Source organism: Cupriavidus sp. GW821-FHT02F09 (genome assembly GCF_059421605.1).
In genome coordinates this window covers 1-57,002 of sequence record NZ_JBWKVH010000008.1, presented here as the reverse complement: position 1 = coordinate 57,002, position 57,002 = coordinate 1, and the positions used below count along the sequence as shown (strand labels likewise).

Annotated in this window: 50 protein-coding genes (1 of these 50 running past the window's edge); 17 read left to right on the top strand and 33 right to left on the bottom strand. The window is 65.9% G+C overall.

What is annotated here, in order from left to right; genetic code table 11:
- From gpmA to AC07XB_RS11810, 3 genes are all read left to right on the top strand, one after another.
- Positions 1–181, top strand: the final stretch of a protein-coding gene (gene gpmA / locus AC07XB_RS11820) for a 2,3-diphosphoglycerate-dependent phosphoglycerate mutase (protein ID WP_416047507.1). The gene continues 566 nt to the left of window position 1, outside the view; 181 of the gene's 747 nt are visible here — the last part of the coding sequence; its start codon lies beyond the left edge, outside the window; the stop codon is at positions 179–181.
- Positions 182–342: 161 nt separating this feature from the next.
- Positions 343–1,932 (top strand): S41 family peptidase, encoded by a 1,590-nt coding sequence (locus tag AC07XB_RS11815; RefSeq protein WP_492374370.1) that lies wholly within the window; start codon positions 343–345, stop codon positions 1,930–1,932.
- Between the two features lie 62 nt (positions 1,933–1,994).
- Positions 1,995–2,762 (top strand): HesA/MoeB/ThiF family protein, encoded by a 768-nt coding sequence (locus AC07XB_RS11810; protein WP_174426586.1) that lies wholly within the window; start codon positions 1,995–1,997, stop codon positions 2,760–2,762.
- 15 nt (positions 2,763–2,777) lie between these two features.
- On the opposite strand, the gene mnmH is transcribed toward AC07XB_RS11810, so the two are convergent.
- The 12 genes from mnmH to AC07XB_RS11750 all read right to left on the bottom strand — a co-directional run bounded on the left by mnmH (position 2,778) and on the right by AC07XB_RS11750 (position 14,574).
- Positions 2,778–3,902 (bottom strand): tRNA 2-selenouridine(34) synthase MnmH, encoded by a 1,125-nt coding sequence (mnmH, locus tag AC07XB_RS11805; RefSeq protein ID WP_492374372.1) that lies wholly within the window; start codon positions 3,900–3,902, stop codon positions 2,778–2,780.
- Positions 3,902–4,969, bottom strand: a complete 1,068-nt coding sequence (gene selD, locus AC07XB_RS11800) for a selenide, water dikinase SelD (RefSeq protein WP_492374373.1) — start codon at positions 4,967–4,969, stop codon at positions 3,902–3,904. The genes mnmH and selD overlap by 1 nt, the downstream gene beginning before the upstream one ends.
- A 260-nt stretch (positions 4,970–5,229) precedes the next feature.
- On the bottom strand, positions 5,230–5,709 hold the full coding sequence (bfr, locus tag AC07XB_RS11795) for a bacterioferritin (RefSeq protein ID WP_006159487.1): 480 nt from the start codon (positions 5,707–5,709) through the stop codon (positions 5,230–5,232).
- A gap of 111 nt (positions 5,710–5,820) precedes the next feature.
- On the bottom strand, positions 5,821–6,117 hold the full coding sequence (locus AC07XB_RS11790; RefSeq protein WP_492374374.1) for a (2Fe-2S)-binding protein: 297 nt from the start codon (positions 6,115–6,117) through the stop codon (positions 5,821–5,823).
- Between the two features lie 234 nt (positions 6,118–6,351).
- Positions 6,352–8,127: a phosphoenolpyruvate--protein phosphotransferase gene (gene ptsP / locus AC07XB_RS11785; protein ID WP_492810453.1), complete on the bottom strand. Its 1,776-nt coding sequence runs from the start codon at positions 8,125–8,127 to the stop codon at positions 6,352–6,354.
- 139 nt (positions 8,128–8,266) lie between these two features.
- The gene (locus tag AC07XB_RS11780) at positions 8,267–8,536 is read right to left on the bottom strand and encodes an HPr family phosphocarrier protein (RefSeq protein ID WP_035861002.1); all 270 of its coding nucleotides are present in this window, start codon (positions 8,534–8,536) and stop codon (positions 8,267–8,269) included.
- Complete coding sequence (locus AC07XB_RS11775) at positions 8,505–8,960, bottom strand: PTS sugar transporter subunit IIA (protein ID WP_150989660.1); 456 nt, start codon at positions 8,958–8,960, stop codon at positions 8,505–8,507. The genes AC07XB_RS11780 and AC07XB_RS11775 overlap by 32 nt, the downstream gene beginning before the upstream one ends.
- Positions 8,961–9,012: 52 nt before the next feature.
- Positions 9,013–9,966: a glutathione synthase gene (gene gshB, locus AC07XB_RS11770; RefSeq protein ID WP_492828768.1), complete on the bottom strand. Its 954-nt coding sequence runs from the start codon at positions 9,964–9,966 to the stop codon at positions 9,013–9,015.
- Positions 9,967–9,995: 29 nt separating this feature from the next.
- Positions 9,996–11,291: a glutamate--cysteine ligase gene (gene gshA / locus AC07XB_RS11765; protein WP_492374377.1), complete on the bottom strand. Its 1,296-nt coding sequence runs from the start codon at positions 11,289–11,291 to the stop codon at positions 9,996–9,998.
- Positions 11,292–11,787: 496 nt separating this feature from the next.
- Positions 11,788–13,329: an ammonium transporter gene (locus AC07XB_RS11760; RefSeq protein ID WP_492828770.1), complete on the bottom strand. Its 1,542-nt coding sequence runs from the start codon at positions 13,327–13,329 to the stop codon at positions 11,788–11,790.
- A gap of 31 nt (positions 13,330–13,360) precedes the next feature.
- Positions 13,361–13,699 (bottom strand): P-II family nitrogen regulator, encoded by a 339-nt coding sequence (locus tag AC07XB_RS11755; protein WP_006159494.1) that lies wholly within the window; start codon positions 13,697–13,699, stop codon positions 13,361–13,363.
- Between the two features lie 65 nt (positions 13,700–13,764).
- Positions 13,765–14,574, bottom strand: coding sequence for a TorF family putative porin (locus AC07XB_RS11750; RefSeq protein WP_492810447.1), 810 nt, complete (start codon positions 14,572–14,574; stop codon positions 13,765–13,767).
- Positions 14,575–14,952: 378 nt separating this feature from the next.
- Between AC07XB_RS11750 and AC07XB_RS11745 the strand changes: the two genes are divergently transcribed.
- Both AC07XB_RS11745 and AC07XB_RS11740 read left to right on the top strand, forming a co-directional pair.
- A complete protein-coding gene (locus tag AC07XB_RS11745) occupies positions 14,953–15,216 on the top strand; it encodes an accessory factor UbiK family protein (RefSeq protein ID WP_492374380.1) in 264 nt (87 codons plus the stop codon).
- A gap of 129 nt (positions 15,217–15,345) precedes the next feature.
- A complete protein-coding gene (locus AC07XB_RS11740; protein ID WP_492828772.1) occupies positions 15,346–16,890 on the top strand; it encodes a YifB family Mg chelatase-like AAA ATPase in 1,545 nt (514 codons plus the stop codon).
- A 291-nt stretch (positions 16,891–17,181) separates the two neighbouring features.
- Here the strand turns inward: AC07XB_RS11740 and AC07XB_RS11735 are convergent, their stop codons facing one another.
- The gene (locus tag AC07XB_RS11735) at positions 17,182–17,832 is read right to left on the bottom strand and encodes a LysE family transporter (protein ID WP_492828774.1); all 651 of its coding nucleotides are present in this window, start codon (positions 17,830–17,832) and stop codon (positions 17,182–17,184) included.
- A gap of 67 nt (positions 17,833–17,899) precedes the next feature.
- Positions 17,900–18,508: a hypothetical protein gene (locus AC07XB_RS11730; protein WP_183032030.1), complete on the bottom strand. Its 609-nt coding sequence runs from the start codon at positions 18,506–18,508 to the stop codon at positions 17,900–17,902.
- Positions 18,509–18,610: 102 nt separating this feature from the next.
- On the opposite strand from AC07XB_RS11730, the gene AC07XB_RS11725 reads away from it, so the two are divergent.
- The 3 genes from AC07XB_RS11725 to AC07XB_RS11715 all read left to right on the top strand — a co-directional run bounded on the left by AC07XB_RS11725 (position 18,611) and on the right by AC07XB_RS11715 (position 22,127).
- Entirely contained in the window at positions 18,611–19,114 is a 504-nt protein-coding gene (locus AC07XB_RS11725) for a thioredoxin fold domain-containing protein (RefSeq protein ID WP_492828776.1), read from the top strand.
- A 123-nt stretch (positions 19,115–19,237) separates the two neighbouring features.
- Complete coding sequence (locus AC07XB_RS11720) at positions 19,238–19,792, top strand: TlpA disulfide reductase family protein (RefSeq protein ID WP_477132629.1); 555 nt, start codon at positions 19,238–19,240, stop codon at positions 19,790–19,792.
- Positions 19,793–20,057: 265 nt separating this feature from the next.
- On the top strand, positions 20,058–22,127 hold the full coding sequence (locus AC07XB_RS11715) for an ATP-dependent helicase (protein ID WP_492828821.1): 2,070 nt from the start codon (positions 20,058–20,060) through the stop codon (positions 22,125–22,127).
- A 22-nt stretch (positions 22,128–22,149) separates the two neighbouring features.
- Here AC07XB_RS11715 and cmdF read toward each other — a convergent pair whose 3' ends face one another.
- The 4 genes from cmdF to AC07XB_RS11695 form a co-directional block, all read right to left on the bottom strand.
- Positions 22,150–23,784, bottom strand: a complete 1,635-nt coding sequence (gene cmdF, locus AC07XB_RS11710) for a tyrosine 2,3-aminomutase (protein WP_492828778.1) — start codon at positions 23,782–23,784, stop codon at positions 22,150–22,152.
- A gap of 105 nt (positions 23,785–23,889) precedes the next feature.
- Entirely contained in the window at positions 23,890–25,206 is a 1,317-nt protein-coding gene (locus AC07XB_RS11705; RefSeq protein WP_043343292.1) for a sigma-54-dependent transcriptional regulator, read from the bottom strand.
- 8 nt (positions 25,207–25,214) lie between these two features.
- Positions 25,215–27,200 (bottom strand): sensor histidine kinase, encoded by a 1,986-nt coding sequence (locus AC07XB_RS11700; RefSeq protein WP_492828780.1) that lies wholly within the window; start codon positions 27,198–27,200, stop codon positions 25,215–25,217.
- Between the two features lie 82 nt (positions 27,201–27,282).
- A complete protein-coding gene (locus tag AC07XB_RS11695) occupies positions 27,283–28,584 on the bottom strand; it encodes a dicarboxylate/amino acid:cation symporter (protein ID WP_492810542.1) in 1,302 nt (433 codons plus the stop codon).
- Between the two features lie 420 nt (positions 28,585–29,004).
- On the opposite strand from AC07XB_RS11695, the gene AC07XB_RS11690 reads away from it, so the two are divergent.
- The 5 genes from AC07XB_RS11690 (at position 29,005) to AC07XB_RS11670 (ending at position 33,134) form a co-directional block, all read left to right on the top strand.
- On the top strand, positions 29,005–29,325 hold the full coding sequence (locus AC07XB_RS11690; protein ID WP_267605322.1) for a (2Fe-2S) ferredoxin domain-containing protein: 321 nt from the start codon (positions 29,005–29,007) through the stop codon (positions 29,323–29,325).
- Between the two features lie 98 nt (positions 29,326–29,423).
- A complete protein-coding gene (locus tag AC07XB_RS11685; protein ID WP_441632226.1) occupies positions 29,424–30,068 on the top strand; it encodes an alpha/beta hydrolase in 645 nt (214 codons plus the stop codon).
- A gap of 72 nt (positions 30,069–30,140) precedes the next feature.
- The gene (locus AC07XB_RS11680; protein WP_492374386.1) at positions 30,141–31,349 is read left to right on the top strand and encodes a D-alanyl-D-alanine carboxypeptidase family protein; all 1,209 of its coding nucleotides are present in this window, start codon (positions 30,141–30,143) and stop codon (positions 31,347–31,349) included.
- Positions 31,350–31,362: 13 nt separating this feature from the next.
- Positions 31,363–31,668, top strand: coding sequence for a YbeD family protein (locus tag AC07XB_RS11675; RefSeq protein WP_183032022.1), 306 nt, complete (start codon positions 31,363–31,365; stop codon positions 31,666–31,668).
- A gap of 272 nt (positions 31,669–31,940) precedes the next feature.
- Complete coding sequence (locus tag AC07XB_RS11670) at positions 31,941–33,134, top strand: class I SAM-dependent rRNA methyltransferase (protein WP_492375603.1); 1,194 nt, start codon at positions 31,941–31,943, stop codon at positions 33,132–33,134.
- A gap of 325 nt (positions 33,135–33,459) precedes the next feature.
- Here the strand turns inward: AC07XB_RS11670 and AC07XB_RS11665 are convergent, their stop codons facing one another.
- Together AC07XB_RS11665 and AC07XB_RS11660 are read right to left on the bottom strand one after the other, a co-directional pair.
- On the bottom strand, positions 33,460–33,912 hold the full coding sequence (locus tag AC07XB_RS11665; RefSeq protein WP_416050346.1) for a carboxymuconolactone decarboxylase family protein: 453 nt from the start codon (positions 33,910–33,912) through the stop codon (positions 33,460–33,462).
- A gap of 140 nt (positions 33,913–34,052) precedes the next feature.
- Positions 34,053–34,940 carry an RNA polymerase sigma-70 factor gene (locus AC07XB_RS11660; RefSeq protein ID WP_492375602.1) on the bottom strand — a complete coding sequence of 296 codons (888 nt, stop codon included), beginning with the start codon at positions 34,938–34,940 and terminating at the stop codon, positions 34,053–34,055.
- A gap of 290 nt (positions 34,941–35,230) precedes the next feature.
- Here AC07XB_RS11660 and AC07XB_RS11655 point away from each other — a divergent pair, with 290 nt between their 5' ends.
- Positions 35,231–36,208 (top strand): NAD(P)H-dependent flavin oxidoreductase, encoded by a 978-nt coding sequence (locus tag AC07XB_RS11655; RefSeq protein WP_183032018.1) that lies wholly within the window; start codon positions 35,231–35,233, stop codon positions 36,206–36,208.
- Positions 36,209–36,213: 5 nt separating this feature from the next.
- On the top strand, positions 36,214–36,666 hold the full coding sequence (locus tag AC07XB_RS11650; protein ID WP_492375601.1) for a YbaN family protein: 453 nt from the start codon (positions 36,214–36,216) through the stop codon (positions 36,664–36,666).
- Here the strand turns inward: AC07XB_RS11650 and AC07XB_RS11645 are convergent.
- The 7 genes from AC07XB_RS11645 to AC07XB_RS11615 all read right to left on the bottom strand — a co-directional run bounded on the left by AC07XB_RS11645 (position 36,657) and on the right by AC07XB_RS11615 (position 45,339).
- Complete coding sequence (locus AC07XB_RS11645; RefSeq protein WP_492375600.1) at positions 36,657–37,907, bottom strand: phenylacetate--CoA ligase family protein; 1,251 nt, start codon at positions 37,905–37,907, stop codon at positions 36,657–36,659. The two genes, AC07XB_RS11650 and AC07XB_RS11645, sit on opposite strands and share 10 nt — an antisense overlap.
- A 153-nt stretch (positions 37,908–38,060) precedes the next feature.
- The gene (locus tag AC07XB_RS11640; protein ID WP_035875783.1) at positions 38,061–38,876 is read right to left on the bottom strand and encodes an ABC transporter ATP-binding protein; all 816 of its coding nucleotides are present in this window, start codon (positions 38,874–38,876) and stop codon (positions 38,061–38,063) included.
- Positions 38,877–38,978: 102 nt separating this feature from the next.
- Entirely contained in the window at positions 38,979–40,313 is a 1,335-nt protein-coding gene (locus AC07XB_RS11635) for an ABC transporter substrate-binding protein (RefSeq protein WP_253929709.1), read from the bottom strand.
- Positions 40,314–40,400: 87 nt separating this feature from the next.
- Positions 40,401–41,477, bottom strand: a complete 1,077-nt coding sequence (locus tag AC07XB_RS11630) for a branched-chain amino acid ABC transporter permease (RefSeq protein WP_492828783.1) — start codon at positions 41,475–41,477, stop codon at positions 40,401–40,403.
- A gap of 26 nt (positions 41,478–41,503) precedes the next feature.
- Entirely contained in the window at positions 41,504–42,418 is a 915-nt protein-coding gene (locus tag AC07XB_RS11625; RefSeq protein WP_150989598.1) for a branched-chain amino acid ABC transporter permease, read from the bottom strand.
- Positions 42,419–42,442: 24 nt separating this feature from the next.
- On the bottom strand, positions 42,443–43,354 hold the full coding sequence (locus AC07XB_RS11620) for an ABC transporter ATP-binding protein (protein WP_492828785.1): 912 nt from the start codon (positions 43,352–43,354) through the stop codon (positions 42,443–42,445).
- Between the two features lie 14 nt (positions 43,355–43,368).
- Positions 43,369–45,339 carry an AMP-dependent synthetase/ligase gene (locus tag AC07XB_RS11615; protein WP_492828787.1) on the bottom strand — a complete coding sequence of 657 codons (1,971 nt, stop codon included), beginning with the start codon at positions 45,337–45,339 and terminating at the stop codon, positions 43,369–43,371.
- A 236-nt stretch (positions 45,340–45,575) separates the two neighbouring features.
- On the opposite strand from AC07XB_RS11615, the gene AC07XB_RS11610 reads away from it, so the two are divergent.
- The gene (locus AC07XB_RS11610; protein WP_492375597.1) at positions 45,576–46,244 is read left to right on the top strand and encodes a Crp/Fnr family transcriptional regulator; all 669 of its coding nucleotides are present in this window, start codon (positions 45,576–45,578) and stop codon (positions 46,242–46,244) included.
- Positions 46,245–46,302: 58 nt separating this feature from the next.
- On the opposite strand, the gene AC07XB_RS11605 is transcribed toward AC07XB_RS11610, so the two are convergent.
- The 5 genes from AC07XB_RS11605 to AC07XB_RS11585 form a co-directional block, all read right to left on the bottom strand.
- Positions 46,303–47,847, bottom strand: a complete 1,545-nt coding sequence (locus AC07XB_RS11605) for a methyl-accepting chemotaxis protein (protein WP_492810424.1) — start codon at positions 47,845–47,847, stop codon at positions 46,303–46,305.
- A gap of 456 nt (positions 47,848–48,303) precedes the next feature.
- A complete protein-coding gene (locus AC07XB_RS11600; RefSeq protein ID WP_492810422.1) occupies positions 48,304–49,158 on the bottom strand; it encodes a 3-hydroxybutyryl-CoA dehydrogenase in 855 nt (284 codons plus the stop codon).
- A gap of 72 nt (positions 49,159–49,230) precedes the next feature.
- Entirely contained in the window at positions 49,231–49,665 is a 435-nt protein-coding gene (locus AC07XB_RS11595; RefSeq protein WP_416050427.1) for an HIT family protein, read from the bottom strand.
- A gap of 111 nt (positions 49,666–49,776) precedes the next feature.
- A complete protein-coding gene (gene icmF, locus AC07XB_RS11590) occupies positions 49,777–53,097 on the bottom strand; it encodes a fused isobutyryl-CoA mutase/GTPase IcmF (RefSeq protein ID WP_492828789.1) in 3,321 nt (1,106 codons plus the stop codon).
- A gap of 367 nt (positions 53,098–53,464) precedes the next feature.
- Positions 53,465–53,803, bottom strand: coding sequence for a DUF2917 domain-containing protein (locus AC07XB_RS11585; RefSeq protein WP_441632199.1), 339 nt, complete (start codon positions 53,801–53,803; stop codon positions 53,465–53,467).
- A 191-nt stretch (positions 53,804–53,994) separates the two neighbouring features.
- On the opposite strand from AC07XB_RS11585, the gene AC07XB_RS11580 reads away from it, so the two are divergent.
- Positions 53,995–55,401, top strand: coding sequence for an aminotransferase-like domain-containing protein (locus AC07XB_RS11580; RefSeq protein ID WP_309405371.1), 1,407 nt, complete (start codon positions 53,995–53,997; stop codon positions 55,399–55,401).
- A gap of 12 nt (positions 55,402–55,413) precedes the next feature.
- Here the strand turns inward: AC07XB_RS11580 and bcaP are convergent, their stop codons facing one another.
- Complete coding sequence (gene bcaP / locus AC07XB_RS11575; protein WP_492828792.1) at positions 55,414–56,808, bottom strand: branched-chain amino acid transporter BcaP; 1,395 nt, start codon at positions 56,806–56,808, stop codon at positions 55,414–55,416.
- Positions 56,809–57,002 lie beyond the last annotated feature (194 nt).

Here is a 57,002-nt window from a genome sequence, read left to right as displayed (position 1 = left end):
GGTGAAGTACCTGGACCAGATCTCGGATGACGACATCGTTGGCATCAACATCCCCAATGGCACCCCGCTCGTGTACGAGCTGGACGCAGACCTGCGCCCGCTGCGTCATTACTACCTGGGCGACCAGGAAGCGATCGCGGCCTCCCTGGCCGCCGTGGCGAACCAAGGCAAGGCAAACTGAGGCCCAGGCCGGGCGCGCGCCGCGAGGCTCGCCCGGCCGTCTCAGGCAGTGGACCAGGCCTTTTTTGCTGCTCCCTCTTATACTGTCGGACAAATCCGGCCGGTGCGATGCGCCAGGCCGGCTCCGACACAGCACAATCCTCACACGTTCAGGCAGCCCTCATGCGTAAGACGCTCAAGAACATCAGTCTTGTTACTGCCGGACTCGTTGCCGGCGTGCTCGCCACGCTGCAACTATCGGCCACGGCGCAGAATTCGCCGGGGCCGCTCCCGCTGGAGCAGTTGCGCTTGATGGCCGACATCTTCGGCCAGATCAAGCGCGAATATGTCGAGCCGGTGGATGACAAGAAGCTGCTGACCGAAGCCATCAAAGGCATGGTCGCCAGCCTGGATCCGCATTCGGCCTATCTGGACGAGAAGGACTTCAAGGAACTGCAGGAAGGCACGCGCGGACGCTTCGCCGGCCTGGGGATCGAAATCTCGCAGGAAGAAGGGCTCGTCAAGGTGATCAACCCGATCGAAGACACCCCCGCCTTCCGCGCCGGCATCCAGCCCGGCGACCTGATCACCCGCATCGACGACAAGCCTGTGCGCGGCCTGCCACTGGAGCAGGCAGTCAAGCGCATGCGCGGCGAGCCGGGCACCAAGGTCACGCTGACCATCTATCGCAAGAGCGACGAGCGCACCTTCCCGGTGTCGATCACGCGTGCGGAGATCCGCGTGCAGTCGGTCAAGGCCAAGCTGATCGACAATGACCGCCTCGCCTGGGTCCGCCTGACCAGCTTCCAGGAACGCACGGTGGCCGACCTGGGCAAGAAACTGGACGAACTGGCCCAGAAGAACCCCAACCTGAAGGGCGTGATCCTGGACCTGCGCAACAACGGCGGCGGCGTGCTGCAAGGCGCGGTCGGCGTGGCGGCAGCCTTCCTGCCCGACGACGTGACCGTGGTCTCGACCAATGGCCAGGTGCCCGATGCCAAGCGTGTCTACAAGACCACGTTCAACAACTACCGGCTGTCCTCGCTCGAGGACGATCCGCTCAAGGACCTGCCGGCGCTGTATAAAAAGATCCCGATGGTGGTGTTGACCAACGCCTACTCGGCGTCGGCGTCCGAAATCGTTGCCGGCGCGCTGCAAGACCACAAGCGCGCGCTGATCATGGGCAAGACCACGTTCGGCAAGGGCTCCGTGCAGACCGTGCGCCCGCTCACCAACGACACCGGCATCAAGCTGACCATCGCGTACTACTACACGCCGACGGGCAAGTCGATCCAGGCCAAGGGCATCCGCCCGGACATCCCGGTCGACCAGAACCCGGAAGGCGATCCTGACGACGCGCTGATCACCCGCGAGATCGACACCGAGCGCCACCTGCACAACAAGCAGGAATCGGAAGAGCCCGAGATGAACGAGCGCGAGCAGCGCCGCGTCGAGGAACTGCGCCGCCTCGAGGAAGAAAACGCCAAGAAAACGCCGGAAGAACGCGACAAGGAACGCAAGAAGAAGCCGATCGAGTTCGGCTCGGCCGAGGACTTCATGCTGCAGCAAGCCATTGCCCAGCTCGAAGGCCAGCCGGTCAAGCGCTCCAAGTCCAAGCTTGAAGCCGTGGCCACGTCGGACAAGCCGTCCAAGCCTGCGGCAACCAAGGCGGCTACCCCGGCCAAGCCGGCCAGCAAGGCACCAGCCGGCGCGCCGCCGGCCAGCGCCCCGATGGGCACGCCGCTGGGCACGCCGACCGGCAAGGCCCCCTGAAATCCTGATGAATAACAGCGGCCCCGCGGGGCCGCTTTTGCATTGCACGCCATGAACGACGCATGAACGACGATCAACTGCTGCGCTATTCGCGGCATATCCTGCTCGACGAACTCGGCATCGAGGGCCAGAGCCGGTTGCTCGCCAGCCACGCGCTGGTGATCGGCGCGGGCGGCCTGGGCGCTGCCGCCCTGCCCTACCTGGCCTCGGCCGGCGTGGGCACCATCACCGTGGTCGATGACGACGTGGTCGATCTGACCAACCTACAGCGCCAGGTGATCCACACCACCGCCAATGTCGGACGCCCCAAGGTGGAATCGGCGCGGGAGGGCATGCTGCGCATCAACCCGGGCATCGACGTGCGCCTGGTACAGGCGCGCGTGGGCGCCGCAGAGTTAGCGCGCCTGGTGGCCGATGCCGACGTGGTGCTCGATTGCTGCGACAACTTCGACACGCGCCAGGCCGTCAACCGCGCCTGCGTCCAGCACAGCGTGCCCCTGGTGTCCGGCGCGGCCCTGCGCTTCGACGGGCAGATCAGCGTGTTTGACCACCGCCAGCCGGGCGCGCCCTGCTATGCCTGCCTGTTCCCGCCCTCGCAGCCGGCGCAGGAAGTGGCTTGCGCCACCATGGGCGTGTTCGCGCCGCTGGTGGGAATGGTGGGCACGGTGCAGGCGGCGGAGGCCCTCAAGCTGCTGATGGGCGTCGGCACCACCCTGGCCGGCCGCCTGTTGATGGTCGATGCGCTTGGCATGGAATGGACCACGATGCGCCTCGCGCGCGTGGCCGATTGCGAAGTCTGCGGTGGCGCGCACGCGCAGGCCGCCCCCTAGGCGGCCTGCGCGCGTTCAGGCGCGGGTGCGCTCACGCAGGAAAGCCAGCACCGCGGCGCGCTCGCCGCGGAACACGATCCTGGCCTCGCGCTGTTCGCGCTGGTAGGCGTACATCGGGTCGTAGTATTGCTGCAGCAGCAAGGCGATCCAGCCCAGATGCAGGTCGGTCTCGCCCGTTTCCTCCTGGCGCGCCAGCGCTTGGTCCAGCAAGTCCGAGAGCCGCTCGTAGCGCGTGCCGCCGAGCCGCTTGGCAATGGCCGCCATGGCATCGCGCAGGCGCGCCGCGTAAGCGGCGAAACCTGCCTGCTCACCCAGTGCCGCCATGAACTCCCCCGACAGACCGAGCACGTAGTCTTCCAGCACGCGGCGCACGCGCGCCTCGAAGGACTCCTCCAGCCAGACCAGCGGCGCTACCTGAATCGCCTGATAGAAGGCCTGCGGCAGGTTGCGCGCGCCGATGAAGCGCCCCTCGTCCTCGACCACCAGCGCCGGCAGCCCGGCCGCGCGATGGCGCAGCAGCGAAATCGCCAGGCCATTCTCGAAATCGATCTGCGTGGGCTGCGCCACCGTGCGCCGGCCAAAGCTGGACCCGCGGTGGCGAGCCTGGCCCTCCAGGTCGATGGCGGCGTCCCGGCTGCCGCTCGGGCCCGTGACCAGGTCAGCGATCAGCTCGGTCTTGCCGCTCCCGGTCATGCCGCCCAGCACCAGCAGGCTGCATTCGGCGGCGGCCGCATCCAGGGTCTCGATCAGGAAGCCGCGCATCGCCTTGTAGCCGCCCGTCACACGCGGATAAGCGATGCCGGCGTCCTCGCGCAGCCATTGCTGCACGATCTGCGAGCGCAGGCCGCCGCGGAAGCAATACAGGTAGCCGTCGGGATGCGCCCGCGCAAAGGCCGCCCAGCCCGCGGTTCGCGCCGCGCGGATTTCGCCGGTCACCAACTGGTGGCCCAGCGCGAGCGCGGCCTGCGGCCCTTGTTCCTCATAGCACAAGCCAACCTGGTGCCGCTCGGCATCGTCCATCAGCGGCAGGTTGACCGCGCCCGGAAACGCGCCGCGCGCGAACTCCACCGGCGCGCGCGCATCGAGCAGCGGCGCGCCGGAAAGAAAGAGCTGGCGAAAGTCGGCCGTATCCTCGCGCATCAGATCACCTCGACGGCGTACCGGCCCTGCTCGACGAACTCGCCGACCGGCGCCAGTGCCAGGCCGAACTCCGCGCAGGCGGCATGGAAACCGGCCTCGCCGGCAGGCTCGACCGCCACCAGCAAGCCTCCGCTGGTCTGCGGATCGCACAGCAAGGCGCGCTGCACCTCGCTCAACGCGCCGCCCCGGTTGTCGATCCCGGCGCCGATCCGTGCGCCGTAGCTATCGAAGTTGCGCTGGGTGCCGCCGGGCACGCAACCGGCCTCGACGTAGCGCAGCACTTCCGGCAGCAACGGCACGGCGGCGTGGTCAAGACGCGCCGTGAGGCGGCTGCCGTCTGCCATCTCGACAAGGTGCCCGAGCAGGCCAAAGCCGGTCACATCCGTCATGGCCCGCACGCCGGCCAGCTTGCCGAAGCGGCTGCCCGGACGATTGAGCACGCACATCCAGTCGCGAGCCAGGTGGATATCCTCGGCGCGCAGCTTACCCTGCTTCTCGGCAGTGGTCAGCACGCCGATGCCCAGCGGCTTGGTCAGGTACAGACGGCAGCCGGCGGTCGCGGTGTCGTTGCGTTTCAGGTGCGCGCGGTCGACCACGCCCGTCACCGCAAGCCCGAAGATGGGCTCCGGAGCATCGATGGAATGCCCGCCGGCAAGCGGGATGCCCGCTTCCTCGCAGGCACGGCGCCCACCCGCCACCACCTCACGCGCCACCTCGGGCGGCAGCAGCTTGACCGGCCAGCCGAGGATGGCGATGGCCAGCAGCGGATCGCCTCCCATGGCGTAAATGTCGCTGATGGCGTTGGTGGCAGCGATGCGTCCGAAGTCGAACGGGTCATCGACGATCGGCATGAAGAAATCGGTGGTGGAGACCACGCCACGGCCCTCCTCCAGCCCATCCAGCGCATAAACCGCCGCATCGTCGCGCGAGGCATTGCCGACCCACAGGCGCGGATCGAGATGCTGGTTGCCGCTGCCGGCAAGAATCACGTCGAGCACCTGCGGCGAAATCTTGCATCCGCAGCCGGCACCATGGCTGTACTGCGTCAGGCGGATCGGGTCTGCCATGATGCTGGCTCCTGTCGTTTGGTTTGGTCTGGTGTGGTGTGGTGCGATGCCGATTCGGCCCCCTTCTGCGCAGCATAGGCGGATCGCGCTCAAGCTGGCGCGAACACCGGCCCTGGCAAGGGCGGTCAGGCTGGGTGAAGAATGGGAATCTGAATGATAAGGGTTACCGCCAGGATGCGGGCGGAACCGGCAGCACCGAGTGGCGCCGCGCGGTTGCGGCCACTGGGTTCTTGCGAACCTGCGGCCGGCTGCTGGGCGGCTTATTGCTCGCCCGGCTCCATCTGCGATTGCAGATAGTTCGGCAGGCCAACCTTGTCGATCAGGTCGAGCTGCGTCTCGAGGAATTCGATGTGCTCTTCGGTATCGGTCAGGATCTCGACCAGGATCTCGCGGCTGACATAGTCGCCCACCGATTCGCAATACGTAATGCCTTCCTTGACGGTGGCATGCGCGCCTTGCTCGAGCTTCAGGTCGCACTTGAGCATTTCCGGGGTGTCTTCGCCCAGCAGCAACTTGTTGAGGTCCTGCAGATTGGGCAGGCCGTCAAGCATCAGGATGCGATCGATCAGGCGATCAGCATGCTTCATCTCGCCAATGGATTCCTTGTACTCGATATCGCCGAGCTTCTTCAGGCCCCAGTGGCGGTACATGCGAGCGTGCAGGAAGTATTGGTTGATCGCGGTCAGCTCGTTCTTCAGCTGCGCGTTCAGATGCTGGATGACCTTCTTGTCACCTTTCATTGGAGGCTCCTTGTTGCAACGGGCCCCCGCAAAAACGCGAAGCGGCGCAAGGCGCGCCGCAGGCAGTCAAAACAAGCGAACACGCGCCGCAACCTGAAAGTTGCAGCGAGTTTAAGCAACCAGCTCAGTGCGCCGGTCGTTCGCGACTGCCGGGTCCCGAGTGTCCATTATGGCACGTGGGCCCGACGACGAACAGGAAGAAATGGGCACGACCTGGATGGTGGAGACCTTGACGTTGCGTACCGCCGCGACGCCTTCGCAAAGCACCTGTTGGGCGCATTCGCGGCAGCGGCCACAGCAGGTGCCAACACCTAGCGTTTCAGCCAGCTCGTCGAGCGTGGACACGCCTAGATGCACAGCACCATGAATTTCTCGGTCGGTAACCTGATTGCAGATGCAAACGTACACAAATCCCTCCTTGGGAGAGGGGTGACACCGGCATGTCACCCGCGATGTACGCCAGAATATCAGAGATCGAAAATGATAACAATTCCCATTAAGCTACAAAAGGTACATGCCAAGAGCGCGGCACTTAGCTCGGATATTGCAAAGACCGGGAACGTCACAACCTGCAGAAAAGTGCCTTAAAATACATCTTCACAGCGTTGGATTTTCGTAAAAACCTTAACGGAATCAGGGTTGTCAGAGCAGTTTCAACGCGCAAGCGAGCTCCTCCGGCTCGTAAGCGGTCAGCACCTGCTCCACCAGCCGCTCCAGCCTCTCGCAGTCGGCATGCAGGACTTCCTGCTTGACCCGCAGCAACTGCGAGGGATGCATCGAGAACTCGCGCAGCCCCATGCCCAGCAGCAGGCGCGTCATGGCGGGATCCCCGGCCATCTCGCCGCACACAGCCACCGGCACGCCAGCGTGGTTGGCCTCGCGGATGGTGCGGGCGATCAGTTGCAGCACCGCCGGGTGCAGCGGGTCGTAGAGATGCGCCACGGCATTGTCGGCGCGGTCGATGGCCAGCGTGTACTGGATCAGGTCATTGGTGCCGATGGAGAGAAAATCCATGCGCCGCAGGAACAGCGGCAGCATCAGCACGGCGGCCGGGATCTCGATCATCGCCCCGACCTTGATGTTGGGGTCGAACGCTTGGCCGCGCGCGTCGAGCTGGCGCTTGGCCTGCGCGATCAGGTCCAGGGTCTGGTCGATCTCGCGGGCATGCGCCAGCATCGGGATCAGGAGCCGCACCGGGCCAAAGGCCGAGGCACGCAGCAGCGCGCGCAACTGGGTCAGGAACATGGCCGGCTCGGACAGCGACCAGCGGATCGCGCGCAAGCCCAGCGCCGGATTGAGGGCCGTCTCGAAATCGTCGCCGCGGCCATCCCGGCCGTCGCGGCCATCCAGTGGTTTGTCGGCACCGATGTCAATGGTGCGGATCGTGACGGGCAGCCCGTGCATGGCGTCCACCGCGCCGCGGTACGCCTCGAATTGCTCCTCCTCGTCGGGCAGCTCGCCACGCCGGTTCATGAACAGGAATTCGGAGCGGAACAGGCCCACGCCAACCGCACCCGCAGTCAGCGCCGCGGTGGCATCTTCCGCCATCTCGATGTTCGCCAGCAGGTCGATCTCGAGCCCGTCCAGCGTCACCGCAGGCGTATGGCGCAGGCGCTGCAGGCGCTTCTTTTCCAGCGCGCGCTCGCTCTGCCGGTGGCGGTACTCCTCGAGGATGATCGCGGACGGATCCACGATGACCAGGCCCGCATCGCCGTCGATGATGACCCAATCGTCCTGGCGGATCAGCTCACTGGCGCTCTGCACGCCTACGGCGGCGGGGATGTCGAGGCTGCGCGCCACGATGGCGGTATGGGAAGTGCGCCCGCCAAGGTCGGTCACAAAGCCGTGGAACACGGTGTGGCGGAACTGCAGCATGTCCGCCGGCGAGATGTCGTGGGCGACCACGATCACGCCGGGCGCGGGCTCGCCGTCAGGAGCCAGGGAGGAAGGTGGCACCGGGGCCGGGGCCAACACGGCCGCGCCGGCCAGCACCTTGAGGATGCGCTCGACCACCTGACGGATGTCCGCCTTGCGTTCGCGCAGGTATTCGTCCTCGATTTCGTCGAACTGGCGCATCAGCTCTTCGAGCCGCGTGGTCAGCGCCCATTCGGCGTTGTAGCGCCGGTTGCGGATCAGCGCCTCGGGCTCGCGCGCCAGCGCCTCGTCATCCAGGATCATGGCATGCACGTCGAGGAAGGCGCCCAGTTCTTCCGGCGCCTCGCGCGGCAGATCCCGCTTGAGCGTGACCAGCTCGGCCCGCACCGCCGCGCGCGCCGAACGCAGGCGCTCGACCTCGGCATCAAGCCGGTCTTCGTCGACCAGGTAATGGGAGACATCAAGCGCGGCAGGCGCCAGCAAATGCGCGCGCCCGATGGCGACGCCGCGCGAAACCGGGATGCCGTGCAGGGCAAATGGCATGTACCGCTCCGTCAGGAACGTTTAAAAAATCTGGCCAGGGCCAGCCACCTTGGAAACGGCTTCAGGATGCGGCGAAGCGACCCCGGCCAGGCCCGCCGCCACGCTCGGCACTGCCGCCTTTCATCCCGTACCCGGCCTCCTACTCCCCTTCGCCGAAGCGATTGGCGATGAGCGCCAGCAACGCGTCCATGGCCTCTTGCTCATCGGGTCCGTCGGTCTCGATGGTCACGGTGGAGCCGATGCCGGCGGCCAGCATCATGACACCCATGATGCTTTTGGCGTCGACCTGCCGACCATTGCGCGACATCTTGACCTGACTGACGAAGTTGCCCGCCAGTTGCGTCAGCTTGGCGGAAGCACGGGCATGCAGCCCAAGCTTATTGATTATGTTGGTGTCCCTCTGCAGCATATTTGTCGGGATGATTTGCGATCTGGTTCTGGACGGTGGTGGAGCCTACCTGCAGCACACCCTGCGAGCCCCCCGCCAGCGCCTTGAGGGCAAGCTGGTCGAGTTTCTCGGCACGGTAGCAGATGGCGCGCACCAGCATGGGAAGGTTGACGCCGGCAAGCACCTTGACGCGGCCCGGCTCGGCGAGGCGCGCGGCAATGTTGGCCGGCGTGGCGCCAAAGATATCGGTCAACACCAGTGCGCCGTTGTCTTCGCAGACTTCGGCCAGGCGGCGCCGGGCCTCGGCCAGCACGGCGGCGGGCTCCGCGTCCGGCATGACGTCGATCGCCTCGAGCCGTTGGGGCTGGCCGCAATAGACGTGGGCGGCGCACTCGCGCAATGCCGAAGCCAGCGGGGCGTGCGCGATGATCAGGATGCCTGCCATGGTGGTGAATCCGTTGGATTGACGCGATTGTAGCAGGCAGCCCGCCCGTGATTCAGCGCGAACGCGCCTGTACCGCGTGCTCGAGGGCGTCGATGAACATGGCAGCCACCTGGAACCCGGTCTGCTGCGTGATTTCCTGGAAGCACGTCGGGCTGGTCACATTGACTTCGGTCAGGTAGTCGCCGATCACGTCCAGCCCAACCAGCAGCAGGCCTTGTTCCCACAGGCCCGGGGCCAGCGCCTCGGCGATCTCGCGATCGCGTGCCGAGAGCTCCTGGGCACGGCCGGTGCCGCCCGCCGCCAGGTTGCCGCGCACTTCGCCGTCCTTGGGAATACGCGCCAGCGAGTACGGCACGGGCACGCCGCCGATCAGCAGGATGCGCTTGTCGCCGTCCTTGATCTCGGGAATATAACGTTGCACCATCAGGGTGCGCGCACCGTTCTCCCCCAGCGTCTCGATGATGGCGCCAAGATTCAGGCCATCCGCGCCAACCCGGAAGATGCCCATCCCGCCCATGCCATCAAGCGGCTTTAAAATCACATCGCGATGCTCCGCGTGGAACGCGCGAATACGATCCGCGTCACGGGTGACCAGGGTCGGCGTGATGTATTCGGGATAGCGGGCTATCGCCAGCTTTTCGGAATGGTCGCGGATCGCCTGCGGCTTGTTGAACACATTGGCGCCCTGCGACTCGGCCAGCTCCAGCAGCCAGGTGCTGGTCACATATTCCATGTCGAAGGGCGGATCCTTGCGCATCACGATCGCATCGAAGCCGGTCAGTGGCTGCAGGCCCGGCTCACCCACGCGGTACCAGTCATGGGCGTCGCCCGTTAGCTGCAGCGGGCGCACCACCGCCTCGACCTGATGGGCCGACAGCGACAGTTGCGACTGCAGGCAGGCAAACAGCTCATGGCCGCGCTCGACCGCCTCCACCATCATGGCGTAGGTCGAGTCCTTGTAGGTCTTGAAGGTGTCCAGCGGGTCGGTAATAAACAGAATGCGCATGTTGGCTCGTCCCGGTCGCAGCGTTTGTCTCAGAGAATCGGATTGGGGTCGGTCTTCTCGAGTTCCAGCGACGCCGCCAGCAAAGCCAGCCGCGCCACCACACCATACATATAGAAGCGGTTCGGCACGGCCGCGCCCGGTTTGGCATGGCTGTCCGGAATGCCGTTGGGCGCGAACGCCAGCGGCACGAAATGCGCGCCCGGCGCATTCAGGTTCTCGTCGTTGCCGCGGCCGGTATGGACGCGGTAGAAGCCACCGACCACATAGCGGTCGATCATGTATACCACCGGCTCGGCCACCGCCTCGTTGACCTTCTCGAAGGTGTGCACGCCTTCCTGGATGATGACGTCGTTGACCTCAAGGCCTTCCTTGACGACGCTCATCTTGTTGCGTTCCTTGCGGTTCAGCCCCTTGATCTCGGACGCATCCTTGATGGTCATGATGCCCATGCCATAGGTGCCGGCATCGGCCTTGACCACGACATACGGCGTTTCCTTGATGCCGTACTCGCGGTACTTCTTGGCGATCTTCTTGAGCACGCCTTCGACCGAGTCGGCCAGCGCCTCCTCGCCAATGCGCTCATGGAAATCGATGCCCCCGCACTTGGCGAAGTACGGGTTGACCATCCACGGATCCACGTCGATCAGCTTGGCGAACTTCTTGGCGACTTCGTCATAGGCCGAGAAATGGCTCGACTTGCGGCGCGTGGACCAGCCCGCGTGCAGCGGCGGCAGCAGGTATTGCTCGTTGATGTTCTCCAGGATCGGGGGAATGCCGGCGGAGAGATCGTTGTTGAGCAGGATCGAGCAGGGATCGAAGTCCTTCAGGCCCAGGCGGCGGCCACGCGCGCCAAGGCGGGCCAGCGGCTCCACCACCAGCGTCTGGCCATCGGGAAGCTCGATCGGCGTGGGTTCGGTGATGTCTTCGGACAGCGAGCCCAGGCGGACGTTCAGGCCGGCCTGGCGCATGATCAGCGACAGCCGCGCCACGTTCTGCAGGTAGAACATGTTGCGGGTGTGGCGCTCGGGGATCAGCAGCAGGTTCTTGGCGTCGGGGCAGATCTTCTCGATCGCCGCCATCGCCGCCTGGACTGCCAGCGGCAGCATTTCAGGCGCCAGGTTGTTGAACCCGCCCGGGAACAGGTTGGTATCGACCGGGGCCAGCTTGAAGCCGGCGTTGCGCAGGTCGACCGAACAGTAGAACGGAGGCGTATGTTCCTGCCATTCCAGCCTGAACCAGCGCTCGATGGACGGCGTCGCATCCAGGATCTTTTTTTCCAGCTCGAGCAGTGGACCGTTCAGCGCGGTGATGAGATGCGGGACCATAAACATCCTATTGATCGTCTTTATCGTTCGCCCAGATTGTAGAGGAACGGCCAATTGGCTGCTGGCGCCGCCTGAATAAGCATATGCGAGCGCCGGCATAAGGGATAAGGGATACGGATATGGGGATGGGGGCCCGGAATAAAAGGGGGAGGCCCTAAGAGGAATCCGAAGCACTTCCGGGCGGCCTGCCAGCAAGGCCGGGAGGCAAAAAAAAGCGCGACCGGAGCCGCGCTTTCAAATGGCCTGACAGATACGGGGAGCGTTCTGCAGGTGGAGGAAACTGCCTCACTGGCACTGTATGTGCGCCCCCCCTCAAAAACAATTGAAGCTTTTTAAGATCGGATTTAAGCACTTTGCGAAAAAGCCGCCGGCTCCGCTTTCCGCCTGGCCCGGCCGCCCGCGGCGGACGCCTGAAATGAAAAAAGCCCGGCACAAGGCCGGGCGAAACTCCTGAGAGAAGATTCCCAATCAGCTCTCCAGCACAACACCTTTACGATCAGGCTTCATACGCGGTCTCGCCGTGCGAGGTGATGTCCAGGCCCTCGCGTTCTTCTTCTTCCGGCACCCGCAGGCCGATCAGCATATCCACCAGCTTGAAGGCGACGAAGGCCACCACACCCGACCACACGATGGTGGTGAGCACGCCTTCGAACTGGATCCACACCTGGCCCGCGATCGAATAATCGTCCGAGACCTTGTTGGCCACGTAGTCATAGACACCCGTGCCGCCCAGGCTCGGCGCGGCGAACACGCCGGTCAGCAGCGCACCCAGGATGCCGCCCACGCCGTGCACGCCGAAGACGTCGAGCGAGTCGTCCATGCCCAGCAGCTTCTTCAGGCCGGTCACGCCCCACAGGCACAGCAGGCCGGCGGCGATGCCGATCACGATCGAGCCCATCGGGCCGACGAAGCCGGCCGCCGGGGTGATGGCCACCAGGCCAGCCACTGCGCCCGAAGCGCCACCCAGCATCGAGGGCTTGCCCTTGCTGATCCATTCGCCGAAGGTCCAGGACAGCACGGCGGCGCAGGTCGCCAGCAGAGTGTTGACGAAAGCCAGTGCGGCCGAGCCGTTGGCTTCCAGCGCCGAGCCGGCGTTGAAGCCGAACCAGCCGAACCACAGCAGCGAGGCGCCCACCATGGTGAAGGTCAGGCTGTGCGGACGCAGGGCCTCACGGCCAAAGCCGATCCGCTTGCCGAACATGAAGGCACCCACCAGGCCAGCCACGGCTGCATTGATGTGCACCACCGTGCCGCCAGCGAAGTCGAGCGCGCCCTTCTGGAACAGCCAGCCACCCTTGGCCGTGGCTGCCGCGCCGGCTGCCGCGTCGGTGTACAGGTCAGGACCAGGCCAGAACCAGACCATGTGGGCCATCGGGATGTACGAGAAGGTGAACCACAGGACCACGAAGACCAGCACCGCCGAGAACTTGGCGCGTTCGGCGAAAGCGCCGATGATCAGGCCGCAGGTAATGGCTGCGAAGGCGCACTGGAAGGCGAAGTAAGCCAGTTCCGGTACCACCACGCCCTTGGAGAAGGTGGCAGCCACGGCATCGACATTGAGCCCCTTCATGAAGAGCCGGTCGGTGCCGCCAAAGAAGGCGTTACCCTCGGTGAAGGCGAAGCTGTAGCCGTAGATGGCCCACAACAGCGAAACCAGCGAGAAGATCACCAGGCACTGCATCAGCACCGACAGCATGTTCTTCGAGCGGACCAGGCCACCGTAGAACAGCGCCAGGCCAGGCAGCGTCATCAGGATCACGAAGGCCGTGGAGACCAGCAGCCACGCGGTATCGCCCTTGTTGGGCACCGGTGCCGGTGCTGCGGCAGGGGCGGCAGCCTCTGCTGGCGCAGCTGCCGCCGCCGCTGCCGCGGGAGCGGAGGCAGCTGCAGGTGCGGCCGTGGCGGCGGCGGCCGGCGCGGAGGCTTCGGCCGCGGGCTTGTCCTGCGCCATGGCGTGGGTGGACAGGCCGATGCCGGCCGTGCCCAAGGCCAGCGCCATGGCGCCGGTTGTCAGGATGCGCTTGAACCAGGATTTCATTGTGATTAACCTCTTATCGTTGGGCTGTGCGTCACAGCGCGTCGCCGCCGGTCTCGCCGGTGCGGATGCGGATGACCTGCTCGATCGGTGCGACGAAGATCTTGCCGTCGCCAATCTTGCCGGTGCGCGCCGATTTCTCGATCGCCTCGATGGCCCGGTCGACCACGTCGTCCGGGACGGCCACTTCGATCTTCACCTTGGGCAGGAAATCCACGATGTACTCCGCGCCCCGATACAGCTCGGTATGGCCCTTCTGGCGGCCGAAGCCCTTGACTTCAGTCACGGTGATGCCGGACACGCCCACGTCCGAGAGCGCTTCGCGCACCTCGTCGAGCTTGAACGGCTTGATGACGGCGATGATCAGTTTCATCCGATTTCTCCTCTGAGCGGGACGGCCCGGCCTCGCGTCCGGCGCCCGCTCGACCTGATGCGTGTTTAGAAAGTCTTGGTGATCGAAGCCCAGGCTGTAGCCTTGCCGACGTAGCGGCCCGGTACATTGGTATAGGCCGATTTGTGCGCATTGGTGTCGATATAAGCGATCGCCAGTGCGAAGCCCTTGCCCAGGTCCTTGGTCAGCCCGAGCTTCCAGTCGGTGTATGAGGCGCTGTTCACGTGCTTCACGTTCTGGTAGCCGACGTGGGCATTGAGCGTCAGGTCCCAGAAGTTCAGCGGCACATTGGCCGACAGGTCGGCGTAGTAGCTGTACTTGCTGTCAGCGAAGCCGAACAGGTTGGTCAGTGCCTGCGAGTACTTGAAGAACACCGGGCCAGCGCCGGCGCCGACATACAGTTCCGTGGTGTACGGGCGGGTGAAGCCGTTCGGGTAATCGCCCGGGTAGTAGTACTGCAGCACGCCAGCGTCATAGTTCCACTCCAGGCCGGCCAGCGTCACCGTGTTCTTGAAGCCGCCGTAGAAGTCCATCTCGATCGGTGCCGAGACTTTCGGATTGCTGTCGCCGAGCCAGCTGATGCTCGAGTTCCAGTTACCCACATAGAAGCCGCTCGAATGCGAGTAGTCGAAACCGCCCTGGATGGCCGGGCGGCGGTTGGTCTGCATCAAACCGCGATAGCGATACTCACTGGCCAGGGTCACGTTGGCGGTGAAGGTGTGCGGCGAAGCCTCGGCGGCGGCGGCGGCGTCGGTAGGTGCACCGCCCTCCTGCGCACTGCTCTGGGCGAAGGCGGCGGGGGCGAGCCCGCAAAGCACAACTGCACTGGCGCTGACTGCAAGGGCCAACTTCTTCATGGGTTTGTTCTCCTTTTCCTCTGGCTCGGTACTCGTGTGTTTGAAAGTAGTTTGTAAAACGAGGCTCCTGCCACCATTACTGCAACTGCCGTGCCAGGAGGGAACCGTGGCGTGAAAGCGTCATTTTGTGCGCAAAAAGACATCAAATTGGACGAGGCCGACTGTCTCCCAGCGAACTTACTGACGTTAAAAGGTGTTACCAGCCCGCGCTGGCGCTTTCCCGGGGACGCTTGAAGCGTGATAATCGGCCCATGCTGGCGGCAAGTGCCGTGCACGCACCGCGTTTGCCCACACCCCGTTTCGGTGCACCGCGATGCAGCACGCCGAATCCCGCCCACCCAGTTATCCGCACCAAGGCGGTGCAAAAGGAGAACCAGTATGAAACCCACCGATCTCTTCAACGATTTCCAGGCCAAGATCAGCGAAGCCCTGCGCAATTCGCCGGCCAAGGACATCGAAAAAAACGTTCGCAGCATGATGACGCAGGGGTTTTCCAAGCTCGACCTGGTCACCCGCGAGGAATTCGACGTCCAGTCGCAGGTGCTGGCGCGCACCCGCGCGCGCCTGGAGGAACTGGAAGCCCGCGTGCAGGCGCTGGAAAGCCGCTCGACAGGCGGCTCCGACACGCCTGTCTCGGGCTGAAGCCCTTGCCGCGTCCCGTGTTTGCTCCAGGGGCCCGATGACCCCGGGCGCAGCCCTCGACCGCCAGAATGGCCGCCGTATTCCGGCGGCCATTTTCGTTAACACTTCCTTGATGCTTTTCGGAGTGAGATGAGCCTCGCCCTCCTGCGTAGCCGGGCGCTGACCGGACTCGAGGCACCGCTGGTGTCGGTCGAGGTGCACCTGGCCAACGGCCTGCCCGCCTTCAATATCGTCGGGTTGGCCGATACCGAAGTGCGCGAGAGCCGCGAGCGGGTGCGCGCGGCGATCCTCAACAGCCAACTCGAGTTTCCCAGCCGGCGCATTACGGTGAATCTGGCGCCAGCCGACCTGCCCAAGGAGTCCGGGCGCTTTGACCTGCCGATCGCGCTCGGCATCCTGGCCGCAAGCGGGCAAGTCCCGCTGGATGGCCTGGATGCCAGCGAGTTCGCCGGCGAGCTGTCGCTGTCCGGCGAATTGCGCCCCGTGCGCGGGGCACTGGCCATGGCCATGGGCCTGGGGCGCGACAACGCGGCACGGCAAGCCGCTGGCGAAGGCCCGGCGCGCAGCTTCGTGGTGGCGGCGGAAAACGCGCCCGAGGCGGCCCTGATTGACGGCGTCACGGTATATGCGGCGCGCTCCCTGCTGGAAGTCTGTGCTCACCTTGGCCCCCTGCCCACGGACCGCCTGGCACGCGCGGAGCCGCTGGTGGAGATCGCGGCAGGAGACCCGGCTGGCCCGGACATGCGTGACGTGCGGGGCCAGGCGCAAGCGCGCCGCGCCATGGAGATCGCGGCGGCGGGCCAGCATTCGGCATTGCTCGTCGGTCCGCCCGGCACCGGCAAGTCCATGCTGGCCCAGCGCTTTGCCGGCCTGCTGCCACCCATGACGCTGGACGAAGCGCTAGAATCCGCCGCGGTGCAGAGCCTGACCGCCGCCGGCTTCCATCCCGCCCGCTGGCGTGAGCGGCCCTACCGCTCGCCGCACCACACCGCGTCGGCGGCGGCGCTGGTGGGCGGTGGCAGCAATCCCCGGCCGGGCGAGATCTCGCTGGCCCACCAAGGTGTGTTGTTCCTGGATGAGTTGCCTGAATTTGACCGCAAGGTGCTGGAAGTGCTGCGCGAACCCCTGGAATCGGGCCGCGTCACCATCTCGCGCGCCATGCGGCAGGCCGACTTCCCGGCGCGCTTCCAGTTCATCGCCGCGATGAACCCCTGTCCTTGCGGCTATCAGGGGCACCCTTCCCGTCCTTGCCGTTGCACGCCTGACCAAGTGTTGCGCTACCAGTCCAGGCTGTCGGGACCATTGCTCGACCGGATCGACCTGCAGGTGGAAGTGCCGGCGCAGGATCATCAGGAAATGCTCGACGGCCCGCCCGGAGAGCCCAGCGCCGACGTGCGCCAGCGCGTGCTGGCCGCCCGGGCCGTGCAGCAGGCCCGGCAGGGCAAGCCCAATGCCGCCCTGTCCGGTCGCGAGATCGACGAACACTGCCCGCTCGCGCCCGAGGCGCAGGCATTGCTGCGCGGCGCCATGGCCAAACTAGCCTGGTCGGCGCGCGCCTATTTCCGCGTATTGAAGATCGCCCGCACCATTGCCGACCTTGCGGGCACCGAGCAATTGCAGCCAAGCCATGTGGGCGAGGCTATCCAGTACCGGCGCGCCTTGCGCACACCGTAGCCATTCACGCCCGGCGCGGCGGCACGGCCACAGGAGGTTCCGACGGCGGCGGGGGCTCCTCGATCGGAGGAAGGTCTGGCGGCACGCCCGGCGGCAGCGGATCTTCGGCCGGCGGCACGGTGTGGGCCGGCTGCGCTTGCAATGGAGCCTGCTGGGGGGAAGAGCTTCGCATTGCTTGCCTCCGCTTGGGTCGTCTTCGTCTTACCTTATTGAAGCAAACGCACTCGTTGGAAGCCAGCGATAGATAGACATATGGACGGATCGGGACGGCGCGGAGCCGGCCCCAAGTCCTCAAGCCGGATGGCGCCTGACGAAGAACAACGCCGCGCCCACGGCCACCAGCACGCTGCCGAAGATCCGGTTCTGCCAGCGCACCGCGCGCGCATTGCGGAACAGGCCGCGCATGCGCGAGGCCAGCAGCGCGTAGCCGTGCATCACCACCAGGTCCACGCCGCACATGGTCGCGGCCAGGATGGCAAGCTGGGGCCCGAGCGCATGGGCCGGATCGATGAACTGCGGCAACACCGCCACCATGAAGATGATGCCCTTGGGGTTGGTCACATTGGTTAGCAAGCCCGTGGCAAAACGCCGGCGCGGACTCAGCGCGGCGACGCGCGGCGCTTCCGTACCCGGCACGGCATCGTCCTGGCCGCCGTCCACCCGCGCGCGCCATTGCTGCACGCCGATATAGATCAGGTAGAGCGCACCGATCGTCTTGACCACGGCAAAGGCGTGCTCGGAGGCCACCAGCAGCGCGCCCAGGCCACCGCCAGCCACCAGCAGGATGATGACCAGCCCGGTCTGCAAGCCAAAGATCGTGGTGGTGGTCTTGCGCAGGCCATAGGACAGGCCATGGCTCATCGACAGCACCGCGCCGGATCCCGGCGACACGGCAATCACCCAACAGGCCGCGAAATAGGCCAGCCAAACATCCCAACGCATTGCGTTACTCCTTGAAAATAAACTGTCTTGAATCTGCCTGGAAGCCTGGAAGCCTGGAGCGCCCAGGTCAGAACGGATGGAAGCCCGTCAGGAACTGATCTATCTGTTCCGCCTGGCGCTGGTCGCGCGCGGCCTCTCCCGCCTCCAGCACGACCGCCTGGTAGACGTGCACGCCCGACGCCACCAGCCGCGCCGTCAGCCTGCGTGGCGACTGGTCCTGCGGCGATACCGCGGCTACCTGCACCTCCACGCCCTCGAGCGCCACGGCCGGCGATGCGGCCGACATCACCGTTACCTTGCGGGTCTTGACCGCTTCGGCGGGATGCGGCCCGAGGTTGCCGAGCAAGCCCTTCTGCATGGAATCCAGCGCCGCCTGCCGCAACTCGGCGTCATCGGCGGGCAAGGTCACCACGCCCACGGCGAACAAGGTCTCGTCGACCCGGGCCGCGTCCATCGTCATGGGCAGCTTGCGCCCGGCAATCGCCACCTCGCGCGCAGCGCCGGATGGCTTGCCGGGATAGAGCGCCGCGTAGGCGCCTTCGTTGGACTGGATGGTGCGCCAGTCATAGCGGGGTGAACAGGCGATCAGCCCGGCGCCGAGCGCGCCCAGGACGATGGCTTTGGCAAGCAGGGACTGCGGCAAGCGGAAGAACCGTGGAAACCAGGCGTGGGGCATCAGGGCGGCGAATGCGGAAATAAGCCGCTATTATCGTAGAACCCGCGTGCCAGCGCTCATCCACATTGCCCGCCAATGCAAACCCAGCCATCGATCCAGCCAATGCAGCCATCCCCCCGGGGTGTCCTTGGCACCGCACGCCGTACCGGCGCGGCGATGCTCGGCGCCATGCTGGTCGCGGCAAGCACGAGCGCCCTGGCCGCCACGGCCCACCTGCCCCCCGTCAACGATCTCGCCGCCCAGGCCTCCGCTGCGGCCAGCCGGGGCGAGCCCCTGGTGGTGCTGGTGACACTGCCGGGCTGCGTGTACTGCGAAACGGTGCGCCGCAACTATCTCGGCCCGCAAGCCGCGGCGGGAGAAATCGAGGCGCGCGAGCTCGACATGACCGCCGACACGCCGCTGCGCAACACCGATGGCAGCATGACCACCGCGCGGGAATGGGCCCGCAGCCGCAATGTGGCGGTAGCGCCCACGGTGCTCTTCCTCGACGCGCGCGGCCGCTCCCTGGCCACGCCGCTGCGCGGCATGCAGCCCGATTTCTATGGCGCCTACCTTGAGCAGGCGCTGGACCAGGCCCGCTCGGCCTTGGCAAGCAAGGCGCATTGAGGCGCACAATGGCGCACCCGACTGCGGCCAATCGTCGCATCCGCGGCGGCTCGGTGAATGCAGCCGGCAGCGCCTCGGCAGCGGCAGTAGAATAGTGGCTTGTCTGACCTGTCGGCGAGCATCATGACGACCTCCGCTTCCCCCACCGCACCCACCCCGGCAAGCACCGCCTCGCGCAAGCTGTGGCCTGTGATCGCCGCCGTGCTGCTGGTTGCCGTGCTGGGCTGGTTCGGCTATCGCGCCATCGCCCCCGCCAATGCGGCGCCGCCCGCCACGTTCACGCTGCTGTCCGGCGAAAAAGTCAGCACCGCCGATCTCAAGGGCAAGGTCTACCTGGTCAACTTCTGGGCCACCAGCTGCGTCACCTGCGTCAAGGAAATGCCGGACATGGTCCGCACCTATGACAAGTTCAAGGACAAGGGCCTGGAGTTCGTCGCCGTGGCAATGAGCTATGACCCGCCCATGTACGTGATGAATTATGCGCAAACGCGCAAGCTGCCGTTCAAGGTGGCAATGGATTCCGACGGCGCGGCCGCCAAGGCATTCGGCGAAGTGCAGCTGACCCCGACCACCTTCGTGATCGACAAGGACGGCCATATCCTCAAGCGCTATGTGGGCGAGCCCGAGTGGGACGCGCTGCACAAGCTGCTCGACGGCGCGCTCGCCAAGGCGGCCTGAGCCACTGCCTGGCCCACTGACTGGCCCGCCGCCTCCGCCCAGAAAGGTGCCTTCCATGGCACCTTTTTTTATTGCCGGGCGCCGTCGCGCAATGCCCGGCTTGCGCAGCACGGCTGTATGGATATACAGTTGCCAGCAGCTTTCCCCGCCCATGCCGGCCAGCGCACTTGCGCCCGGCATCCCCTAAGGCCCCCGCTCCGTGTTACTCGATCCCGATCCCAGCGCCGTGCTTTGCGACGCACCCGCCGTCAAGCAGCCCGATACCGTGGATGCCGCCGCCCCCGAGACGCCGGCTTACCTGTCCACCCTGAACCCGGAACAGCGCGCGGCCGTGACGCACGAGCCCGCCGCGCCGCTGCTGATCATCGCCGGTGCCGGCTCGGGCAAGACCAACACGCTGGCGCACCGCGTTGCCCATCTGGTGCTGGGCGGCGCAGACCCGCGCCGCATCCTGCTGCTGACGTTCTCGCGCCGCGCGGCGTCGGAGATGGGGCGGCGGGTCGAGCGCATCGTCGACCAGGCGCTGGGCATGCAAGCCTGCGGGGCGGGGCGCGCGGCACTCACATGGTCCGGCACCTTCCACGCCATCGGCGCGCGCCTGCTGCGCGAGTACGCGGAAACGCTTGGCCTGTCGCCCAGCTTCACCATCTGCGATCGCGGCGACGCCGCCGACCTGATGAACGTGGTGCGGCACGACCTGGGCCTGTCGGCCCAGGCTTCGCGGTTCCCGCGCAAGGAAACCTGCCTGTCGATCTACTCGCGCGTGGTCAACACGCAGGCGCCGCTCGAAGACGTGCTCAAGCAATGGTTCCCACGCTATGCCATGTGGACGGATGCGCTGCGCGGACTATTTGCCGGCTATGTGCAAGCCAAGCAAAAGCAGCAGGTGCTCGACTACGACGACCTGCTGCTCTACTGGGCGCAGGCACTGGCCGAGCCCGCGCTGGCGCAGGACATGGGCGCGCGCTTCGACCACGTGCTGGTGGACGAATACCAGGACACCAATGCGCTGCAGGCTGCCATCCTGCTCGCGCTCAAGCCCGACGGGCGCGGCCTGACGGTAGTGGGCGACGATGCCCAGTCGATCTACGCCTTCCGTGGCGCCACGGTGCGCAATATCCTCGATTTTCCCGCGCAGTTCACGCCGGCCGCGGACATGGTCACGCTGTCGCAGAACTACCGCTCCACCCAGCCCATCCTGGCCGCCGCCAACGCGGTGATCGGGCTGGCGACCGAGCGCTATACCAAGGACCTGTGGTCGGAGCGCGGCTCGGCCGAGAAGCCGGAGATCGTGGTGGTCAACGACGAGGCGGACCAGGCCCGCTATGTGGTCGAGCAGATCCTCTCGCGGCGCGAGGCCGGGCTGGCGCTGCTGTCGCAGGCGGTGCTGTTCCGCGCCGCCGACCACAGCGCGCAGCTGGAGATCGAGCTGGTCCGGCGCAATATCCCGTTCGTGAAATTCGGCGGCTTGAAGTTCCTGGAATCCACGCACGTGAAGGATGTGCTGGCGGTGGTGCGCTGGCTGGAAAATCCGCGCGACCGCATGGCAGGCTTCCGCAGCCTGCAGCTATTGCCGGGCGTGGGGCCCAAGACTGCCGCTCGCGTGCTCGATGCGGTGGAAATCGCCACCGAGCCGCTATTTGCCCTGGAGTCCTTTGAGGCGCCGCCAGCCGCCGCCGAGGCCTGGCCCGACCTGCTGGCGCTGGCGCGCAGCCTGATGGCCCCGGCTGCGCCGTGGCCCTCCGCCTTCGAGCAGGTGGTGGCGTGGTACCAGCCGCACCTTGAGCGCCTGCACGACGACGCGCCCGCGCGCGCTGCGGACCTGCAGCAACTGGAGCGTATCGCCGCCACCTACGCGTCGCGCGAGCGCTTCCTGACGGAACTCACGCTCGACCCGCCGGACGCATCGAGCGACGAATCCGGCGTGCCGCTGCGCGACGAGGATTACCTGATCCTGTCCACCATCCACTCGGCCAAGGGCCAGGAATGGAAGGCCGTCTATGTGCTCAATGCCGTCGACGGCTGCATGCCTTCGGACCTGGCCACCGGCACCACCGAGGAAATCGAGGAAGAGCGCCGGCTGCTATATGTCGCCATGACCCGCGCCCGCGACCACCTCGACATCGTGGTGCCGCAGCGGTTCTATGTGCACCAGCAGACCGCCTATGGCGACCGCCATGTCTACGCCTCGCGCACGCGCTTTCTGCCTAACCGCGTGATGCCGCTGTTCCACAGCCGGTCCTGGCCGCCGCCCCCGCCGGTGGCGGACGCGCCGGCCAAGGCGCCGCTGCCCAGGCTCGACCTGGCCGGGCGCATGCGCGATATGTGGAAATGAGGCTGCGCGGCCAAGGCGCGTGTCAGTTGACCGCCGCGCCAGCCGTGCGCACCACCTCCACCAGCGCGCCGGCGCGCAGTTGCGCGGCAATGACTTCGATGTCGTCGGTCATGTAGCGATCCATCGCCAGGAACGGCACGCGTTCGCGCACGAAGGCAAAGACCGCGCGGCCCGCCGGCGACAGGCTTTCCACCGCGCCGGCCAGCTCGGCGGCCTGGCAGGCTGCGAGCAGTTCCACGGCGAGGATGTACTGGTTGTTGTCGATGATGCGGCGCGCATTGCGCGCGCCGATCAGGCCCATGCTCACCACGTCCTGGTTGTCGCCGTTGGACGGCACGCTCTGGATGCTGGCCGGGCTGCAGATGGTGCGGTTCTCGGCGATCAGCGCGGTGGCCGGATACTGCGCGCCGGCAAACCCGCAGCTCAGGCCCTCGTTGGCGGCCGCCAGGAAAGCCGGCAAGCCGTTATTCAGGTGCGGGCTGAGCAGGCGGTTGAGGCGGCGCTCCGACACCACGCCAAGCTGCGTGGCCGCGATGGCGAGGAAGTCCATGGCGAACGCGACTTGCTGGCCGTGGAAATTGCCGCCGTGGAACAGCTCGCCGTCGTCGAAGAACAGCGGATTGTCGTTGGACGAATTCAGCTCGCGCTCGACCACGGTGGCGCAGTGCCCCAGCGTGTCGCGCACCGCGCCCAGCACCTGCGGGATGCAGCGCAGCGTGTAGGCCTTTTGGATAAACACACCGGTGCCGGTGTTCTTCTCGTCGCCGGCGCGGGTCTTCATTTCCCCCGCCAGCTGGCCATGCCCTGAGAGGCGCGTGGAACCCGCCAGCAGCGCGCGCAGGTTGGCCGCTGATTGCACCTGGCCCGGATGCGGCTTGGCAATGTCGTGGCCGTGGGTCATGAAGGCGTCGGCCGAGGCGTTGAGCCCTTCCAGCGCCAGCGCCGCGATGATCTCGGCCTGCGTCACCTGGGCGCGCATGGTTTCCAGCAGCAGGCACGCCATGCCGGTCATGGCCGAGGTGCCGTTGATCAGGGCCAGCCCTTCCTTGTGGGACAGCTTGATCGGCTCGATGCCATGCTCGCGCAACACCTGCGCGGTGGGCGCGGTGGTGCCGTCGGCCAGCAGCACCTTGCCTTCGCCGATCAGCGTGATGGCGATATGCGACAGCGGCGCGAGGTCGCCGCTGGCGCCGAGCGAGCCCACCTGCGGCACGGCGGGCGTGACGCCCGCCTCGACATAACGCAGCAATTGCTCGATCACCAGCGGGCGTACCGCCGAATAGCCCCGCGCCAGCGCATTGGCGCGCGCAACCATCATCGCGCGCACCTCTTCGCGCCCGAACAACGGGCCCACGCCGGCGCAGTGGCTGCGCAACAGGTTCTCCTGCAGGGCGCCGGCATGCTCGATATCCACCCAGTTATGCACCAGCTCGCCAAAGCCGGTGGACACGCCATAGATGGGGATATTGGACGAGGCAAGTTCCTCGAAACGCGCACGCGCATCCGCCACATGGGCACGCGCAGCCGGGTCCAGGCTGGCCGGGCGACGGCCTCGCGCCACCTGCGCCAGCGCCGCGGCGGTGAGTTGCTGGCCATCGACCTCGACGGCCGTGCCGCCCAGGCGGCTGGATGCGTGCTGGCTGGATACCTCGTTCATTGCGTGTTCCGGGTGAGCTGTTCGGGCCCGCGAGTGTATCAAGAGATGTTGACTCGAAGCGCACATCGGCCGGTTCGCCCGGAAACGCAGGAAACGCTGGAAGCGCTACAGCCCGTAGCGCTTGATCTTGTCGTACAGCGTGGCCTTGCCCACCTGCAGCAGATCCGCCGCCTGGCTGACCGCGCCGCCGGTGCGCGCCAGCGTATCGGCGATGACGGCACGCTCGTAGTGCTCCATGCGCTCCTTGAGCGGCGTGGAGTCGTCGAGCGCATCGGCGCGCGTGCCGCCCTCGGGCACGCCCAGCACCAGGCGGTCGGCGGCGTTGCGCAGCTCGCGCACGTTGCCGGGCCATGCGCGCTGCATCAGCGCCTGGCGCTGCAGCTCGGAGAGGATGGGCACGGGGCGCTGGTAGCGCACCGCCGCCACCAGCATGAAATGCTCGAACAGCGCAACGATGTCCTCGCGCCGCTCGCGCAGCGGGGGCAACGGGATGGTGACCACGTTGAGCCGGTAGTACAAATCCTCGCGGAACGTGCCTTGCGCCACCAGCGTCTCCATATCGCCCTTGGCCGCGGCCACGATGCGCACGTCGATGGCGATGGAGGCATTGGAGCCGAGCCGCTCCAGCGTGCCCTCCTGCAGCACGCGCAGCAGCTTGACCTGCAGCGCCAGCGGCATGCTCTCGATCTCGTCGAGGAACAGCGTGCCGCCCGAGGCGTGCTCGAGCTTGCCCACGCGGCGCTTGCCGGCGCCGGTAAACGCGCCGGCCTCGTGGCCGAACATCTCGCTCTCGAAGATGGCCTCGGGCACCGCGCCGCAGTTCAGCGCGACAAAGGGCGCTTGGTGGCGCGGCGACAAAGCATGCAGGCTGCGCGCCACCAGTTCCTTGCCGGTGCCGGTCTCGCCGTTGATCATCACGGGGACATCCGTGGCGGCCACGTTGGCCACCAGCGTGCGCACCTGCTCGATGGCCGGCGAGCGCCCGATGATGCGCGTGCCCGCGGCCGGGCCGGCCAGCTCGCGCCGCAACGCGCGGTTCTCCAGCTCCAGCGCGCGCCGCTCCAGCGCACGGCGCACGGTTTCGGTCAGGCGGTCGGCGCCAAAGGGCTTCTCGATAAAGTCGTAGGCGCCTTCGCGCATGGCCTGTACCGCCATGGTGATATCGCCGTGGCCGGTGACCAGGATCACCGGCACGCCCGGCGCCGCGTTGCGGCAGTGCTGCAGCAGGTCCAGCCCGCTGGCGCCGGTGAGGCGCACGTCCGTCACCAGCACGCCGGGAAACTCCGGCGACAGGTGCGGCATGGCGGCCTCGGCCGAGGGCAGCGCCAGCACGGAGAAGCCAGCCAGCTCCAGGCTCTGCGCGGTGGCCTGGCGTACCAGGGGTTCGTCTTCGACGAACAGGACACGCAATCCGTCTTGCATGGCAATGCTCACTCAGTATGGGTGGGAGAGATGGAAGTGGCGGCGTCGCGGGGCGCGGCGCCTTCGGGCGCGGGCGCGCGCCGCAGCATCACCACGAATTCCGCGCCGCCGCCGGGCCGGTCGGCCGCGCTCAGCTGCCCGCCGAACTCGCGCACGATGGACGACGAAATGGCCAGTCCCAGGCCGAGTCCCTGGCCGATCTCCTTGGTGGTGAAGAAGGGTTCGAACAGTCGTGGCAAGGCGTCGGCCGCGATGCCGGTGCCATTGTCGCGCACCGCGATGCTGACCGTGCCGCCGTGCTCGCTCACAGCCACTTCCACGCAGGGCGCGTGCGGCGCCGCGGTTGCCAGCGCATCGAGGGCGTTGCCGATCAGGTTGAGCAGCACCTGCTCGAGCTTGAGCTCATCGGCCCACACCGCCGGCCCGGGCGGCTGGGACAAGCCCTCCACCTTCAGCGCAACATGGGCCAGGCGCGGGGCCATCAGCGCCAGCACGTGGTCCAGCGCGGCGCGCACATGCACCGCGTGCCGTCGCTGGCGCGCCTTGCCGGCGAACAGCTTGAGCTGCCCGGTAATCTTGCCCATGCGCGTGGTGAGGTCGGCGATGGCAACGAGGTTGCCGGCGGCCGCATCGAGCTGCCCGCGCTCGAGCAGCACGCGGGTGTTGTCGGAAAACGTGCGCAGGGCCGCCAGCGGCTGGTTCAGCTCATGTGTGATGCCCGCGGCCATCTGGCCCAGCGCCGCCAGCTTGCTGGCCTGCACCAGTTCATCCTGCGCCGCGCGCAGCTCGCTCTCGGCGCGGGTGCGCTCCGCCACCTCGGCTTCCAGCTGCTCGTTGATGGCCATCAGGTCGGCGGTGCGCGCCTCCACCCGGCGCTCCAGCTCGTCGTAGGCGGCTTCGAGCAGGCGCCTGCCGTATTCGATATCGCGCGCGCGCTGCCGGCGCTGGCGCCAGTTGAACAGCAGCAGGCACATGCAGGCATAGGCCAGCGCCGCCCCGACGGTGGCATTGCGCGCGCTGGCCAGCACCGGGTCCAGCGCGGCCATCACCTGCATGGTCCAGTCGGCCGGGCCCACCTTGCGGCTGATCTCGAGGTAGCGCTCGGCGTTGCTGCCGGTACCGATGCGCACCAGCCGCGCGCCCTCGCCCAGCACGGTCCGGCCGAGCCATTGCGTAACGGGGGATTGCAGCGCCTCCAGCGGCAGCGGCCTGACCTCCTGGTCATGGTACTGGCGCGTGCGGTCCAGCTCGGTTTGCAGCTCGCTTGGCAGCGGCTGCAAGGTGCGGTACTGCCAGGCGGGCACCGAGGAAAGGAAGATCACGCCATGCTCGTCGCTCACCATCACCGGCTCGGCGCCGCCGGCGCCAGCGCGCTGGAACCACTCCAGGTTGAGCTTGACCACGGTCACGCCCACCACGCGCCCCCCCACCTTCACGGGCTGCGCAATATAGTAGCCGGGCTCATCGCTGGTGATGCCGATGGCGTAGAACCGCCCGATCTCCCCGCGCGATGCGCTCTGGAAGTAAGGCCGGAAGCGGTAATCGGTGCCGACAAAGCTGCCCGGCTCGTCATGGTTGCTGGCGGCCAGCGCGAGGCCGTTGGCGGCAATGACATAGGTGGCCGAAGCCCGCGCGCGACGGTTGACTTCGGACAGGTAGCGGTTGGCCGCCGCCACGCGCACGGGATCGCCTGGCGCGGCCAGCAGGTCATGGACAAAGGGATGGAGCGAGACCAGCGCGGGGAGGAACTCGTAGCGGTCGAGCGTGCTTTCCAGCGTGGCCGCGTAACGATCGGCGCGGGTGGCCGTGGCTTGCTGCAGCCCGTCGATGCCGCGCTGCATCGAAACCAGCCAGGTCAGCGAGCACAGGACGACCAGGCCGACGGCGAGCGCCGCGGCAAAGCCCCGCCAGGTTCCGCCGCCATCGCCTGGCGCATGCACCAGGCGGGCGGAAGCGGGATCATGCACGGCGAGGAAATCGTCGGAATGTGGCATCGGCGCATGCGAAGGGACACGCGCCGATGATACCCGCTGGCGAGCGGCGCCGGCTGGCGCCGCCGCTCCGGAGGCCGGGACCTCAGCGGACGCCGGGGCCGGCTTCGGCAAGTTCGGCCGTTTCATCGCCGCCATGGCGCAGCATGCGGTCAAGCTGCGCGCGGTCGAGTTCGTGCTCCCACGCCGACATCACCACCGTCGCCACGCCATTGCCGATGATATTGGTCAGCGCGCGGCATTCGCTCATGAAGCGGTCGATACCGAGGATCAGCACCATGCCCGCCACCGGAATGTCCGGCACCACCGCCAGCGTGGCGGCCAGCGTGATGAAGCCGGAGCCGGTCACGCCGCTGGCGCCCTTGGAGGTGATCATGGCCACGCCCAGGACGGTGAGCTGCTGCAGCAACGTGAGTTCGATGCCGGTGGCCTGGGCGATGAAGAGCACCGCCATGGTCATGTAGATGTTGGTGCCATCCAGGTTGAAGGAGTAACCCGTGGGCACCACCAGCCCCACCACCGATTTGGAGCAGCCCAGCTTTTCCAGCTTTTCCATCAGGTGCGGCAGCGCCGCCTCCGACGAGCTGGTGCCCAGCACGATCAGCAGTTCCTCCTTGATGTAGGAGATGAAACGGAAGATGTTGAAGCCTGTCAGGCGCGCAACCGTGCCCAGCACCACCACCACGAAGACGATCGCGGTGAAGTAGAAGGTGCCGATCAGCTTGAGCAGCGGCACCAGCGAGCCCAGGCCGTACTTGCCGATAGTAAAGGCCATCGCGCCGAACGCGCCCAGCGGGGCCACCTTGGTAATCACGTGAACGATGTGGAAGAACACCTTGGAGACCTGCTCGACGAAGTCGAACACGATCTTCGAGCGGTCACCCATGGCCGCCAGCGCCGAGCCGAAGAACAGGGAAATCAGCAGGATCTGCAGGATGTCGCCATTGGCGAACGCGCTGACCATCGTGTCCGGGATGATGTGCATGAAGAACTCGACCGTGCTCTGGCCATGCGCCTGCGTCACGTACTGCGAGATCGCCTTGGTGTCGAGCGTGGCCGGATCGATGTTGAATCCCACGCCCGGCTTGAGCAGGTGCGCGGACAGCAGGCCGATCAGCAGCGCGAAGGTGGAGATCACCTCGAAGTACAGCAGCGCCTTGCCGCCGACCCGGCCCACCTTCTTCATGTCGCGCATGCCGGCGATGCCGGACACCACGGTACAGAAGATGATCGGACCGATGATCATCTTGATCAGCTTGATGAAGCCATCCCCCAGCGGCTTCATGGCTACGCCCGTAGCGGGCCAGAAATGCCCGAGCACGATGCCCACCGCGATGGCGAACAGCACCTGCACGTACAGGATCTTGTAAAAGGGTTTCCTCATGATGTCGTCCTCGGTATTTGACCGTGCCCGCCGCCGCACAGCGGCAGGTTCGCGCGCCCTGCAAATGGAGCGCGTCTGCCTTAAGCATCGCAACCGCCGTGCCAGGCCGGCCGGTGTCGCCAAGTGACTGATTTCAAAAGGAAGCTGGCAAAGCGGACGACGCCTCACTCCGATTTTCCGGAATTCCGGAATCCGGCCGTCCGGAGATCCGGACGATCCGGCCGGTGCGGGTGCGCGCGACGCCACCCGTGGCCGCGGCGCAGTACGCGCGGCACACGCGCGGCATCGAAGTGGGTCCCCAAAGCGTCGAACCGCCCCCCATGACGCCGTATAATTCAGCCCTTCCACCCATTCCTGGCGGCCGGCGCGCGCCCCGGGCACTCTTTGCCTGCTGTGTTGCCGCCGCCGATACGCCCACCACGCATGCGCAGCCACTACCAGCACCACGTTTTCTTCTGCCTCAACCAGCGCGAGGACGGCGGCGCCTGCTGCGGCGCGCATAACGCCCAGGCCATGCAGGAATACGCCAAGAAGCGCTGCAAGGCGCTTGGCATCTCCGGCGGCGAAGGCCGCGTGCGCATCAACAAGGCTGGCTGCCTGAACCGCTGTGAACTCGGGCCGGTGCTGGTGGTCTATCCCGAGGCCGTCTGGTACACCTTCGTCGACGAGCAGGACATCGACGAGATCATCGAGAGCCATCTGGTGGGCGGCAAGCCGGTCGAACGCCTGATGGTCGATCACTGATTGACCTCAGCCCCGGCCTCGGCCGAGACGCTGAAACGCTGAATCACTGAAACCCGGGCGCCACGGCGCCAGAGCCAGCCACCCTGCTTCCTGTTTCCATGAACGCGCATACCCAGGTACTTACCGTCGCCGGCCCCGTCGGCGCCATCGACGTTTCAGTCGACCTGCCCCAGGCCGGCGCCCCGCGCGGGCTCGCGCTGGTGGCCCACCCGCATCCGCTGTTCGGCGGCACCAAGGACAACAAGGTAGCGCAGACGCTGGCACGCAGTTTCGTGCAGCTTGGCTACGCCACCGTGCGCCCGAACTTCCGCGGCGTCGGCGGCACCGCCGGCAGCCACGACAACGGCGTGGGCGAGCAGGACGACCTGCTGGCTGTCATCGACTGGATGCGCACCCAGTCCGCGTGGTCGCCGGATGCCGCCACGCTGCCGCTGGCGCTGGCCGGCTTCTCGTTTGGCAGCTTCGTGGCCAGCCACGTCGCCAGGCGCCTGGCCGAGGCAGGCACGCCGGTGCAGCGCCTGGCCATGGTGGGCACCGCCGCCAGCCGCTGGGAAGTCGCCCACGTGCCGGCCGACACCATCGTCATCCACGGCGAGCAGGACGATACCGTGCCGCTGGCGAGCGTGTTCGACTGGGCCCGTCCGCAGGAACTGCCGGTGATCGTGATCCCCGGCGCCGACCACTTCTTTCATCGCAAGCTGCACCTGATCAAGCAGCTCGTCGTCAATGCGTGGGACCAGTGACGGGGGCGGCGCGCCGCCCCGCCATGTCACCGGATGCACTCCCCGCCCCTTTTTTTTGCCGGAAACTGAAACATGTTGAATAGAGCCACGCCGCTTTTCGCGTCCGCCAACACATCCGCCCTGGTCACAGCAGCCATCGTCGGCGCCGCCGTCGTGCTTGCCCCGGCTCCCGTGCGCGCCCAGGGCGTGCCGATGCCGCAGGTGGCGGCCAAGTCCTGGATGCTGTTTGACGTCACCAGCGGCCAGGCCCTGGCTTCGCAGAACGCCGATGTGCGCATCGAGCCGGCTTCGCTGACCAAGCTGATGACCGCCTACCTGGCTTTCTCGGCACTCAAGGAAAAGCGCCTCACGCTGGACCAGACCGTGGTGCCGACCACGATCGTGCAGAAGGTCAAGAGCGACGAATCCCGCATGTTCCTGGAAGCCAACAAGCCGGTCAGCGTGCAGGACCTGCTGCTGGGCCTGATCGTGCAATCGGGCAATGACGCGGCGCTGGCGCTGGCCGAAGCCGTGGGCGGCTCGGAAGAGGGCTTCGTGGCGATGATGAATCGCGAGGCCCAGCGCATGGGCATGAAGAACACCCACTTCAGCAACACCGACGGCATCCCCGACCCGAACCACTACACCACGGCCATGGACCTGGCCACGCTGACCACGCGGATCATCAAGGACTTCCCCGAGTACTACAGCATGTACTCGCAGAAGGAATTCACCTACAACAAGATCCGCCAGCCCAACCGCAACCGCCTGCTCTACATCGACCCCACCGTGGACGGCCTCAAGACCGGCCACACCAAGTCGGCCGGCTATTGCCTGATCTCCTCGGCCAAGCGTCCGCTGGCCAATGTGCCTAACGGCTCGCGCCGGCTGGTCTCGATCGTGATCGGCACCACCACCGAAGCGGTCCGCACGCAGGAAAGCCTGAAGATCCTGAACTACGGCTTCCAGTTCTTCGACACGCTGCGCCTGTACGACCGCGGCCAGGTGCTGGCCACGCCGGACATCTACAAGGGCAAGGCACCCACCGTCAAGATCGGCGTCAAGGACGAGACCTACATCACCGTGCCCAAGGGCACGGGCGGGCGCATCAAGCCGGTGCTGGAGCGCCAGGAACTGCTGGTGGCGCCGCTCACCGCCGGCCAGCAGGTCGGCACGGTCAAGCTGATGGACGGCGCCACCAAGGTAGCCGAGTTCCCGGTGGTAGCGCTGGAAGACGTGCCCGAGGCCGGCTTCTTCGGCCGCCTGTGGGATACCATCCGCTTGTGGTTCAAGCGCAAGTAAGGAGGGCATTGAAATGAGCGCCGACAATTCCGACCAGGGCAAGCCGGGCGACATCCCGCCGGCCGAGTCGCTGATCGAGTACCCCAGCCATTTCCCCATCAAGGTGATGGGCAGCATGCAGGATGGCTTTGCCGAAGCCATCGTGACGCTGGTGCAAGGCTTCGATCCCGACTTCCACGCCGGCAAGATGGAGATGCGCCCTTCAGCCAAGGGCAACTACCTCGGCCTGACCGTCACGGTCTGGGTCACCAGCCGCGAACAGCTCGACGAGCTGTACCGCGCGCTGACGTCGCACCCGATGGTGAAGGTGGTGCTGTAGCCGGTTAAGCGGTGTAGGGGGCCGGCGAGCTTGCCGTCATCCTCCCGCCATGCACTGCGTGGCTCCCCTCTCCCGCGTGGCGGAAGAGGGCGAGCGTATCCATGGCTACCGTGCTGGACAAAAACACTGGCTCCGCTTGTTGTGGCTCCTAGCTAAGCCACCCCTCTCCCCGCCCCTCTCCCCCCGAGGGGAGAGGGAGTAACAACAATCAGGCACTTCGGACCGGGCTGGCCTGTTCGCTCGGCTTCGTCTGGCGCCTAATACAACAAATCATGAACACCATCACCCTCAAGCCCGGCAAGGAAAAATCCTTGCTGCGCCGCCACCCCTGGGTCTACGCCACCGGCGTGGATACCGTCGAAGGCCGCTGCGAGCCCGGCAGTACCGTGATCGTGCGCGCCGCCGACGGCCGCTTCCTGGCGCGCGGGGCGTACAGCCCCTCTTCCCAGATTCGCGTGCGGGTGTGGAGCTTCGACGAGAACGAGCCGGTCGATCACGCCATGTTCAAGCGGCGCGTGTCCGCCGCCCTTGCGCATCGCAAGCAGTGGGTGAAAGACAGCGACGCCGTGCGCCTGATCTTCGGTGAATCCGACCGCCTGCCGGGCCTGATCGTCGACTACTACGGTAGCGGCGCCAACGGCCAGCTGGTGTGCCAGTTCAACGCGGCCGGGGTCGAAGCCTGGAAGGACGCGCTGGTGCAGGCGCTGGTCAAGGAAACCGGCTGCCCGAACGTGTACGAGCGCTCCGACGCCGCCGTGCGCGAGCGCGAAGGCTTGCCGCTGGTGACCGGCGTGCTGGCCGGCGCCGAGCCTGACCCCGAACTCAGCGTGACCGAGCACGGCGTGCGCTATTACGTGGACGTGAAGAGCGGCCACAAGACCGGCTTCTATGTCGACCAGCGCGACAACCGCAAGCTGGTAGGCGATCTGGCCAATGGCCGCGAAGTGCTCAACTGCTTCTGCTACACCGGCGGCTTCTCGCTGGCGGCGCTGCGCGGCGGCGCCACGTCGGTGACCTCGATCGACTCCTCCGGCGAGGCGCTCAAGACCGCCGCGGGCAACGTCGCCCTCAACGGCTTCGACCCCGAGCGTGCGGCCTGGCTCGACGCCGATGTGTTCAAGTCGCTGCGCCAGTTCCGCGCCGACGGCCGCCAGTTCGACCTGATCGTGCTGGACCCGCCCAAGTTCGCGCCGTCGGCCCAGCACATCGACCGCGCCGCGCGCGCCTACAAGGAGATCAACCTGGTCGGCCTGCAGTTGCTGCGCCCGGGTGGCCTGCTGTTCACCTACTCATGTTCCGGCGCGATCAGCATGGAGCTGTTCCAGAAGATCGTGGCGGGCGCGGCGACCGATGCCCGCGCCGATGCGCGCATCCTGCGACGCCTCTCGGCCGGCACCGATCACCCGATGCTGGCAGCCTTCCCCGAAGGCGAGTACCTCAAGGGCCTGTTGCTGGAAAAGATCTGAAACGGGTCTGAACCCGAAGCGACAGGCCAGGAAGAGACGGCGCCCCGGGGCGCCGTTTTTTCATGGGCACGCCGCGCTTGCGGCCGTCATCCCGTCTTCACGCGAGCGCCTTCAGTCCGTCATAAACGCCGCCTATAGTCCGCTGTGCGGATGCGGCATTGGCAGGTGCCCTCCCGCCTCTTCCTATCAGTCTTCGTGGTAGTTGCCCCGCGGCGTAGCGGGGTTTTTTTTGTTCGCCGTTCCGCCCGGGGAGGGCTACAGCGTACGCGGTGAAGGCAAGGACGACACGCGCGAGCTGCGGGCTGGCGCTATGCCTTTTTGCGCGTCATGCCTTTTCCGGGATCGGGTTGCGAAAGCTCACATTGAGCAGATTCCACGCGTTGATCGTGACAATGGCAAAGCCAAGCTCGGCGATCTCTTCATCGGAAAAGTGCGCGCGCAAAGCGGCAAACTCCTCGTCGCTCGCGTCGCTGTGCGGCGTGGCGGTGACGATCTCCGCCCAGCGCAATGCCGCGCGCTCGCGCTCGCTGAAGAACGGCGCTTCGCGCCAGCCGGCAACGGCGTTGAGATGGCGCGGATCCACCTCCTGGCGGATCAGGTCGCGCCAGTGCATGTCGATGCAGAAGCCGCAGCCGTTGATTTGCGACACGCGCAGGAATACCAGGTCGACAAGGCGCTTGCCGAGCAAGCCATTCTGGATGATGGCGGACAGGTCAAGCAGTGCCTTGAAGGATTTGGGAGCGCGCTGGAAGTACGGGAGACGGATGGTGTGGGTCATGGCTTGGCCTTTTGGCGCGGGCTCGTGAGATCCGGTGAAATCCGGCGAGATCTCGTGGGACCGCTTGCGTTGCGAAGGCCGCCCCTTGCGGCCCCCATGCAGTCAAGACGCGGGGGCCCAGGCATTTGTGACAGCGCACCTCAAGAAAGTGGAGGAACGCCCGCCAGCTTGTCCGGATTGCGCACCGAGTAGATCGCGGCAATGCGCTCGCCGTCGATCAGGAAAGCCTGCGCGGACTCAAGCTGCCCGTCCACATAGCGCAGCAATCCCGGCTCGCCGTTGATCCAGGCGAAGCGGTAGACCTGCGCGTCGCCATGACGCTGAGCCATATGCCGGTACAGCCGGGCAATGTTGTCCGCGCCATGCACCACCTTGACGAACGAAGTCACCTTGCCGCCGCCATCGCCGATGATCTGCACGTCATCGGCCAGCACCGCCTTGATGGCGTCCATCTCGCCGCTGCGCGCGGCCTGCATGAAGGTTTCCAGCAAGCGCCGATGGGTGTCTTTGGGCACGTCGAAGCGCGGGCGCTGTTGCTGCACGCGCTCTGAGGCCCGGTGCACCATCTGCCGGCAGGCAGCCTCGCTCTTGCCGAGCAGCGCCGCGATCTCGGCATAGTCGTGATCGAACACCTGCCGCAGCAGGAAGGCCGCGCGTTCGTCGGCGGACAAGCGCTCCAGCACCCACAGGAAGGCCACCGACAGCTCACTCGCCATCTCGGCCGCGGCCTCCGGTGTGCGCTCGTCCAGTTCCACCAGCGGCTCGGGCAGCCACCACCCTACATAGGCCTCGCGCTCGGCCTTGGCCGCGCGCAGGCGGTCGATGGCCAGCCGCGTGACCACCGTGACCAGCCAGGCCTCGGCCGACGCCAGCGCGGCGTGGTCCGCTCGGTCCCAGCGCAGCCAGGCATCCTGGAGCACGTCCTCGGCGTCCGCCCGGGTGCCGAGCATGCGGTAAGCGATGGAAAACAGGCGCGGACGCAATGTGGCGAACACCTCAGGGTCGGCGGGCAAGGCGCTGGAACGCATGATCGGGGCAATAATGGTCCGGTGGTTGATAGGGATACAAGACGCGGCGGCCAGCCGTTTTGTGACAGCGCCGGCCACGAAATGCATGCCGCCATGTTACTTGCTGCCGGTGCGGGTTCCGGCGCAGACTCGGCCCAAGGACTGTCCCCGCAGCTTGCCTCGGTGGATGGCCCCCGGTAGACAGCCCCTTCTAACGCCCGTCTAACGCCCGCCAGCCGAAACTCCCTATAATCGAACGATCGTTCATATCCAGGGCGCCACCGGCGCCCGTTCGTGGTCCAGGAGACGCCATGCCCGCCGCCAAACAATTGCCCCAGGTCCTGCAAAACCTGGCGCTGCCCGTGATTTCCTCGCCGATGTTCATCGTCAGCTACCCCGAGCTGGTGCTGGCGCAGTGCAAGGCCGGCATCGTCGGCTCCTTCCCCGCGCTGAACGCGCGCCCTGCCGAGATGCTGGGCGACTGGCTCACCCAGATGGAAGACGATCTCGCCGCCTTCCGCGCCGCCAACCCGGGCAAGCCGGTCGGGCCGATCGCCGTCAACCAGATCGTGCACACCTCCAATGTGCGCCTGGAGCACGACATCAAGGTGTGCGTGGACCACAAGGTGCCCATCTTCATCACCTCGCTGCGCGCGCCGCCCAAGGAGATGATCGACGCCGTGCACAGCTATGGCGGCATCGTGCTGCACGATGTGATCAGCATCCGCCACGCCGAGAAGGCGATCGAGGCCGGCGTGGACGGGCTGATCCTGGTGGCGGCTGGCGCCGGCGGCCATGCCGGCACGCTGTCGCCGTTCGCGCTGGTGGGCGAAGTGCGCAAGATCTTCGACGGCGTGATCGCACTGTCGGGCTCGATTGCTACCGGCGAATCCGTGCTGGCCGCGCAGGCCATGGGCGCGGACTTCGCTTACGTCGGCACCCGCTTCATTGCCTCGCAGGAAGCCCATGCCAGCGAGTCCTACAAGCAGTCGATCACCACTTCCGCCGCGGCCGACATCATCTACACCAACCTGTTTACCGGCGTGCACGGCAACTACATCCGCGAGAGCATCGAGGCCTCGGGGCTGGATCCCGCCAACCTGCCGCAGGCGGACAAGACCAAGATGGATTTTTCCAGCGGCGCCTCCAAGGCCAAGGCATGGAAGGACGTCTGGGGCGCCGGCCAGGGCGTGGGCCAGATCCACGACATCCCCACCGCTGGCGAAATCGTGGCGCGCATGAAGGCCGAGTACAACGACGCGCGCGCCCGCCTGGGGCTCGCGGTCTGAGCGCGTTGCCAGCCGCCCCACCCGCCGTGCGCAGCCGCAGGCAACGCGCGCTGCGCGGGCTGTGGGTGGCGCTTGGCGTGCTCAGCCTGCTGCTGGGCATCGTCGGCATCTTCCTGCCAGTGCTGCCGACCACGCCCTTCGTCTTGCTGGCCGCCGCGTGTTTCGCGCGTGGCTCGGAGCGTTTCCATGCGCGACTGCTTGCGCATCCGCGCTTCGGCCCGCTGGTGCGTGACTGGCAGGCCCACCGCAGCATTCCCTTGCGCGCCAAGCAGTTGGCCATCAGCATGATGTGGCTGTCGATGGGCACCACCGCATGGCTGATGCGCGAGCGAGCGCTGGCTTCGCTGACGCTGGTCACCATCGCCGCGGCCGTCAGCGCGTGGCTGCTGTGGCTGCCGACGCGCCCCACCGGCGGCCATGCGGCACCGTCCCCGGGCCGCAACCGCGCTCAGTCGTAACGCCGCGCGTCCTCGATCACCTTGCCATCCTGCGGCAGCGAGCCCGCTGCCACGAAGCGCACCTCGCCGCGCAGGCGCATCACCTCGCGCAGCGATTCGCCAATGGCCTGCGCCAGTGCCGCATCGTCGCGCGCGGCGTCGCAATGCAGCGTCATCACGTCGGCACCCACGCTGCCCGTCACCACCAGGCGCGCGGCACGCACCTCGGGATGGCGCCGCACCACCTCGCCCACCTGTCCGGGATGCACGAACATGCCCTTGACCTTGGTGGTCTGGTCGGCGCGTCCCAGCCAGCCCTTGAGCCGCTGGTTGGTGCGCCCGCACGGGCTGGCGCGCTCGTTCGAACCGGCCACGAACGCCGACAGGTCCCCCGTGCCGAAGCGAATCAGCGGATAGTCGCCATTGCCCAGCACCGTGACCACCACCTCGCCGGTCTCGCCGTCAGGCATGGGCTGCGTGCCGCCCGGCTCGACGATCTCCACCAGCACGTTCTCGTCCAGCACCCAGCCGTCGCCGCCCTGGGTCTCGTAGGCGATCAGGCCCACGTCGGCGCTGCCGTACATCTGCTGCACGCGGATGCCGCGCTCGGTGAACCAGGCGCGCAGCGATGGCGGCAATGCCTCGCCAGACACCAGCGCCTTCGTCAGGCCCTGGCAGGGCAAGCCGAGCTCGTCGCCCTTCTCCAGCAGCAGCTTGAGAAAGGATGGCGTGCCCGCGTAGGCCGCCGGCTGCAGGCTCGCCATCGCCTGCACCTGCGATTCGGTCTGTCCCACGCCCGCCGGGAACACACAGCACCCCAGCCGATGGGCGCCGGTTTCCATCATCATGCCGGCCGGCGTGAAGTGGTAGGAGAAGGTGTTGTAGACGAGATCGCCCGAGCGGAAGCCCGCCGCGAACATGGCACGCGCGATCCGCCACCAGTCGGCGCCATGCCCGTCGGGTTCGTGGATCGGGCCGGGCGACTGGAAGATGTGGCGCAGGCCGCCGAGCGGCGTCGCATTCAGCCCGCCCAGCGGCGGCATGATCCTCTGCCGAGCCGTCAGCTCGGACTTGCGCGTCACTGGCAGCGCCGCCAGCGCGGCGCGCGAGTCCAGCGCGCGCGGATCCACGTCGCGCAGCACCTCCGCAAAATAAGGCGCATGCGCCTTGGCATGTGCAACCTGGCGCGACAATGCGTCCAGCAAGGCCAGCGTGCGGACGGCCGGGGCGCGCGTTTCAAGCGAATCGAAGTATTCAGGCATGGTGCGTAGTTCGCGTAGGTAGTCGCGTGATGAACCGTACTGTTTAAAGCCGGATGCGCATCGAGAAGGGCGAACAAGCCGTGGCGAGCGGCCCGTGGCGGATTGGCGGAGCGCTGGCGCGCACGGGTCGCGCAGCAGGCTTGTTCGCGCTGCTCAGGCGAGCCAGCGCTTGCGCCGGCGATAGCTCTTTACGTCACGGAAGGAGCTTCTCCCGCCGCCCTCTCCATCATTCGCGGCGACGCCCAGGTAGAACTCCTTCACATCCTCATTCGTGCGCAGCGCCTCGGCCGCGCCATCCATCACCACGCGGCCGTTCTCCAGGATGTAGCCGTAGTCCGCATAGCGCAGCGCCACCATGGTGTTCTGCTCGGCCAGCAGGAAGCTGACCTTCTCGCGCTGGTTCAGGTCGCGCACGATCTCGAAGATCTCCTCCACGATCTGTGGCGCCAGCCCCATCGATGGCTCATCGAGCAGGATCATGCTGGGCTTGGCCATCATGGCCCGGCCGATCGCGCACATCTGCTGCTCGCCGCCCGAGGTGTAGCCCGCCTGCGACTTGCGGCGCGTCTTCAGGCGTGGGAAGTAATCGTAGATGCGCTCCAGCGCATCGCGTGTTTCGCTGCGCGACAAGCCGCGCGTATAGGCGCCGGTCAGCAGGTTTTCCTCCAGCGTCAGGTGGGCGAAGCAATGCCGCCCCTCCATCACCTGGATCACCCCGCGCTTGACCAGCTCGTTGGGCGTAAGCCGGTCGACCCGGTTGCCGCGGTACTCGATCGAGCCCTTGGTGACATCGCCGCGCTCGGCATGCAGCAGGTTGGAGATGGCCTTGAGCGTGGTGGTCTTGCCCGCGCCGTTTGCGCCCAGCAGCGCCACGATCCGCCCCTCGGGCACGTCGAGGGAAACGCCCTTGAGCACCAGGATGACGTGGTCGTAGATGACTTCGATATTGTTGACGGACAACAGGCTCATGGTGCGGCTCGGTTGGTGGTTCCTGGCTGGCTTCATCTCCGCTCGCCCGCATGCGGGCGAGCGGAGTCGACAACAATCAACAAACGCCTTGCAGCGCCCGGATCAAGACTTCATGCACGCAGGCGAGATGCCCTTCTCTTTCGCGAACTGCGCGGCACTCGCCTTGAACAGCGGATGGATCAGGTTCTTGTTGCCTTCGATCCAGTCCGACACCACCACCCACTTGGTGCCATCCCACTGCTGGATCTTCACCTTGCCCGAGCCTTCGTGGTTGTCGCAGCTGGTCTTGATCTCCGGCAGCAAGCCCGTGGCGCCCAGCTGCTGCAGGCGCGCATTGTTCACGTTCAGGTTCTCGAATGCCCAGCGCATGTCTTCGCCGCTCATGACCTTGCCCTTGCCGTACTTGGCCTGCGCCACGCGGATCGCTTCCACCGTCACCACGGCCGCGGATACGCCACGGTTGTAGAGCACCGAGCCAACCTTGTTGCGGTCCTGCATATTGCCCTTGCCGGCGCCGTAGACCACCTTGTCGATATCGGCGATCAGCGGCACGCCCTTGCCCGCCACGTTCCAGGTTGCGCTCATATAGCCCTTGGCGGCATCGCCGGCGGGCACGGTGTCTTCTTCCGAACCTGCCCACCACGAGCCAATCATCTTGTCGCGTGCGAAGCCCACCTTTTGCGCCGCCTTGAGCGCGGTCTGGTTCATCACGCCCCAGCCCCAGAAGATCACGTAGTCAGGATTCTCCTGGCGGATCTTCAGCCACTGCGCGCCCTGCTCGTTGCCGGGGTGCGCCACCGGGATCTCGACCAGGTTGAACTTGCCGAGCTTGGCTTCGGCTTCCAGCGCCACGATCGGCTCCTTGCCATAGGCGGAGTCGTGATACAGGTAGACGATCTTCTTGCCGGCCAGCGAGCCGCCGTTCTTGCCCGCCAGGAACTTGACGATGGCCGAGACCTGCATCTGGTAGGTGGTGACCAGCGGGAAGGCATAGGGGAAGACCGAACCGTCGACCGCATCGGTGCGGCCATAGCCCATCATCACCAGCGGCACCTTGTCGGCCGCGGTCTTGTCCACCAGCGCGTAGGAGATGCCGGTCGACATGGTGTGGTACGCGGTGCCCTTGCTGACGGGGCTCTTGCCCTTGAGCCGCTCATAGCACTCCACGCCCTTGGCGTTGTTGTACTCCGTCTCGCACTCTTCCCACGACAGCTTGACGCCGTTCACGCCCCCGTCCTTGAGGTTGACGTAGTTCAGGTAGTCGACGAAGCCGCCATAAAAGGACTGTCCGTTGGCGCCATAGGGGCCGACGCGATAGCTGGGCAGCGCGACGAACTGCTCGCCGCTTTGTGCCTGCACCGCCAGCGGCGCCAGCAGCGCGGCCGACGCCCCCACCGCCAGGGCTATGCGCTGCAGATTGCGAATCAGGATGGTCATGACAGTCTCCTTCACCTTGGCAGGTGTGTTTGTTATGGAATACCCGTTTGTCTTGTTCCGAACCAAAAAACGTCAATGCGATGAGACTCAATGGGGGAATGGCCAGAGCCGCAGCTTCTCCTTCGCGATCTGCCACAGCCGTGCCAGGCCATGCGGCTCCACCACCAGGAAGAAGATGATCAGCCCGCCGAACACCATCAACTGGATATGCGACACGGCGGCGTTGGTAAAGGGCAGGTGCAGCAGCGCGGCCAGCGGCGGCAGCGCGATGTCCAGGAAGATCGGCAGCAGCAGGATGAAGGCCGCGCCCAGGAACGAACCAAGGATGCTGCCCACGCCGCCGATGATGATCATGAACAGCACGCGGAAGGAAAGGTCGAGCGAGAAACCGTCCGGCTCGACCGAGCCCAGGTAGCAGAACGCATAAAGCGCGCCCGCCACGCCGCAGTAGAACGAGCTGACGGCAAAGGCCAGCAGCTTGGTGCGCATCAGCGGAATGCCGATCACCTCCGCCGCCACGTCCATGTCGCGCACCGACATCCAGGCACGCCCGGTGGAGGAGCGCACCAGGTTCTTGGCCACGATGGCCAGCACCGTCACCACCATCAGCACGAAGAGGTACTTCTTCACCGGTGTATCGATGGCGATGCCGAACAGGCTCAACTGCTGCGCGGTGATCACGCCCGATGAGCTGTTGTTGGAGAACCAGGGAAACTTGGTCAGCGCCCACACCACGAAGAACTGCGCTGCCAGCGTCGCCACCGCAAGGTAGAAGCCCTTGATGCGCAGCGACGGCAAGCCGAACGCCACGCCTACCATCGCTGCCGACAGTCCGGCGAGGATAAAGGTCAGCAGCACCGGCAGGCCCTCGATGCGCAACTGGAAGTTGTAGGCCGCGTAAGCGCCCACCGCCATGAAGGCCGCGGTGCCAAGCGAGAGCTGCCCCGCGTAGCCCGTGAGGATATTGAGCCCGAGCGCGGCCAGCGCGAAGATCAGGAACGGGATCAGGATGGCCGAGAACCAGTACTCCGAACCCAGCAGCGGGATCGCCACGAAGGCCACCGCCATCAGCACCGCAAAGCCGATGCGGTCCTGGCGGATGGGGAAGATCTGGCTGTCGGCAACGTAGGTGGTCTTGAACTGGCCGGATTCACGGTAGAACATGTTTTCTCTCCTGAGGCGCGGGCCGGTCAGACACGATCGATGTGTTTCTCACCGAACAGCCCCTCGGGCCGCACCAGCAGGAACAACAGCGCAAACACATAGGGGAACCAGCCTTCGATGCCGCCGAAGTTGCCGCCAAACGCGGACTGGAACACGGGCGGGATATAGATCTCGGCCAGCTTCTCCGATGCCCCGATGATCAGGCCGCCGACGATGGCGCCGGGCACCGAGGTAAAGCCGCCCAGGATCAGCACCGGCAACGCCTTCAACGCGGTCAGCGTCAGCGCGAACTGCACGCCATTGCGCGAGCCCCACAGCATGCCCGCCACCAGCGCCACGAAGCCTGCCACGCCCCAGACAATGGCCCAGATATGCTGCAGCGGAATCCCCAGCGACAGCGCGGCCTGGTGATCGTCCGCCACCGCGCGCAATGCACGGCCCACCTTGGTGTACTGGAAGAACAGCGCCAGCGTGCCCACCAGGACGGCGGCGATACCCGCGGCCGCCAGGTCGAACTTGGATACCACGATATTGAAGCGCGTCAGGATGGCTTCGATGGGCTCGTCGACGATGCCGAGGTTGATCGGGCGCACTTCATTGCCGAACAACAACGGCCCCAGCCCCTCGAGGAAGAAGGACAGCCCGATGGTGGCCATGAACAGCGTGATGGGTGGCTGGTTCACCAGCTTGCGCAGCACCAGCCGTTCGGTGCTGATGCCGACCACCACCATCACGCCGAACGCGCCGATCACGGCCGCCCACATCGGCAGGCCCTTGTCCATCAGCCCCACCACCGCCAGCGCGGCAAAGTACACCATCGCACCCTGCGCGAAGTTGAACACGCCCGATGCCTTGTAGATCAGCACGAACCCCAGCGCCACCAGCGAGTACATCAACCCCGACAATAAGCCGCCGATCAGGATTTCAAAGAAGAACGTCATGGTTGTCCTTGTCTTGCAGCTGCATCAGTGGCCCGCGCCCAGATAGGCGCGAATCACATCCGGGTTGGCCTTCACCGCTTCCGGCGTGCCGTCGCCGATCTTCTTGCCGTAGTCCAGCACCACCACACGGTCGGAGATGTCCATCACCACGCCCATGTCGTGCTCGATCAGCACGATGGTGGTGCCGAACTGATGGTTCACGTCCAGGATGAAGCGGCACATGTCCTGCTTCTCTTCCACGTTCATGCCGGCCATCGGCTCGTCGAGCAGCAGCATCGAAGGCTCTGCCGCCAGCGCGCGCGCCAGCTCCACGCGCTTTTGCAAGCCGTATGGCAGGCGCCCCACCGGCGTCTTGCGGATCGCCTGGATCTCCAGGAAATCAATCACCTCCTCGACCTTGCGCCGGTGCTGCATTTCCTCGTTGCGCGCCGGGCCCCACCACAGCGCGTTGGCCAGCAGGCCGCTGCGGAACCTGGTGTTGCGCCCGGTCATGATGTTGTCGAGCACGGTCATGCCCTTGAACAGCGCGATATTCTGGAAGGTACGCGCGATGCCCTGGCGCGCCGCGGCGGTGGGATGCATCTTGCGCCGTTCCTCGCCTCGAAACACGATGCGCCCCTGCTGCGGGTGGTAGACCCCGTTGATCACATTGAGCATCGAGCTCTTGCCCGCGCCGTTGGGGCCGATGATGGCGCGGATCTCATGCTCGCGCACGTCAAACGAGATATCGGTCAACGCCTTCACGCCGCCAAAGGCCAACGAGATATTCTGCAGGTCGAGTATCACGTCGCCGGCTTGCCGCACCTGCGCATGTTCCATCTGAACCCCGCCGAGCGCTTGTGCTGTTGCTGTTGCCCCTGCCCCCGCGGACGCGCCGCTCCACACCGGCTGGCCATCGCCGCCGCGCTCCACGCCTTGCCATGCCATTTGCGTCATCCTCTCGCCCCTGCTCATGCTGCGCGCTTCGCACCGGCGGTGGCCGGGGGGAAGCGCTTCACATCGACCAGCTTCAACGTGGCCGAGACGCTGCCTTCACGCCCGTCCTCGAACTTCACGCGCGTCTCGATGAACTGCTCCGGCTTGCCGGCGTACAGCGCTTCGATCAGCGACGCGTATTTCTCGGCGATATAGCCACGGCGCACCTTGCGCGTGCGGGTGAGCTCATCGTCGTCCGGATCGAGTTCCTTGTGCAGGATCAGGAAGCGCGAAACCTGCGAGCCAGCCAGCATGGCATCGGCGGCAAGGTCGGCATTCACCTGCTCGACGCACTCGCCGATCATGGCGATCACCTCCGGCTGCGCCGCTAGGTCGATGTAGCCCGCATAGGCCAGGTGGCGCCGCTCGGCCCAGTTGCCCACGGCATCGAAATCGATGTTGATGAACGCGCAGACGCTGTCGCGGCCGGTGCCGAACGCCACCGCTTCCTTGATATAGGGAAAGAACTTGAGCTTGTTCTCGATGTACTTGGGCGCGAACATGGCGCCGTCGGACAGCTTGCCCACGTCCTTCGCGCGATCGATGATCTTGAGGTGGCCATCGGCGTCGATCACGCCGGCGTCGCCGGTCATGAAATAGCCCTGGTCGTTGATCGCCTCGCGGGTGGCATCGTCGCGCTTGTAGTAGGCCTTCAACAAGCCCACGCCACGCACCAGCACTTCGCCGTTCTCGGCAATGCGGATCTCCATGCCCGGCGCGGCGGGCCCGACCGAATCGAACTTGACCTTGCCGTCCGGCTGCAGGCAGACGTAGGCGCAGGTTTCGGTCTGGCCGTAGAACTGCTTGAGGTTGACGCCGATGGAGCGATAGAAGCGGAACAGGTCCGGGCCAATCGCCTCGCCCGCCGTGTAGCCCACGCGGATGCGGCTCATGCCGAGCACATTGCGCAGCGGCCCGAAGATCAGCGCCTCGCCGGCCGCGTAGCGCAGGCGGTCGGCCAGCGGCACCGGATTGCCGTCGAGGATGTCGGTGCCGCAGCGGCGCGCCACGCCCATGGCCCAGTGAAAGAGCTTGCGCTTGATCCAGCCCGCATCTTCCATGCGGATCATCACCTGCGTGAGCAGGTTTTCATAGATGCGCGGTGGCGCGAAGTAATAGGTGGGACCGATCTCGCGCAGGTCGGTCATCACCGTCTCGCGCGACTCCGGGCAGTTCACGGTAAAGCCCGCCACCATGGCCTGCGCGTACGAGAACAGGTTGTCGCCCACCCATGCCATCGGCAGGTAGGACAGCACATCGTCCTTCGCGGTCAGGCCATCGAACGCGCAGCCGTTGCGCGCCGCGCCGATCAGGCCGCGATGCGAGTGGCACACACCCTTGGGCTTGCCGGTGGTGCCGGAGGTGTAGAGGATGATGGCGGTATCGTCAGGCTCGCCCGCGGCAACGGCCGCATCGAAGTAGCCGGGATTGGCGCGATCGAACTCGCGGCCGATCTCCTGCAGGCGCTGGTAAGACATCAACGCCGGATGATCGTAGTCGCGCAGCCCGCGTGGGTCTTCATAGATGATGTGGCGCACCTTGCGGCCCTGCGCGGCAAGCTGCTCCTCCACCTCCAGCAGCTTGTCCACCTGCTCCTGGTCCTCCACGATGGCGAAGTCGATCTCGGCATCGTTCAGCACATAGATCATCTCGCCGGCAATGGCATCCTGGTAAAGCGGCACCGGCACGCCGCCCATGGACTGCGCCGCGCTCATGGCCCAGTACAGGCGCGGCCGGTTGTCGCCGACCACCGCCACGTTCATGCCGCGGGCAAAGCCCAGCGCAGCCAGGCCGCACGCGAGCGCGCGCACCTCCTGCGCGGTCTGCGCCCAGCTATAGGTTTGCCAGATCCCGAGATCCTTCTCACGGTAAGCCGGGCTTTCCGGCCGCTGCTGCGCATGCGCAAGCAACAAGCGCGGGAAGGTCGTCGCCGACGGTTCCTGCATGGATATCTCCTGTCCCTCCGGCGCGGGGGTCCGCCACCGGTGCCAAGCCTGCTGCCGCTGGTTATACTTGGCCTGTTTTGCCCGGCGGTGTTTGTGCCGCGACGCAACAAGCCCGCCGCGCCTGTCCTGGCGCGCATTCGCGGTTCGTGGTGATCGTAAGATAGTCCATGCCATTTCCCCCGGTTGTCACGCCGATGACAATTCCGGGTTAATCCCTACGGGAAGGTTCCCAGGCCATGCTCAACGATTTCGTCGACCGCTGCGTGTGGGCAGCCGACCTCAGCGAAGAACAACGCGACATCGTCCGCCGCGCCATGTGCGTGCGCGAATATAGCCAGGGCGACTATGTCTGCCATAAAGGCGATATGGCGGAACACTGGCTGGGTGTGCTGGAAGGGATCGTCAAGATCACTACCGTATCGCCTTCCGGCAAGTCGGTCACATTCACCGGCGTGCCTACGGGAGGCTGGTTTGGCGAAGGTGCCGTGCTCAAGGGCGAAATCCGCAAGTATGACGTGATGGCGCTGCGGCGCTCGCGCATTGCGTTCCTGCCGCGCGAGACTTTTCAGTGGTTGCTGGATACCAGCTTGCCGTTCACGCGGTTCCTGCTGACGCAGTTCAATGAGCGGCTGGGACAGTTCATTGCCGCCGTGGAATACGAGCGGCTGCTCGATATCGATTCGCGTGTGGCGCGCGCCGTGTCGTCGCTGTTCAATGAGCACCTGTACCCTGGCCTGGGGACCACGCTGGAGATTTCGCAGGAAGAAATCGGACTGCTGGCGGGCATATCGCGGCAGCGGGCCAACCAGGCGCTGAAGGTGCTGGAGCAGCAGGGACTGGTGAAGGTCGACTATGGCGTGATCGAGGTATTGGACCTGGAAGGGCTGCGGCAGTACGGCGAGTAGGGCCGCCACGCCCCTCGCAGCTATCTTGCGGCATAGCCCGATGCGGCGTGGCGCGCAGTCAACGGAATACGCTGACCGCTTCCACCAGCCGGTTGGCCTGTTGTTTCAGGCTCTGTGCGGCGGCCGCGCTCTGCTCCACCAGCGCCGCGTTTTGCTGGGTGATGCGGTCGAGGTCGCCGATGGCATCGCCAACCTGGCTGATGCCCGCGCTCTGCTCGGACGTAGCCAGGCTGATCTCGGCGATCAGGTCGGAGACGCGCCGGACCTGGGCCACGATGTTATCCATGGTCTGGCCGGCGTCGTTGACCAGTTGCGCCCCCGAGTCGACCTTTTCCACGCTGGCGCCGATCAGCGCCTTGATCTCCTTGGCCGCGCTGGCGCTGCGCTGCGCGAGCCCGCGCACCTCGCCGGCCACCACCGCGAAGCCCCTGCCCTGTTCCCCGGCCCGCGCGGCTTCCACCGCGGCATTCAGCGCAAGGATATTGGTCTGGAAGGCGATGCCGTCGATCACGCTGATGATGTCGCCGATCCGCTTCGAGCTGCTGCTGATTTCCTCCATGGTCGCCACCACCTGCGACATCGCCTTGCCGCCCTTGGCCGCCTCGGTACTGGCGGAGCCGGACAACTCGTTTGCCTGCGCCGCGGTCTCGGCATTGCTCTTGACCGTGGCCGTCATCTGCGTCATCGACGACGCCGTATCCTGTACGTTGGATGCCGCCTGCTCGGTACGCACGCTCAGGTCGCCATTGCCCTGCGCGATCTCGCTGCTTGCGCCTTGCACGTTCAGCACCTGCTCGCTCACATCGTCGATCAGCCAGCGAAACATCAGGCCAAGCTGGCTGATCGTGCGCAGCGTCATGCCGATCTCGTCCACGCGGTCCAGATGCTCGACCTGCTGGCTTTCGCCGGACGCCACGCGCAGGGCCTGTGCCATGACCCGCTCCAATGGCCGCGAGATCTGCGCCTCCAGCCAGCCGGAGACCAGCAGCAACATGGCGGCGACGATGCCGCCCAGGCCGGCCAGCGGCATCCCGCTCATGCCAAGCGCCGCGGCACCAATGACCGAGGCCGGCAGCAAGGTTGCCAGGGCGCCGCGGATGCGCCAGCGCACCGGCATGGTCTTGAAGGCCGACGCCCACCGCTTCCAGCCGCCCTGAATGATCAGACCCTTGTGAAAACGCCGTTGGCCCGCACTACCCTCGCGAAAGTCCTGGTAGAGCCGCCCGGCGGCGTCAATCTCCTCGCGCGAGGGCTTGGTGCGCACCGACATGTACCCCACCGGCTTGCCATTGCGCACTAGCGGCATGGCATTGGCACGTACCCAGTAATGGTCGCCGTCCTTGCGCCGGTTCTTCACCAGCGCCGTCCAGGGCTCGCCGCTCTTGAGCGTGGCCCACATATCGGCGAAGGCCTCGGCCGGCATATCCGGGTGCCGCACGATATTGTGGGGCTGGCCCTGGATTTCCTCGCGTGTGAATCCACTGACATCGACGAAGGCCGCGTTGGCATAGGCAATGCGGCTCTCGGTGTCGGTGGTCGACATCAGCGTCGCATTCTCAGGCAGTTCGTATTCGCGCTGCGAGACGGGTTGGTTGTTGCGCATAAAGATTCCCCATCGGTTTTCCAAAGCACGCGCGGCGCACAGGCTGTGCCACGACTGCGGCGGCGCGTAGTGCATCTCAGCGTTTACGGATATGTCTATACAAAGCTTTAGCGATCAGGGATGAATAAGCCATTCATCTGGCTTTACCTTGATCGAGATTGATTTCACCTAGCATTTGTCGGATTTTTCGTCACCACAAGCTTGACAATATTTTTTAATACGATCGTGCTATTAAGAATAAATTGATATCGATTCTTATTTAAAAACCCAGGCAGACAGCAAATAGCCAGGAGCTGCAAGAGGCAGTTTTCATTGATCGCGACAGGCTGGAGAACCCCGCAGGCCGGGGCGTTGCGCGAACGAAAAAAAGCTGGCGACGGATCGCTCCGTTGCCAGCTTTCTTGGCTCCCCCCGCCTGTGAGGAAGGGGGACTTTCAGCCTTTTACTGCTTCAATGTCACTTGCTGTAGACGTACACACCGCGGCCCGTCTTGCGGCCGAGATAGCCCGCCGCCACCATTTCGCGCATCAGCATGGCCGGACGGTATTTCGGGTCGGCAAATTCGGTGTACAGCACCTCCATCACCGCCAGCATCGTATCCAGGCCGATCATGTCAGCCAGCGCCAGCGGGCCGATTGGGTGGTTGCAACCCAGCTTCATGCCTTCGTCGATTTCTTCCGGCGACGCCAGGCCTTCGCCCAGTACGCAGAACGCCTCATTGATCATCGGGCAGAGAATCCGGTTGACCACGAAACCCGGATTGTTCTTCACGGTGATCGGGTACTTGCCGAGGTTCTTCGACAGTTCTTCCACCAGCGCGTGCGTGGCATCGCTGGTCTGCAGGCCGCGGATCAACTCCACCAGGGCCATCATCGGCACGGGGTTGAAGAAGTGCATGCCGATGAAATTGCCCGGGCGGCTGGTGACGGCGGCCAGCTTGGTGATCGAGATCGATGAGGTGTTGGACGCGATGATCACGTTGTCGCCGACGATGCTGTCGATCTGCTTGAGGATCTTGACCTTGAGGTCGAAGTTCTCGGTAGCGGCTTCGATCACGATATCGGCGGCCTTGAGCGCGTCATAGGACGTGGAGCCCTTGATGCGCGCGAGTGCGGCGTCCTTGTCGGCTTCGCTGATCTTGTCTTTCTTGATCAGGCGATCCAGGCTGCTGCCCACGGTGGCGATGCCCTTGTTCACCGCTGCGTCGCTGATGTCCACCATCACTACGTCCAGGCCCACCACGGCGCACGCTTGCGCGATGCCGTTGCCCATGGTGCCGGCGCCTACGATGCCCACTGTCCTGATTCCCATCTTGTCTTCCTTGTTGCTGGTTGCTTGATTCTGGCGTGGCGCGCTGCGGTCACGGCGCACCGATGTATCTGGTCAGGCTTCGCGCAGCGCGGCAATGATGCGCTCGGCGTGCTGGCTGAGGATTTCCGGATCCTGCATGTCGCTGCCGTGGCCGCGCAGGGTGCGCTCGGCGTAGCGCGGCACGATGTGGAAATGCACGTGCGGCACGGTCTGGCCCGCGGCGGCGCCGTTGAACTGGCCGATCGAGATGCCGTCCGGCGAGAAGGCGGCGCGCACCGCGCGGGCGACGCGCTTGGTGGTGCGGATGGCGGCTTCGGCGCCAGCATCGGAAAGGTCGAACAACTCGGCGGCGGGTTCCTTGGTCACCACCAGTACGTGGCCATCCGACTGCGGCATGATGTCCATGAAGGCCATGGTGTCGGCGTCTTCATACACCTTGTTGCAAGGCAATTCACCACGCAGGATGCGGGCGAAGATATTGTTGGGATCGTACACGGTACTCCTGATTGGTCTTGGTCTTGATCTTCGCTGGCGCTCGCTGCCCGCAAGGCGACGCGGCTGGCGCAAACGCCAAGTTTAACGCAGGGGCCTCGCACGAGACAGCCCCTGGCGGACGGATCACATATTGCGGCGGTACTGGCCTCCTACCTCAAACAATGCATGCGTGACCTGCCCGAGCGAGCACACGCGCACCGCATCCATCAGCACCGCAAACACATTGTCGTTGTCGATCACAGCCTGGCGCAGCCGCTGCAGCATGGCCGGCGCCGCATCCGCATGACGGGCGTGGAAGTCCGCCAGCCGCGCAAGTTGTCCCTGCTTCTCCTCTTCGCTGGAACGCGCCAGTTCGAGCGATTGCGGCGTAGCGTCGCCATTGGGATTGCGAAACGTATTGACGCCGATGATGGGCAGCGTGCCGTCGTGCTTGCGCTGCTCGTAGTACAGCGACTCGTCCTGGATCTTGCCTCGCTGGTAGCCCGTCTCCATCGCGCCGAGCACACCGCCGCGCTCGGCGATGCGCTCGAACTCCTGCATCACCGCGTCTTCCACCAGGTCGGTCAGCTCATCGATCAGGAAGCTGCCCTGGTTGGGGTTCTCGCATTTGGCCACGCCCCACTCGCGGTTGATGATGAGCTGGATCGCCAGCGCGCGGCGCACCGACTCGCCGGTGGGCGTGGTGATGGCTTCGTCGTACGCGTTGGTGTGCAGCGAATTGCAGTTGTCGTAGATGGCGATCAGCGCCTGCAGCGTGGTGCGGATGTCGTTGAAGTCGATCTCCTGCGCGTGCAGCGAGCGCCCGGAAGTCTGGATGTGGTACTTGAGCTTCTGGCTGCGTTCATTGGCGCCGTACTTGTCGCGCAGCGTCACCGCCCAGATGCGGCGCGCCACGCGGCCCAGCACGCTGTATTCCGGGTCCATGCCGTTGGAGAAGAAGAACGACAGGTTGGGCGCGAAGTCATCGATATGCATGCCGCGCGCCAGGTACGCCTCCACATAGGTGAAGCCGTTGGACAGCGTGAACGCCAGTTGCGAGATCGGGTTCGCTCCCGCCTCCGCGATGTGATAGCCGGAAATCGACACCGAGTAGAAATTGCGCACCTGGTGATGGACGAAGTACGCCTGGATATCGCCCATCACCTTGAGCGAGAACTCGGTCGAGAAAATGCAGGTGTTCTGGCCCTGGTCTTCCTTGAGGATGTCGGCCTGCACCGTGCCGCGCACGTTCTGCAGCACCCACGCGCGGATCTTGGCTTCCTCGTCGGCGGTGGGCTCGCGGCTGTTGTCGGCGCGGAATTTGTCGAGCTGCTGGTCGATGGCGGTGTTCATGAACATCGCCAGGATGGTGGGCGCGGGCCCGTTGATGGTCATCGACACCGAGGTCGACGGGCTGGTGAGGTCGAAGCCGTCGTACAGCACCTTCATGTCGTCGAGCGTGGCGATCGACACGCCCGAGTTGCCGACCTTGCCGTAGATGTCCGGGCGGGTATGCGGATCCTCGCCGTACAGCGTGACAGAATCGAAGGCGGTGGACAGGCGCTTGGCATCCAGGCCCTCGGAGACCAGCTTGAAGCGCCGGTTGGTGCGAAAGGCATCGCCCTCGCCGGCAAACATGCGGGTGGGGTCTTCGTTCTCGCGCTTGAAGGCGAACACACCGGCGGTGTAGGGGAAGCTGCCAGGCACGTTCTCGCGCAGCAGCCACTTGAGCACTTCGCCATCGTCCTCGAAGCGCGGCAGCACCACCTTGCGCACCGTGGTGCCGGACAAGGTCGTGGTGGTGAGCGCGGTACGGATTTCCTTGTCGCGGATCTTCACCACGTATTCGTCGCCGCTGTAGGCCTTGCGCATCTCCGGCCACATCGCCAGCAGCTTGCGCTCCTGCGCGCCGAGCGCGGCGTCGCGCTCGGTGGCGAGAGCCTGCAGCGCTTCGCCCTGGCCCTCTTGACCGGAGGCCGCCAGCAGCATGCGGCGCGCCTCGCGCAGTTGCTGGCGCTCGCGCGCCAGCCGGCTCTGCGCGTCCACGCGGCGATGATAAGCGCGCACCGTGTCGGCGATCTCGGCCAGATAGCGGTTGCGCGCCGGCGGGACGATCACGTTCTGGCCGGTGGAGACACGTCCGCTCAACTGCGGCAGCACACCGGCCGGCGCACGCATGCCGCGCGCGCACAGCGCTTCGCGCAGGCCCTGGTAGAGCATGGTCACGCCGTCGTCGTTAAAGCGCGACGCCTGGGTGCCGTACACCGGCATCTCCTCGGGCTTGGCATGCCACTGCTCGCGGTTGCGCTGCACCTGCTTGGCCACGTCGCGCCACGCGTCCTGCGCGCCCTTGCGGTCGAACTTGTTGATGGCGACAAAATCCGCGAAGTCCAGCATGTCGATCTTCTCGAGCTGGCTGGCCGCGCCAAACTCCGGGGTCATCACGTAGAGCGACAGGTCCACGTGCGCAACGATGGCCGCGTCTCCCTGCCCGATGCCCGAGGTCTCGACGATGATCAGGTCGAAGCCGGCCACCTTGCAGGCCGCCAGCACATCGGGCAGCGCCCGCGAGATCTCCGAGCCGGCCTCGCGCGTGGCCATCGAGCGCATGAAGATGTGCGGATGGTTGATCGCGTTCATGCGGATGCGGTCGCCCAGCAGCGCGCCGCCGGACTTGCGGCGCGACGGGTCGATCGAGATCACCGCGATGGATAGCGCATCGCGCTGGTCCAGCCGGATGCGGCGGATCAGCTCATCGGTCAGCGAGGATTTGCCCGCGCCGCCCGTGCCGGTGATGCCGAGCACGGGTGTCTTCACCTTGGCCGCCTCGGCGCGCAGGGCGTCGGCCAGCGCGGGATCCGCCTTGCCGTTTTCCAGTGCCGTGTTCAGCTGCGCGAGCGCGCGGCGGTCGCCGCCTTTCATCGCATCGAGCGTGGTGGGGGCATAGCGCGCCAGGTCGATATCGCAGCGCTGCACCATGTCGGCGATCATGCCCGCCAGGCCCAGGCGCTGGCCGTCCTCCGGGCTGAAGATCCGTGCCACGCCGTAGGCTTGCAACTCGCGGATCTCGTCTGCCACGATCACGCCGCCGCCGCCGCCGAACAACTGGATGTGCTCGCCGCCACGCTGGCGCAGCAGGTCCACCATGTACTTGAAATACTCGACGTGGCCGCCCTGGTAACTGGAGATGGCGATGCCCTGCACGTCTTCCTGCAAGGCCGCGCTGACCACCTCTTGCACCGAGCGGTTATGCCCCAGATGGATCACCTCGCAGCCCGAGGACTGCAGGATGCGCCGCATGATGTTGATGGAAGCGTCGTGGCCGTCGAACAGCGAGGCCGCGGTGACGAAGCGCACCTTGTTGACGGGCCCTTTCGGTCCCTGCGCGTGATGGGGAGCACCCGGTTGAGCGCCGGGTTGAGCGCCGGGTTGAGCGCCCTTCTGCACATCGGAAAGATCGGTCATTGTCTCCACCATGTTCGGTGTTCTGGCTGGTCGCATGACGTCCATGGCTGCCGCTCTGGAGGCGGCTCGGATCTGACACGCGAGCGGTCTGGCTGGTGCCGGCGCAACGGCTTGATTATATGACGTTTACGTTAACGGCAATCAATCCACGGCAGCGCCGGATACCGCGCGGCGCGGCCAGCCATATGAACATCCTCGCATAGTTGGCGCGACGATGTGGAGGGAGGGAGCGAGGCATCGGGGGAGTTCGACGCCGGCAAACGGCATTTTGGAGAGCGCACGACCAGACACTTGGCCAGGCTTCCACCAATACGGATGGGAGCGGGATGACCGGACACGCGCTGCGCGCGGTCCGGCCGAGATCCTCTCAGAGGCCCGGTTCCGGGCACTGGCCGGCACCGGAGCCACGGCGCTCGCCAAAGCGGCGCTTCAGCGCACTCGCCAGCCCGCCCAGCCAGCGCCACGACGACGGGGCCGGCGTCTCGGCCAGCGTGAAGCGCGCGCCCTCGCTTTCGCCGGACAACCAGACCCGGGCGCCGGCAGGCAGCGCAAAGACGGCTCCCGGCAGCAGCCAGATGTCCGCGTGGTGGCCTTCCACCGTGAGCCAAAGGCGGCCTTCGACCGCCTTCACGCGCTGGCCTTCGCGGGCGCGCCAGCTCACCGGCTGGCCCAGTTCATCGAATTCGAAGATCCTTAGTTCGCGCATTTCATCACTCCTGTTCTGCTGTTCTGCATGGCGGCCATGTCTCTCGTGCCCACCGGCCCAGCCAGTGCCGGCACTTCCGCCGCATGCCTTCCATTATTCACAGCGCAAACTACAATCCCATGAACAGTTGCGAACAGTTTGACATGAACTGTTCAGTAGTTTTTCCTGACACTTTCCCCTGCACCCTGCCGATGAAGCTGACCCTCGTTCCCGCCACCGGCGTGCCCCTGACCGACCAGATCGTCAACGAGGTCAAGACCTGGATCAGCGCGCGCGAGGTGCGCCCGGGCGCGCGCCTGCCGTCGATCCGGCAGCTCGCGGCGGAGCATGGCATCAGCCGTTTCCCGGTGATCGAGGCTTATGACCGGCTGGTATCGCAGGGCCTGCTCGATTCCCGCCACGGGTCGGGCTTCTTCGTCGCCGACAGCCCGCTGCTGGCGCGCGGCGCCAATGGCTGGTCGGACCCGCGTCTGGCAGAGGATTTGTCAGGCCATATCCTGGAGCAGTTCAACCATCCCAGCGCCACGCTCAAGCTGGCGGGCGGCTTCGTGCCCGAGAGCTGGCGCGACGTGGAAGGGCTGACCCAGGCCATCCGCCAGGTCTCGCGCAACGACATCAACAGCGTGATCCACTACGCCACGCCGATGGGCAGCCCGGAGCTGCGCCAGCACGTGCTGACCCGCGTGCGGCAGCTCGGCATCGCGGCGGAGCTGCCGCAGGTGCTGATCACCACGGGCGCCAGCCAGGCGCTGGACCTGGTGGTGCGGCGCCTGCTCAAGCCAGGCGATACGGTGTTCGTGGAGGATCCTGGCTACTACAACCTGTTCGGCCTGCTGCGCCTGCACGGGGTGCGGCTGGTGGGGGTGCCGCAAACCCGCAACGGCCCGGACCCGGACGCCGCCGAAGCGCTGCTGCGCGAGCACAAGCCCAAGCTGTTCTTCACCAACAGCGTGCTGCAGAACCCGACCGGCTCGACCCTCTCGCCGCCGGTGGCGTTCCGCCTGCTGGAGCTGGCGCGCCGGCACGGCTTCCGTTTTGTCGAGGACGATATCTTCTCGGACTTCCAGACCAACTACACCGACCGGCTGGCCACGCTGGACCAGCTTGAGCACGTGATCTACATCGGCGGCTTTTCCAAGACGGTGTCGGCCTCGCTGCGCGTCGGCTACCTGGTGGCCGACAAGGCGCTGGTGAAGGACCTGGTGGATGTGAAGGTGCTAACCAGCGTAGCGGGCTCGCATTTCGCGGAGAGCGTGACGGCGGCGCTGCTGGAGCGCGGCGCCTACCGCAAATACATGGAGCGGCTGCGGCTGCGGGTGCGCCAGGCCACCGCGCGCGCGGTGCAGCACCTGGGCGACGCCGGCTGGGAAGTGTATTGCGAACCGGCGGGCGGCAACTTCCTGTGGGCTCGTACGCGTGGGATCGAGGATTCGCGCGAGCTGGTGACCTTGGCCGAGCAGCATGGGGTGACACTGGCGCCCGGCAATTACTTCCGGCCGGGCGGCGAGGGCTCGGCCTGGATCCGCATCAACTCCGCCTTTGTCGAGGAGCCGCGCGCGCTGGCCTTCCTGCAGGAAGCCGGAGCGCGCGAACGGTAAGCGCAGGCGGCGTCAGGCGCCGCCGTGCAGCACCGCGTTGCGCCGCGCGTAGAGGAAGTAGATCGCCAAGCCGATCGCCAGCCACGCCAGGAACGCCACCCACGTCAGCGCCTGCAGGTGGGCCATCAGGAACAAGCAAAAACCCACCGACAGCAGCGGCACCACCGGCACACCCGGGCAGCGGAAGGCGCGCGGCAGGTCCGGCCGCGTCTTGCGCAGCACCAGCACCGCCACCGAAATCAGCGTGAAGGCGGACAGCGTGCCGATATTGATCAGCTCCGCCAGCACATTGAGCGGCACGAAAGCCGCAATGAAGGCAAACACGATGCCCACCGTCCACGTAGCGAAGAACGGCGTGGCATGCACCGGGTGCACCTTCGACAGCCGCTCCGGCAGCAGCCCGTCGCGCGACATGGCAAAGATGATGCGGGTCTGGCCGAAGGTCATCACCAGGATCACCGTGGTCATGCCCAGGATGGCGCCGAGATCGACGAATCCCGCCACCCAGTTCTCGCCCGCGTACTGCAGCGCCAGCGATACCGGATGATCGATGCCCGCGAACTTGGCGAAGGGCACGATGCCGGTCATGATGGCCGCCACCGTCACGTACAGCACGGTGCAGACCGCCAGCGAGCCGATGATGCCGATCGGCAGGTCGCGGCGCGGGTTGCGCACTTCCTCGGCGGCCGATGTCACCGCGTCGAAGCCGATAAAAGCGAAGAACACCAGCGCGGCCGCATTGAAGACGCCTTCCAGCCCAAACGGCGCGAACGGATGCCAGTTGGCCGGCTTGACGTGCCACGCGCCCACCCCGATAAAGAGCAGCACCACCGCAATCTTGATGGCCACCATCACGTTGTTCAAGCGCGCCGACTCGCGCACGCCGTAGGACACGACCCAGGTGATCAGCAGCATGATCACGGCAGCCGGCAGGTTGAACAGTGTCTGCACGCCCGGCACGGCACCGGGTGCGGCGGTGAGCATGACCGGCAGGTGAATACCGAAGCCCGCCATCAGCGACTGGAAATAGCCCGACCAGCCCACCGACACCGCCGAGGTCGCAAGACCATACTCAAGCAGCAGATCCCAGCCGATCATCCACGCCACGATCTCGCCGAGCGTGGCGTAGCTATAGGTGTAGATAGAGCCGGAGACGGGGATCGCGGACGCGAACTCGGCGTAGCAGAGCGCGGCAAACCCGCAGGCGAGCGCGGCGATCACGAAGGAGACGGTCAGCGCCGGGCCGGCCGTGAGCGCGCCGGTGCCCGTCAGCACGAAGATGCCGGTGCCGATGATGGCGCCGATGCCCATCAGGATCAGGTCGACGGGACCGAGCACCTTTTTCAGGCCATCATCGCGGGCGGCGGCCAGCATGGCCTCGATGTTCTTGGTGCGGAACAGACTCATCGGTGGGTACTCCTGGCGCGCTGGGCGGCTTTGAAAAGCGGCGTATTTTAGCGTGATGGGGTGGGCGGATTCGTCACTTTTGGGTTGGTCGGTGTTTCTTTGATCGGCGTTGGCATCTTGCACCCAAGAGCCATACGACATCCCCCTGCGGGGGCTGCCGGTCACTCTTCTTTGCGTCGGCAAAGAAGACTAAC

Bases quoted from the DNA above. Each gene is read 5' to 3' on its own strand.
- AC07XB_RS11780 (WP_035861002.1), bottom strand. From the start codon at position 8,536: ATGCTGCAGAGGGACACCAACATAATCAATAAGCTTGGGCTGCATGCC.
- AC07XB_RS11745 (WP_492374380.1), top strand. From the start codon at position 14,953: ATGAAACCCACCGATCTCTTCAACGATTTCCAGGCCAAGATCAGCGAA.
- AC07XB_RS11735 (WP_492828774.1), bottom strand. From the start codon at position 17,832: ATGCGTTGGGATGTTTGGCTGGCCTATTTCGCGGCCTGTTGGGTGATT.
- AC07XB_RS11635 (WP_253929709.1), bottom strand. From the start codon at position 40,313: ATGACCATCCTGATTCGCAATCTGCAGCGCATAGCCCTGGCGGTGGGG.
- AC07XB_RS11620 (WP_492828785.1), bottom strand. From the start codon at position 43,354: ATGACGCAAATGGCATGGCAAGGCGTGGAGCGCGGCGGCGATGGCCAG.
- AC07XB_RS11705 (WP_043343292.1), bottom strand. From the start codon at position 25,206: ATGCAAGACGGATTGCGTGTCCTGTTCGTCGAAGACGAACCCCTGGTA.
- selD (WP_492374373.1), bottom strand. From the start codon at position 4,969: ATGGCAGACCCGATCCGCCTGACGCAGTACAGCCATGGTGCCGGCTGC.
- AC07XB_RS11615 (WP_492828787.1), bottom strand. From the start codon at position 45,339: ATGCAGGAACCGTCGGCGACGACCTTCCCGCGCTTGTTGCTTGCGCAT.
- AC07XB_RS11760 (WP_492828770.1), bottom strand. From the start codon at position 13,329: ATGAAATCCTGGTTCAAGCGCATCCTGACAACCGGCGCCATGGCGCTG.
- AC07XB_RS11630 (WP_492828783.1), bottom strand. From the start codon at position 41,477: ATGTTCTACCGTGAATCCGGCCAGTTCAAGACCACCTACGTTGCCGAC.
- gshB (WP_492828768.1), bottom strand. From the start codon at position 9,966: ATGCGCATTCTGTTTATTACCGACCCGCTGGACACCTTCAAGACCTAC.
- AC07XB_RS11755 (WP_006159494.1), bottom strand. From the start codon at position 13,699: ATGAAACTGATCATCGCCGTCATCAAGCCGTTCAAGCTCGACGAGGTG.
- AC07XB_RS11685 (WP_441632226.1), top strand. From the start codon at position 29,424: ATGAACGCGCATACCCAGGTACTTACCGTCGCCGGCCCCGTCGGCGCC.
- AC07XB_RS11655 (WP_183032018.1), top strand. From the start codon at position 35,231: ATGCCCGCCGCCAAACAATTGCCCCAGGTCCTGCAAAACCTGGCGCTG.
- gshA (WP_492374377.1), bottom strand. From the start codon at position 11,291: ATGGTCCCGCATCTCATCACCGCGCTGAACGGTCCACTGCTCGAGCTG.
- AC07XB_RS11725 (WP_492828776.1), top strand. From the start codon at position 18,611: ATGCAGCCATCCCCCCGGGGTGTCCTTGGCACCGCACGCCGTACCGGC.
- AC07XB_RS11690 (WP_267605322.1), top strand. From the start codon at position 29,005: ATGCGCAGCCACTACCAGCACCACGTTTTCTTCTGCCTCAACCAGCGC.
- AC07XB_RS11610 (WP_492375597.1), top strand. From the start codon at position 45,576: ATGCTCAACGATTTCGTCGACCGCTGCGTGTGGGCAGCCGACCTCAGC.
- AC07XB_RS11660 (WP_492375602.1), bottom strand. From the start codon at position 34,940: ATGCGTTCCAGCGCCTTGCCCGCCGACCCTGAGGTGTTCGCCACATTG.
- AC07XB_RS11810 (WP_174426586.1), top strand. From the start codon at position 1,995: ATGAACGACGATCAACTGCTGCGCTATTCGCGGCATATCCTGCTCGAC.
- bfr (WP_006159487.1), bottom strand. From the start codon at position 5,709: ATGAAAGGTGACAAGAAGGTCATCCAGCATCTGAACGCGCAGCTGAAG.
- icmF (WP_492828789.1), bottom strand. From the start codon at position 53,097: ATGACCGATCTTTCCGATGTGCAGAAGGGCGCTCAACCCGGCGCTCAA.
- AC07XB_RS11640 (WP_035875783.1), bottom strand. From the start codon at position 38,876: ATGAGCCTGTTGTCCGTCAACAATATCGAAGTCATCTACGACCACGTC.
- AC07XB_RS11680 (WP_492374386.1), top strand. From the start codon at position 30,141: ATGTTGAATAGAGCCACGCCGCTTTTCGCGTCCGCCAACACATCCGCC.
- AC07XB_RS11700 (WP_492828780.1), bottom strand. From the start codon at position 27,200: ATGCCACATTCCGACGATTTCCTCGCCGTGCATGATCCCGCTTCCGCC.
- AC07XB_RS11665 (WP_416050346.1), bottom strand. From the start codon at position 33,912: ATGACCCACACCATCCGTCTCCCGTACTTCCAGCGCGCTCCCAAATCC.
- AC07XB_RS11580 (WP_309405371.1), top strand. From the start codon at position 53,995: ATGAAGCTGACCCTCGTTCCCGCCACCGGCGTGCCCCTGACCGACCAG.
- ptsP (WP_492810453.1), bottom strand. From the start codon at position 8,127: ATGCCATTTGCCCTGCACGGCATCCCGGTTTCGCGCGGCGTCGCCATC.
- cmdF (WP_492828778.1), bottom strand. From the start codon at position 23,784: ATGAACGAGGTATCCAGCCAGCACGCATCCAGCCGCCTGGGCGGCACG.
- AC07XB_RS11625 (WP_150989598.1), bottom strand. From the start codon at position 42,418: ATGACGTTCTTCTTTGAAATCCTGATCGGCGGCTTATTGTCGGGGTTG.
- AC07XB_RS11645 (WP_492375600.1), bottom strand. From the start codon at position 37,907: ATGCCTGAATACTTCGATTCGCTTGAAACGCGCGCCCCGGCCGTCCGC.
- AC07XB_RS11730 (WP_183032030.1), bottom strand. From the start codon at position 18,508: ATGCCCCACGCCTGGTTTCCACGGTTCTTCCGCTTGCCGCAGTCCCTG.
- AC07XB_RS11775 (WP_150989660.1), bottom strand. From the start codon at position 8,960: ATGGCAGGCATCCTGATCATCGCGCACGCCCCGCTGGCTTCGGCATTG.
- AC07XB_RS11750 (WP_492810447.1), bottom strand. From the start codon at position 14,574: ATGAAGAAGTTGGCCCTTGCAGTCAGCGCCAGTGCAGTTGTGCTTTGC.
- AC07XB_RS11675 (WP_183032022.1), top strand. From the start codon at position 31,363: ATGAGCGCCGACAATTCCGACCAGGGCAAGCCGGGCGACATCCCGCCG.
- AC07XB_RS11740 (WP_492828772.1), top strand. From the start codon at position 15,346: ATGAGCCTCGCCCTCCTGCGTAGCCGGGCGCTGACCGGACTCGAGGCA.
- AC07XB_RS11815 (WP_492374370.1), top strand. From the start codon at position 343: ATGCGTAAGACGCTCAAGAACATCAGTCTTGTTACTGCCGGACTCGTT.
- AC07XB_RS11600 (WP_492810422.1), bottom strand. From the start codon at position 49,158: ATGGGAATCAGGACAGTGGGCATCGTAGGCGCCGGCACCATGGGCAAC.
- AC07XB_RS11605 (WP_492810424.1), bottom strand. From the start codon at position 47,847: ATGCGCAACAACCAACCCGTCTCGCAGCGCGAATACGAACTGCCTGAG.
- mnmH (WP_492374372.1), bottom strand. From the start codon at position 3,902: ATGCGCGAGGATACGGCCGACTTTCGCCAGCTCTTTCTTTCCGGCGCG.
- AC07XB_RS11585 (WP_441632199.1), bottom strand. From the start codon at position 53,803: ATGCGCGAACTAAGGATCTTCGAATTCGATGAACTGGGCCAGCCGGTG.
- AC07XB_RS11670 (WP_492375603.1), top strand. From the start codon at position 31,941: ATGAACACCATCACCCTCAAGCCCGGCAAGGAAAAATCCTTGCTGCGC.
- AC07XB_RS11720 (WP_477132629.1), top strand. From the start codon at position 19,238: ATGACGACCTCCGCTTCCCCCACCGCACCCACCCCGGCAAGCACCGCC.
- bcaP (WP_492828792.1), bottom strand. From the start codon at position 56,808: ATGAGTCTGTTCCGCACCAAGAACATCGAGGCCATGCTGGCCGCCGCC.